This window comes from Oceanobacillus sp. FSL K6-0251 (assembly GCF_038004725.1).
Taxonomy (GTDB): Bacteria; Bacillota; Bacilli; order Bacillales; family Amphibacillaceae; genus Oceanobacillus; species Oceanobacillus oncorhynchi.
The window spans coordinates 4,693,173-4,735,024 of record NZ_JBBORS010000001.1 but is presented as its reverse complement, the minus strand read 5'-3'; the positions used below and the strand labels follow the sequence as shown (position 1 = coordinate 4,735,024).

Annotated in this window: 41 protein-coding genes (1 of these 41 only partly in view); 32 read left to right on the top strand and 9 right to left on the bottom strand. The window is 38.3% G+C overall.

Annotated features, from left to right (window positions below):
• Positions 1–1,045 precede the first annotated feature (1,045 nt).
• The 17 genes from rpmH (at position 1,046) to MKY45_RS22885 (ending at position 17,237) form a co-directional block, all read left to right on the top strand.
• Positions 1,046–1,180, top strand: a complete 135-nt coding sequence (gene rpmH, locus MKY45_RS22965; protein ID WP_042528652.1) for a 50S ribosomal protein L34 — start codon at positions 1,046–1,048, stop codon at positions 1,178–1,180.
• A 156-nt stretch (positions 1,181–1,336) separates the two neighbouring features.
• The gene (gene rnpA / locus MKY45_RS22960) at positions 1,337–1,684 is read left to right on the top strand and encodes a ribonuclease P protein component (RefSeq protein WP_042528654.1); all 348 of its coding nucleotides are present in this window, start codon (positions 1,337–1,339) and stop codon (positions 1,682–1,684) included.
• A gap of 82 nt (positions 1,685–1,766) precedes the next feature.
• The gene (gene yidC, locus MKY45_RS22955; RefSeq protein ID WP_042528655.1) at positions 1,767–2,525 is read left to right on the top strand and encodes a membrane protein insertase YidC; all 759 of its coding nucleotides are present in this window, start codon (positions 1,767–1,769) and stop codon (positions 2,523–2,525) included.
• Positions 2,526–2,742: 217 nt separating this feature from the next.
• A complete protein-coding gene (gene jag / locus MKY45_RS22950) occupies positions 2,743–3,354 on the top strand; it encodes an RNA-binding cell elongation regulator Jag/EloR (RefSeq protein ID WP_042528657.1) in 612 nt (203 codons plus the stop codon).
• Between the two features lie 285 nt (positions 3,355–3,639).
• Complete coding sequence (gene mnmE / locus MKY45_RS22945) at positions 3,640–5,016, top strand: tRNA uridine-5-carboxymethylaminomethyl(34) synthesis GTPase MnmE (protein ID WP_042528659.1); 1,377 nt, start codon at positions 3,640–3,642, stop codon at positions 5,014–5,016.
• Positions 5,017–5,050: 34 nt separating this feature from the next.
• A complete protein-coding gene (mnmG, locus tag MKY45_RS22940; RefSeq protein ID WP_193063767.1) occupies positions 5,051–6,937 on the top strand; it encodes a tRNA uridine-5-carboxymethylaminomethyl(34) synthesis enzyme MnmG in 1,887 nt (628 codons plus the stop codon).
• Positions 6,938–7,203: 266 nt separating this feature from the next.
• A complete protein-coding gene (gene rsmG / locus MKY45_RS22935; RefSeq protein WP_042528663.1) occupies positions 7,204–7,920 on the top strand; it encodes a 16S rRNA (guanine(527)-N(7))-methyltransferase RsmG in 717 nt (238 codons plus the stop codon).
• Between the two features lie 525 nt (positions 7,921–8,445).
• Entirely contained in the window at positions 8,446–9,303 is an 858-nt protein-coding gene (gene noc / locus MKY45_RS22930; protein WP_042528665.1) for a nucleoid occlusion protein, read from the top strand.
• Between the two features lie 274 nt (positions 9,304–9,577).
• Positions 9,578–10,351, top strand: coding sequence for a ParA family protein (locus tag MKY45_RS22925; protein ID WP_042528667.1), 774 nt, complete (start codon positions 9,578–9,580; stop codon positions 10,349–10,351).
• Positions 10,332–11,171 (top strand): ParB/RepB/Spo0J family partition protein, encoded by an 840-nt coding sequence (locus MKY45_RS22920; RefSeq protein WP_042528669.1) that lies wholly within the window; start codon positions 10,332–10,334, stop codon positions 11,169–11,171. The genes MKY45_RS22925 and MKY45_RS22920 overlap by 20 nt, the downstream gene beginning before the upstream one ends.
• A gap of 850 nt (positions 11,172–12,021) precedes the next feature.
• Positions 12,022–12,984 (top strand): metal ABC transporter solute-binding protein, Zn/Mn family, encoded by a 963-nt coding sequence (locus tag MKY45_RS22915; RefSeq protein WP_256705449.1) that lies wholly within the window; start codon positions 12,022–12,024, stop codon positions 12,982–12,984.
• Between the two features lies 1 nt (position 12,985).
• The gene (locus tag MKY45_RS22910; RefSeq protein ID WP_256705448.1) at positions 12,986–13,750 is read left to right on the top strand and encodes a metal ABC transporter ATP-binding protein; all 765 of its coding nucleotides are present in this window, start codon (positions 12,986–12,988) and stop codon (positions 13,748–13,750) included.
• On the top strand, positions 13,725–14,645 hold the full coding sequence (locus MKY45_RS22905) for a metal ABC transporter permease (RefSeq protein ID WP_256705447.1): 921 nt from the start codon (positions 13,725–13,727) through the stop codon (positions 14,643–14,645). The genes MKY45_RS22910 and MKY45_RS22905 overlap by 26 nt, the downstream gene beginning before the upstream one ends.
• Positions 14,642–15,523 carry a metal ABC transporter permease gene (locus MKY45_RS22900; RefSeq protein ID WP_256705446.1) on the top strand — a complete coding sequence of 294 codons (882 nt, stop codon included), beginning with the start codon at positions 14,642–14,644 and terminating at the stop codon, positions 15,521–15,523. The genes MKY45_RS22905 and MKY45_RS22900 overlap by 4 nt, the downstream gene beginning before the upstream one ends.
• Before the next feature lie 146 nt (positions 15,524–15,669).
• The gene (locus tag MKY45_RS22895) at positions 15,670–16,053 is read left to right on the top strand and encodes a response regulator transcription factor (RefSeq protein WP_332093972.1); all 384 of its coding nucleotides are present in this window, start codon (positions 15,670–15,672) and stop codon (positions 16,051–16,053) included.
• A 60-nt stretch (positions 16,054–16,113) separates the two neighbouring features.
• Positions 16,114–16,353, top strand: a complete 240-nt coding sequence (locus MKY45_RS22890; RefSeq protein ID WP_332093973.1) for a winged helix-turn-helix domain-containing protein — start codon at positions 16,114–16,116, stop codon at positions 16,351–16,353.
• Positions 16,350–17,237, top strand: coding sequence for a sensor histidine kinase (locus MKY45_RS22885; protein WP_341173455.1), 888 nt, complete (start codon positions 16,350–16,352; stop codon positions 17,235–17,237). Before MKY45_RS22890 ends, MKY45_RS22885 begins: the two co-directional genes overlap by 4 nt.
• Positions 17,238–17,319: 82 nt before the next feature.
• On the opposite strand, the gene MKY45_RS22880 is transcribed toward MKY45_RS22885, so the two are convergent.
• A complete protein-coding gene (locus MKY45_RS22880) occupies positions 17,320–18,096 on the bottom strand; it encodes a hypothetical protein (protein ID WP_256705443.1) in 777 nt (258 codons plus the stop codon).
• Positions 18,089–19,021, bottom strand: coding sequence for an ABC transporter ATP-binding protein (locus MKY45_RS22875; RefSeq protein ID WP_332093976.1), 933 nt, complete (start codon positions 19,019–19,021; stop codon positions 18,089–18,091). Before MKY45_RS22875 ends, MKY45_RS22880 begins: the two co-directional genes overlap by 8 nt.
• 437 nt (positions 19,022–19,458) lie before the next feature.
• On the opposite strand from MKY45_RS22875, the gene MKY45_RS22870 reads away from it, so the two are divergent.
• The gene (locus MKY45_RS22870; protein WP_042528678.1) at positions 19,459–20,163 is read left to right on the top strand and encodes a DUF554 domain-containing protein; all 705 of its coding nucleotides are present in this window, start codon (positions 19,459–19,461) and stop codon (positions 20,161–20,163) included.
• Between the two features lie 39 nt (positions 20,164–20,202).
• Here the strand turns inward: MKY45_RS22870 and yyaC are convergent, their stop codons facing one another.
• The gene (yyaC, locus tag MKY45_RS22865; protein WP_042528680.1) at positions 20,203–20,802 is read right to left on the bottom strand and encodes a spore protease YyaC; all 600 of its coding nucleotides are present in this window, start codon (positions 20,800–20,802) and stop codon (positions 20,203–20,205) included.
• A gap of 78 nt (positions 20,803–20,880) precedes the next feature.
• Here yyaC and MKY45_RS22860 point away from each other — a divergent pair, with 78 nt between their 5' ends.
• From MKY45_RS22860 to rpsR, 7 genes are all read left to right on the top strand, one after another.
• Positions 20,881–21,900 carry a YkvI family membrane protein gene (locus MKY45_RS22860; protein ID WP_193063761.1) on the top strand — a complete coding sequence of 340 codons (1,020 nt, stop codon included), beginning with the start codon at positions 20,881–20,883 and terminating at the stop codon, positions 21,898–21,900.
• Positions 21,901–22,135: 235 nt separating this feature from the next.
• Complete coding sequence (locus tag MKY45_RS22855; protein ID WP_256705440.1) at positions 22,136–23,050, top strand: mechanosensitive ion channel family protein; 915 nt, start codon at positions 22,136–22,138, stop codon at positions 23,048–23,050.
• 104 nt (positions 23,051–23,154) lie between these two features.
• Positions 23,155–23,349, top strand: coding sequence for a DUF951 domain-containing protein (locus MKY45_RS22850; protein WP_256705439.1), 195 nt, complete (start codon positions 23,155–23,157; stop codon positions 23,347–23,349).
• Between the two features lie 193 nt (positions 23,350–23,542).
• Positions 23,543–24,643, top strand: a complete 1,101-nt coding sequence (gene ychF / locus MKY45_RS22845) for a redox-regulated ATPase YchF (RefSeq protein WP_042528690.1) — start codon at positions 23,543–23,545, stop codon at positions 24,641–24,643.
• A 204-nt stretch (positions 24,644–24,847) separates the two neighbouring features.
• Positions 24,848–25,135 (top strand): 30S ribosomal protein S6, encoded by a 288-nt coding sequence (gene rpsF, locus MKY45_RS22840; protein WP_042528692.1) that lies wholly within the window; start codon positions 24,848–24,850, stop codon positions 25,133–25,135.
• Positions 25,136–25,150: 15 nt separating this feature from the next.
• Positions 25,151–25,669 carry a single-stranded DNA-binding protein gene (gene ssb, locus MKY45_RS22835; RefSeq protein WP_042528694.1) on the top strand — a complete coding sequence of 173 codons (519 nt, stop codon included), beginning with the start codon at positions 25,151–25,153 and terminating at the stop codon, positions 25,667–25,669.
• A 39-nt stretch (positions 25,670–25,708) separates the two neighbouring features.
• Positions 25,709–25,939 (top strand): 30S ribosomal protein S18, encoded by a 231-nt coding sequence (gene rpsR / locus MKY45_RS22830; RefSeq protein WP_042528696.1) that lies wholly within the window; start codon positions 25,709–25,711, stop codon positions 25,937–25,939.
• A gap of 297 nt (positions 25,940–26,236) precedes the next feature.
• Here the strand turns inward: rpsR and MKY45_RS22825 are convergent, their stop codons facing one another.
• The gene (locus tag MKY45_RS22825) at positions 26,237–27,607 is read right to left on the bottom strand and encodes a CitMHS family transporter (RefSeq protein WP_341173454.1); all 1,371 of its coding nucleotides are present in this window, start codon (positions 27,605–27,607) and stop codon (positions 26,237–26,239) included.
• 120 nt (positions 27,608–27,727) lie between these two features.
• A complete protein-coding gene (locus MKY45_RS22820) occupies positions 27,728–28,213 on the bottom strand; it encodes a DUF1189 family protein (protein ID WP_193063757.1) in 486 nt (161 codons plus the stop codon).
• Between the two features lie 539 nt (positions 28,214–28,752).
• On the opposite strand from MKY45_RS22820, the gene MKY45_RS22815 reads away from it, so the two are divergent.
• From MKY45_RS22815 to MKY45_RS22795, 5 genes are all read left to right on the top strand, one after another.
• Positions 28,753–29,685, top strand: a complete 933-nt coding sequence (locus tag MKY45_RS22815; RefSeq protein WP_341173453.1) for a YybS family protein — start codon at positions 28,753–28,755, stop codon at positions 29,683–29,685.
• A 126-nt stretch (positions 29,686–29,811) separates the two neighbouring features.
• Entirely contained in the window at positions 29,812–31,797 is a 1,986-nt protein-coding gene (locus MKY45_RS22810) for a DHH family phosphoesterase (protein ID WP_341173452.1), read from the top strand.
• On the top strand, positions 31,794–32,240 hold the full coding sequence (gene rplI / locus MKY45_RS22805) for a 50S ribosomal protein L9 (RefSeq protein WP_042528708.1): 447 nt from the start codon (positions 31,794–31,796) through the stop codon (positions 32,238–32,240). The genes MKY45_RS22810 and rplI overlap by 4 nt, the downstream gene beginning before the upstream one ends.
• Before the next feature lie 99 nt (positions 32,241–32,339).
• Positions 32,340–33,704, top strand: a complete 1,365-nt coding sequence (dnaB, locus tag MKY45_RS22800; protein ID WP_042528710.1) for a replicative DNA helicase — start codon at positions 32,340–32,342, stop codon at positions 33,702–33,704.
• Positions 33,705–34,176: 472 nt separating this feature from the next.
• Positions 34,177–35,793, top strand: coding sequence for a glutathione ABC transporter substrate-binding protein (locus MKY45_RS22795; RefSeq protein ID WP_193063755.1), 1,617 nt, complete (start codon positions 34,177–34,179; stop codon positions 35,791–35,793).
• A 100-nt stretch (positions 35,794–35,893) separates the two neighbouring features.
• On the opposite strand, the gene MKY45_RS22790 is transcribed toward MKY45_RS22795, so the two are convergent.
• From MKY45_RS22790 to MKY45_RS22775, 4 genes are read right to left on the bottom strand one after another with little or no spacing between them, the layout of a single operon-like run.
• Positions 35,894–36,916 (bottom strand): ABC transporter ATP-binding protein, encoded by a 1,023-nt coding sequence (locus tag MKY45_RS22790; RefSeq protein WP_042528714.1) that lies wholly within the window; start codon positions 36,914–36,916, stop codon positions 35,894–35,896.
• Complete coding sequence (locus tag MKY45_RS22785; protein WP_042528716.1) at positions 36,891–37,937, bottom strand: ABC transporter ATP-binding protein; 1,047 nt, start codon at positions 37,935–37,937, stop codon at positions 36,891–36,893. Before MKY45_RS22785 ends, MKY45_RS22790 begins: the two co-directional genes overlap by 26 nt.
• Positions 37,938–37,976: 39 nt before the next feature.
• Positions 37,977–38,933, bottom strand: a complete 957-nt coding sequence (locus MKY45_RS22780; RefSeq protein ID WP_042528717.1) for an ABC transporter permease — start codon at positions 38,931–38,933, stop codon at positions 37,977–37,979.
• Positions 38,934–38,949: 16 nt separating this feature from the next.
• Positions 38,950–39,855 (bottom strand): ABC transporter permease, encoded by a 906-nt coding sequence (locus MKY45_RS22775; RefSeq protein WP_042528720.1) that lies wholly within the window; start codon positions 39,853–39,855, stop codon positions 38,950–38,952.
• Positions 39,856–40,214: 359 nt separating this feature from the next.
• Here MKY45_RS22775 and MKY45_RS22770 point away from each other — a divergent pair, with 359 nt between their 5' ends.
• Both MKY45_RS22770 and MKY45_RS22765 read left to right on the top strand, forming a co-directional pair.
• A complete protein-coding gene (locus MKY45_RS22770) occupies positions 40,215–40,742 on the top strand; it encodes a DUF2812 domain-containing protein (protein WP_256705435.1) in 528 nt (175 codons plus the stop codon).
• 372 nt (positions 40,743–41,114) lie between these two features.
• Positions 41,115–41,852: the 5' portion of a quaternary amine ABC transporter ATP-binding protein gene (locus MKY45_RS22765; protein ID WP_256705433.1), read on the top strand. The gene runs 462 nt beyond the window's last position; the window shows 738 of its 1,200 coding nt (coding positions 1–738); its start codon is at positions 41,115–41,117; its stop codon lies off the right edge, out of view.

Below are 41,852 nucleotides of genomic sequence, written 5' to 3'. Positions count from 1 at the left end.
AGTTACTTTCACTCCTTTCGACCTGAGTTAGGAAATAGGCTTAATAGCTGACAGCAATAAAAAAGAATCAACCAGCGCATTCCATTAATATTCATCATAGAAATTCATAACTTCTATGATGAAGAAAAAAGCCTCTCTCAATCTATTTCATGTATTAGATGGAAAGGCAGACGTATTAAAATAAAAAAAGCGCTGTGGATAAATAAAAAAGAAATCATATATACGATTAAATACGAATATAAAAGGTATTTACATTATACTATTAAAGCTAATTCTAAATAAAATATGACATATATAAACGCTATCCACAACTTTGTAGAAAACTTTATCAAAAATCAGTGGAAAGAATATCCACATCTTATCCACAATCTGTGAATAAGATTTATCTGCGAAATGATTTCCACAAACTAAAACATAAATATAATACCAAATAAAACTGAATAAATCAATGGCTTTTAAATAGTTATCCACATATTCTATCTGTTGTGTGTTTTGCTTATAAACAACACTGTATTTTGTGATTATCCTGTTTATTTTTTGTGTGGATAGAAAAAAAGAAAGGAAATATATCCGATATAAGATGTGGATAATAAGAGTGATTTCTAAAATAGAAATTCTGTGCGGGCTGTATTAATTTCTGTACTATTTTTGGAGGGATACCAAAATCAATGATTAAGCTGCATCGATGTTAAAGCAAGGTGATTAGTGGAAGAAGTAAAATTTAGAAGGAATAAAGGGGATGTTATATGGAAAGGAATATATCAGCATGGTAATAATGAAAATGTGTGGCAGAGAATATGATTAATCTTTACACGACAGCTGTCGCAGCGAACGCAAAATGATAAAATTTTATTTCAACTATATATAGCAGTTAAAATATCGACCGAAAAAATGTGTGAGGAATAAAGGTCGTTGGAATTTTATTAAATACCCGGTTGACAAAATCAATCATTTTTTCGTATAATATCAAGGACTGTCTAAAGGATAAGTTATAAGCTATTTTAGTTTAAATATGAACTTGGAGATTCCAAGGAGGTGCACACTCATGAAAAGAACGTTTCAACCAAATAACCGCAAACGTAAAAAAGTTCACGGCTTTCGCACGCGTATGAGCACAAAAAATGGTCGTCATATCTTGGCTCGTCGTCGTCGCAAAGGACGTAAAGTTTTATCTGCATAAGCCACTGACAACTATCAGTGGTTTTTTTTCTGTATTTTAGAGGATATGCTTATTCACATAAGGAGTACATATTTTATGCTGATAAAAATGGACAAGTTTGCTGAAACAAGATGAATAGAAAAAGATGTATGCGGGTTAAATTAAAAGGTGATGACGGTGAAAAAACAATTTCGGATTAAAAAAAATGAAGAATTTCAGGCAACATTTAAACATGGGAATTCTTTCGCAAATAGGCAGCTGGTTATTTATTATAAAAAGAAAGATAATCAGGATCATTTTCGGATAGGTCTGTCTGTAGGGAAAAAAATAGGAAATGCCGTTGTCAGGAATCGGATTAAAAGGTTGTTGCGAGCGTCTTTTCAAGAGTTAGAGCAAGATATTAAACCTTGTTATGATATTGTAATCATTGCCAGAAACCCAACGAAAACAATGAGTTACGAGATGATGAAAAAAAGTCTCTCGCATTTACTATATAAAGAAAAATTATTTAAACATTCCAAGTAAGAACAAGTTTAGGATAGAATTCGCAATGTAAATAAGCTAAAATAGCAATTATAAGCGTTGGTAATATTAAGGAGGAAATGTTTTGCGTAGAAAATACGGGATATTAGTCACATTTCTCGTGTTAGCGGTTTTTTTAGCTGGGTGTACCCAAATCGATGAACCGATTACACCTGAAAGTGAAGGAATATGGAATACAATCTTTGTTTACCCATTATCATGGTTTATAACAATGATTGCAGAATTTTTAAATGAAAACTATGGACTGGCAATTATCCTGGTAACAGTAGTTATCCGTTTACTCTTAGTACCATTAAATGTAAAACAGATCAAAAGCACGAGGGCAATGCAGGAAGTGCAGCCGCAATTACAGGAACTTCAGAAAAAGTATGCGTCTAAGGATGCGAATACACAGCAGAAATTACAGCAGGAAACGATGCAATTATTCCAAAAGAATGGGGTCAATCCATTAGCAGGTTGTTTACCGATTCTTGTACAGATGCCAATATTTATTGCAATGTATCATGCAATCAGACGTACGACAGAAATTGCTACACATGATTTCCTCTGGTTCCAGCTTGGAACACCAGATTTTGTTTTACCGATTCTGACAGCGCTGTTTACGTTCTTACAGCAGAAATTAATGATGTCTACGAACTCCGCAGCAAACAGTAATCCGCAAATGCGTTTACAGCTGCAGATTATGCTTTATGTCATGCCGATCATGATTGGTGTTATGGCATTCTTCTTCCCGGCAGCATTGGCGTTGTACTGGGTAACAGGTAACATATTTATGGTATTCCAGACACTTCTTATTAATAAGCCGATGATGTCAAAAAAATAATTTTTAATAATGGGGGAAGAAATTCCCCCATTATTTATAAGAAAAATAGTTAAATATTTTGCATTTTTAAAAATATATGTGAATTCATCAAAAGTCCTAGCTACAGTACTTAATCAGAAGATATAGCAGCCGTTTTCCCTCACAAAAGTATATATCATTTTTTGCCAAGTAAGGGAAATTACGGATACTCATGCTGTGATTAATGGAGGGGAAGCGATTGAGAGAAGTAACTGCAAGTGGTCAAACCGTTGAAGAAGCGATTCAATCAGCTCTGGAGCAATTGGGAGTGGAAGAGAATCAAGTAGATGTTGAGGTCATTGATGAAGGCAAAAGAGGAATGTTTGGCATATTTGGGTCCAAGCGTGCTTATGTAAAAGTAACGGTCGCAAAGGATCCAGTTGAAGAAACTGCTCAATTTATCAAAGAAGTTACTAGCAACATGAATCTCTCAGTAAAAGTAGATACCGAAATAAAGGGAAACCATGTAACGTATACGATGCATCATGAAAATATTGCGAAGCTTATCGGAAAACGGGGCCAGACTTTAAATGCGCTGCAATATTTAGTTCATTTAGTCATTAATAAACAGAATGATACGTACTATACGGTAACCTTAGATGCAGAAGGTTACCGCGCGAGAAGAAAAGAAACACTGGAATCACTCGCGTTAAAAATGGGAGATAAAGCACAGAAAACGAAGAAAAAAGTAGTACTGGAGCCGATGCCGGCATTTGAACGTAAAATTATCCATAGCGTCCTGCAGGATAAGCAGGTTTCTACTTATTCTGACGGCGTCGAGCCACATCGTCATATTGTTATAAAACCATAGATAAAAGGAAAGCCAGGGAGATTAAAATCTTTCTGGCTTTTCATTTGTATTTTAATCAACTTTCGCACCTAATAATAAGTATATATATCTTGCTATCCTGGCAGGAAGAGAATGATTAAATAGTGTTATGCACATGTGGATAACACTAGGTCGAAAATAAACAAAACTATTTTTGTGGATAAGTTTCCTTTTTTCTAAAACTATGTTATTCTTGATTGTTAGTGATAATAAAAATTAACGAATTAATTTATAGATATAGAATGAAAGGAAGGCAGGTGAATAAGTATGGATACAGATACAATAGCAGCGATATCCACTCCAGTAGGTGAGGGGGCGATTGCAATTGTGCGTCTAAGCGGACCGGAAGCAATTCCGTTAGCCTCGGATGTGTTTGAAGGAAAGAGCCTGAAAGAGGCAGATTCCCATACAATTCATTATGGGAAAGTGATTGACCCGGAAACAAAGGAATTAGCAGAAGAGGTTATGGTTTCCGTGATGCGTGCTCCGAAAACCTTCACCCGTGAAGATATTGTTGAAATCAACTGTCATGGCGGATTGGTTTCCGTGAATCGTGTGTTAGAGATTATGCTCGCAAAAGGAGCACGTCTGGCCGAGCCGGGCGAGTTCACTAAACGTGCCTTTTTAAATGGCCGCATTGATTTATCACAAGCGGAAGCAGTAATGGATTTGATCCGTGCAAAGACAGATAAAGCAATGAATGTGGCATTAAAACAAATGGATGGACGTCTGTCGAAGCTTATTCAGACGTTGAGACAAGAATTACTGGAGACCGTTGCCCATGTAGAGGTAAACATCGATTATCCAGAGTATGATGATGTTGAGGAAATGTCGCACACCTTGATGGAGGAAAAGACCAAAGAGGTGGGAGAAGAAATAGAGAAGCTTCTGGAAGTTGCAGCGCAAGGGAAAATTTTGCGCGAAGGCTTAGCAACGGCCATTATTGGACGTCCAAATGTCGGAAAGTCTTCCTTAATGAATACCCTGGTGCAGGAAAATAAAGCTATTGTTACAGAAGTTCCAGGGACAACGCGTGATATCATTGAAGAATATGTGAATGTCCGCGGGGTTCCTTTACGTTTAGTAGATACAGCAGGAATCCGGGAAACAGAGGATATTGTAGAGCGTATTGGCGTGGATCGTTCCAGACAGGTATTGAAGGAATCCGATTTAATTTTATTTGTATTAAATTATAATGAAGCTTTGAGTGAGGAAGATAAAAAATTATTTGAAGCTGTGCAAGGTTTAGAGTATATTGTCATCATCAACAAGACAGACTTAGAGCAGAAGTTAGATTTAGAAGAAGTACGGAAATTTGCAGAAGGCAAGCCTGTCGTGACAACTTCCTTAATTGAAGAGCAGGGTGTTGATCAGCTGGAGCAGGCAATTGCCAATACCTTCTTCTCTGGTGAAGTAGATACAGGCGATTTAACGTATGTATCCAATGTACGTCATATTCAGCTGTTAAAACAGGCAAAACAGGCTTTGGATGATGCTCGCGAGGCAATTGAGCTTGGCATGCCGATGGATATTGTGCAAATTGATGTAACACGTTCATGGGAGTTTATGGGAGAAATTATTGGCGATACAGCAAGTGACAGCTTGATTGATCAGTTATTCTCTCAGTTCTGCTTAGGAAAATAACGGATATGTTTATATAAAGGAAAGGAAGAAAAAAATGACTTACAACGCAGGAAATTATGATGTCATTGTTGTTGGAGCCGGTCATGCTGGAATAGAAGCAGCGCATGCTTCTGCCCGTATGGGGGCAAAAACATTAATGCTGACATTGAACTTAGATATGATTGCATTTATGCCTTGTAACCCATCTATTGGCGGTCCTGCCAAAGGTATTGTCGTACGGGAGATTGATGCACTTGGCGGAATTATGGGGAAAATCATTGATAAAAGCTATATCCAAATGCGGATGCTGAATACTGGAAAGGGGCCGGCTGTACAAGCATTACGTGCACAGGCTGATAAACCAGTATATATGCAGGAAGTGAAGAATCTGGTTGAAAATGAAGAGAACTTAACGGTCCGCCAAGGGATGGTAAACTCGCTTATCGTAGAGGACGGCATTTGTAAGGGAGTTATTACAGAAACAAAAGCAGCTTATTATGCTGAATCGGTTATTGTGACTACCGGAACATTTATGCGCGGGAAAGTGCTGATGGGCGATTTAGAATATGAAAGTGGCCCAAATAATCAGCGTGTATCCATTAAGTTATCAGAAAACCTGGAGGAATTAGGTTTTAACTTAACACGTTTTAAAACAGGCACACCTCCACGTGTAAACAGCCATACAATTGATTATTCACAAACAGAAATTCAGCCTGGAGACGAGAATCCGAAAAGCTTCTCTTATGAAACAACGGAAGTGATTGAAGATCAAATTCCTTGCTGGTTAACGTATACGAATGAATTCACACATGAAGTAATTAATGAAAATTTGACGTTATCAGCCATGTATTCTGGTATGAAGCGGGGAACCGGGCCAAGATATTGTCCGTCAATTGAGGATAAAATCGTTCGTTTTAATGATAAGCCCCGACATCAAATTTTCTTAGAACCAGAAGGAAGAAATACAGAAGAGGTTTATGTACAAGGGCTATCAACTTCTTTGCCGGAGTCTGTGCAGCATGAAATGGTAAAATCTGTTCCAGGTCTGGAAAATGCAGAAATTATGCGTGCCGGCTATGCGATTGAATATGATGCGGTAGTTCCGACACAGCTGTGGCCGACATTGGAAACCAAACGTTTGCCTGGATTATTCACTGCCGGTCAAATTAACGGAACTTCAGGTTATGAAGAAGCAGCTGGTCAAGGCTTAATGGCCGGCATGAACGCAGCAGCAAAAGTAACTGGTAAAGAACCGATTATCTTAGATCGTTCCCAAGCATATATCGGCGTAATGATTGATGATCTCGTAACGAAAGGAACAAATGAGCCTTATCGCTTACTGACATCACGTGCAGAATACCGCTTATTGCTTCGTCATGATAATGCAGATTTACGTCTTACCGATATTGGCTACGACTATGGGTTAATTTCTGAAGAAAGATACGCTGCTTTCACAGCGAAGAAAGAGCAGGTGGAAGCAGAAAAGAAACGTCTAAATAAAATCGTGGTCAAACCAACGGAAGAAATACAAAACGTGATGAAATCCGCTGGTGCTGCACCGATGAAAGAAGCAGTTAAAGCATATGATTTATTAAAACGTCCCGAATTAACGTATGAATATGTCGAGCAAATGATTGAAATTGACGAGAATATCAGTGATGATGTAAAAGAACAGGTAGCGATTCAAATTAAATATGAAGGCTATATTAAAAAAGCAAAAGAGCAAGTAGCAAGAATGCTGAAAATGGAAGATAAGAAAATACCAGCAGATATCGACTATAATGCAATCAATGGCATTGCCACAGAAGCAATTGAAAAATTGAAAAAGGTACGCCCGCTTTCTGTTGGTCAAGCATCCAGAATTTCCGGAGTAAACCCGGCAGATATCTCTATTTTGCTCGTTTATATTGAACAAGGAAATATTGCCCGAATTGCAAATTAAAATAAGAAAATAGCGGCGTTATCCATACGTCGCTATTTTTCTAAATATTATACAGCGCTTTCTATTTTGATGTATCGATAATATTGATGCAGCAGGGGAGGGGAGTTCTCTCTGTATGAATAAAAAAGAATACATAAAACTCTCGCGTAATTGATATAAGTTGAAATTTGTATTTCAACTTATATAAAAAGATAAAGGATGCTTGATATCGAATTTATTTTTAACGAACAGATGATCAAATACAAATGAAGGAAAAGGAGACTATAATGAAACCAGAACAATTTGTCCAAGCGTTGGAAGAAAAAGGAATAACATTAAATGAATCACAACAACAAGCATTTCATCTTTATTTTCAAGAGCTTGTCGAATGGAATGAAAAAATAAATTTAACAGCAATTACAGAGGAAGAAGAAGTATATGAAAAGCATTTCTATGACTGTATTACGGCCGCTTTTCATACAGATATGACGCAGGAGCTGTCTATTTGTGATATTGGCGCAGGTGCGGGCTTTCCAAGTATTCCACTGAAAATATGCTTTCCACACTTAAAGGTAACTATTATTGATTCATTGAAAAAACGAATTACATTTTTAAACCATTTAGCCAATACACTGGGATTGACTGACGTTGCTTTTTATCATGACCGTGCTGAAAATGCAGGGAAAAACGATACATTCCGCGAACAATATGATTTAGTAACGGCCAGAGCAGTAGCCAGAATGTCGGTGTTGAGTGAATTATGTCTTCCATTTGTGAAAAAAGGCGGCTATTTTGTTGCGATGAAAGGATCACAAGCAAAAGAAGAGCTGGAAACAGGAAAAGCAGCGATTGAATTGCTTGGGGGAGAAGTAGAATCGATTGATACGTTCACACTTTCCCCTGATGCAGGAGAACGTTCTATTGTTAAAATCGCAAAGAAACGAAAGACACCAAAAAAATATCCTAGAAAAGCAGGAGTACCAAATAAAGAACCAATTGAATAGCTGCTTTTTAATCTAAAAAAAGATTCACAAACTGACAAAAAGATGCGCTTTCGATTATTTAAATTCATTTTATATTTTTTCAGCGGTAGGTATGGTAAAATAGAAACTGTACATATGGACTGTTCGTTGTTGTATTTATAAAAGGATAGATGCTATTATATGAATGTTGTACAGGTGAATAAACCATCTATATAATAGTAGATGAATTCACGAAGTAATTTGGAAAGTTTAATAATGTTTCACGTGAAACATTATCTTTTAATTAAGAAGTAAATTAGGAATGTTAACATATGAAAAAGAAACCTCTGCTAAAAATTGTCCGTTTAAGCGTGACAAGAGATGTTGAAGTTATCTTAAATGTTTTCGGTGGGACGCGTAATCACGAAATCTCTTCGATGGGGCAGGTGATTACAGCCCCGAGCTAATCTAAGTCCCGTTCTGTGAAAGCTCGTACAGCTTCGGGCTTTTATTTTTAATAGATTTGATAATGAATAGTTTGTTAATTTTAGAAGGTGGTGTCAGCAAGTGGTGAGTCCTTTTAATCGGATATTTGGAAAAAGCGATAAGGATCCAATTGATACGGAGAAGGTTTCCTATTCTTCAGATGAAGTGATTCAAATCGATATCGATAAAATTCAGGCCAATCGCTACCAGCCACGAACGATTTTTCAAGAAGAAAAAATAAAAGAATTAGCACAAACCATACACACACATGGAATGATTCAGCCAATTGTCGTTCGTAAACTAGATGAAGATTCCTTTGAGTTAATTGCAGGGGAAAGAAGATGGAGAGCAGTTCAGCATTTAGGCTGGAAACAAGTATCCGCAATTATTCGTGAAATGAGTGATACGGAAACAGCTTCTGTTGCACTTATTGAAAATCTGCAACGGGAAGAACTGACAGTAATAGAAGAAGCCATAGCATATAATAAATTGCTTGAGCTGCATGATTTGACGCAGGAAGCATTAGCGCAGCGTCTTGGTAAAAACCAGTCTACAATCGCTAATAAACTGCGATTATTAAAGCTTCCGAAAGAAGTGCAGGATGCTTTATTGGAAAAATTAATTACAGAAAGACATGCACGTGCTTTAATTAAGTTAAAGGACGAGGAACAGCAGCTTCTCCTGTTAAAAGAAATTCTTGAGAAAGAATTAAATGTGAAGCAAACAGAAGAGCGAATCTCTAAAATCAATGAGCCAAAAGAGGAAAAAAAGAAGCCAAAACCAAAATTCAAAGGTATTAATAAAGATGTCCGGATTGCAATGAATACAATCCGACAGTCCCTTAATATGGTGTCAGATACGGGTGTTGATGTGGAATCAGATGAACAAGAACTCGATGATTATTATCAGATAACCATTAAAATACCTAAGCAAAAATAGCAGCAGAATGAATTAGCATACCGGCTTTTCTTTGCCCATCTTAAGATTAGATGGGTATTTTGTTTTGAACATACATGATACATTTGCTCGGGTAGTATTTTGGATTGTTCTATATTAAAATTAAATTAAAAAATGCTAGAAAGCATCGTAAATTTAAAATAAATGCTATGATAGTGAATAGAGAAGTGATTGCTCAATTTTTTTTGATGAAAAGAATGAAATTTCATTTTATCAGGAAAAATTTGAACAACCTCCAACTAAGGTAGGTGTCAACATGGGAAAAATTATATCCATCGCAAATCAAAAAGGAGGCGTTGGAAAGACAACCTCATCTGTGAATGTCAGTGCTTGCTTAGCTTCATTGGGGAATAAGGTATTACTCGTGGACACAGACCCCCAAGGAAATGCAACAAGCGGGGTAGGCGTGAATAAAGCAGATGTCAGTCAATGTATCTACAATGTATTAGTAGAAGATACACCAGCAGCAGATGTCATTGTTCCCTCGAATTTAGAGAACTTAGATATTATTCCTGCAACGATTCAACTGGCAGGATCAGAAATTGAACTTGTTCCCATTATTTCAAGAGAAATTCGACTGAAAACGGCATTAAGCGAGATAAAAGACCAGTATGATTATATTATTATTGATTGTCCGCCATCATTGGGATTACTGACAATTAATGCATTAACCGCATCCGATACTGTTATGATTCCAGTACAATGTGAGTATTATGCATTGGAAGGCTTGAGCCAGTTATTAAATACAATACGATTAGTGCAAAAGCATTTGAATACAGAATTAATGATAGAAGGGGTTCTTTTAACGATGCTGGATGCACGTACTAATCTCGGTCTTCAAGTGATTGAAGAAGTGAAGAAGTATTTCCAAGATAAAGTATTTGAAACCATTATTCCAAGAAATGTTCGTTTAGGGGAAGCACCGAGTCATGGCCAGCCGATTATTTCTTATGATTCCAAATCTCGTGGTGCAGAGGTATATCTTGATTTAGCGAAGGAAGTGATGACAAATGCAGAGAGGGTTAGGTAAAGGAATTAACGCGTTGTTTCCAGAAGCTGAAAAAGACAGTAAAGATAATGTGCAGGAAATTGAATTATCTCATTGTCGTCCCAATCCTTATCAGCCAAGGAAGAGCTTTCAGGCAGATTCTATTGAAGAGCTAAAAGACTCGATTAAAGAGTACGGTGTTATTCAGCCGATTATTGTACGGAAAAGCCTTAAAGGTTTTGAAATTGTTGTCGGGGAAAGAAGATGCCGGGCAGCAAAAGAAGCTGGATTAGAGACAATTCCTGCTATTGTCCGTGAATTGACAGATGAACGCATGATGGAAATTGCGTTACTAGAAAACTTGCAACGTGAGAACCTGACTCCAATTGAAGAAGCACAAGCCTACGCTAATTTAGTAGACAGGCTGAATATTACGCAGCACGTCCTGGCTGAAAGATTAGGGAAGAGCCGTTCCCATATTGCGAATATGATTCGTTTATTATCCTTGCCCGAGGAAGTAATTGCTCATATTAATAATGGTGAGTTATCCATGGGACACGGACGGGCATTACTTGGGTTAAAAGAACAGGAAGCGATGCTTGCTGTAGCCAATAAAATACGCAATGAGAAGTTAAATGTGCGGCAGGCAGAGAAGCTTATTATCGCTATGAACGAAAAACAAGTGAAACAACAGAAGAAGAAGCCGAAAAAGGATGTATTTATCCAGGAAAGAGAAACGGTGCTTCGTGATACGCTTGGCACAGCCGTTCATATTCATAAAGGAAAGAAAAAAGGTAAAATTGAAATTGAATTTTACAATGACGATGATTTAAATCGTATTCTGGAATATCTGGAAAAATAGGAAACAGCCGATATACTGCAAATAAGCAGTATATCGGCTGTTTTTTTGTTAAAAAGTAAGAAAGTATAAAATGTTGAGGATAGCCGCTCCAACGGATTTCATGGGGTGAGTAATCTTAGGCTCCAGAAATACACTCCGCTTTCCGTGGGCCTCGAGCCCATCTCCTTTAAAGAAGACTTCCTGATTGGCAAGCCGACAGGCGCAGACAGAAGCATAGTCGCACTCATGCCCCGCGGGTAGAAAAAAAGAAGTTCGCTTTTTTCTGCGGGGTCTTCACACTGGGACTGGGATTGCGATTACTCGTCCCATCGAAACCCGTCGCAGTGGACATCTCTTTGGCAAGAATACTCGTGTTTTAAAGATCAAGCGGTATTCTTGGTTTTTCTTAATCGTCGTAAACAAGCTAGGTGTAGATGGAACGAAAGAAGTCATTTTGACAAAAAATAAAACTGTTTTATTTTATATGCTGGGAATATATGGTAAATAAAATTTCTGATGCTTAGGAAAGTTAGCTTTAGCCTAATAAGCTAAGCCTCAATATTTACGTATCCTGCTCAAAATGTAATTGCAGAGACTGTAAATACGATTTACTGTTTGCATATATGGATGAACGAATACAAGTTAAAAAATTTTTCACATGAAAAAAATATGTATTTAGATAGCTTAATTATTCTGAAAAGGTCTTTCAAATTAACTATGTAAACGTTTAATGGAATTTAATGTGTTAAATGTTTCCTTAGGGAAAAATAGTAGACTATCTAAAATTTACTTGACAAAACGAAATACAATGCATAAAGTAGGGATTAGATAATAAAGTTTACCTTATGCAAAAAACGAGGGAGGAAGAAAGATGAAGAAAGCTTGGAAGAAAATACTGGGCTTTGCTATACTAACGGGAGTATTCGTTTTAGCAGCTTGCGGCTCAGACAGTGAGGAAGAAAACGGAAGCGGAGGCGCATCAGGTGACAAGCCAATTGAAATTGTCACAACAATTGCGCAAATCGGGGAGCCGATATCCCAGATTGGCGGAGACCTAGTAAATGTAGAGACATTAATGGGGCCTTCTGTGGATCCGCATTTATATGACCCAACACAGGGGGATATAGCTACGTTATCAGAAGCAGATGTCGTCTTTTATTCTGGGTTACATTTAGAAGCGAATATGGAAGAACCATTAGAATCAATCAGCTCCGAAAAACCAGTGTTGGCAATTGGGGAAACATTGCCTGAGGATGCTCTCTTAGAAGATGAAGAAGAGCCGGGAGCTCCAGACCCACACATATGGTTTGATTATAATCTGTGGCAGGACGCATTAGATGCTGCAGTAGAAGAATTAAAAGAGTATGCTCCTGAGCATGCAGATGAACTGGAAGAAGGAAAACAGGAATATTTTGCACAGCTAGAAGAACTAGATGAAGAAGCAGCAAAATTACAAGATATCCCTGAAGCGCAGCGCGTGCTTGTAACGGCACATGATGCATTTAATTATTTTGGTCAGTTACACGATATGGAAGTAGTTGGTCTGCAGGGAATCAGTACAGAAAGTGAAGCCGGTGTTTCTGATGTGAATAATACCATTTCTATTATTGAAGAACATGAAGTTCCAGCTATATTTGTAGAAAGCAGCGTGAATCAGGACACGATCAATGCAGTTATTGAAGGAGCTTCCAATAATGGAATGGAAGTAGAAATCGGCGGAGAACTATATTCTGATGCAATGGGCGAAGAGGGAACAGACGAAGGCACATACATTGGAATGTATAAGCATAATATAAATACAATCTATGAAGCATTATCTGGAGGAGATGAGTAAGATGACATCATCTGTAATATGCGTAGATGATTTATCAGCTTCTTACCAAAAAAATAAAGTATTGAATGATGTAAGTTTTGAAGTGAAAGAAGGAACGATTACAGCGATTGTCGGTCCTAACGGTGCCGGTAAATCGACATTAATCAAGACCATGTTAGGACTTCACCCCAAGCTGACAGGAAATGTCAGATTTTGGGGCAGTCCTTTTAAAACTGCAAAGAAGAAAATCGGTTATGTCCCTCAACGCGGCTCGGTTGACTGGGATTTTCCAACGGATGCTCTGGATGTAGTAACCATGGGGCTATATGGAAAAATCGGCTGGTTTCGTATTCCTTCTAAAAAAGATAAAGAAAAAGCAATGAATGCCTTGAAGAAGATGGGTATGGAAGCTTATGCACATCGTCAAATCAGTCAGTTATCAGGAGGGCAGCAGCAGCGTGTATTCTTAGCACGTGCACTCGCTCAAGATGCGGAACTATACTTTATGGATGAACCTTTGGCAGGAGTAGATGCGTCTACGGAAAAAGCGATTATGACTATTTTGAAAGAATTAAAGAGCAATGGCAAGACCGTGTTGGTTGTCCATCACGATCTGCAAACCGTCCCAGAATATTTTGACCATGTCTTATTTTTAAATAAAACCGTATATGCTCATGGGAAAACAGAAGAAGTGTTCACAACGAATAATATAGCGACAACGTATGGTGGAGATATGCAATGGGTTGGAAAGGGAGATCAATATGTTATCCAATCTTCTTCACATTAATACGCTATGGGTGATGGCAAGTACTATGATTTTGGGTATCGCTGCAGGGGGAATCGGATGCTTAGCTTATTGGAAAAGACAAAATCTGATGAGTGACGCTTTGTCCCACGCAGCATTACCCGGTGTTGTAGTAGCTTTCTTGATCATCCAGGAAAAAAATTTATTATTACTTGTTATTGGTGCAGCACTCAGTGCGCTTTTAGGGGCCTTTTTTATTCAATGGTTTTCGAGCGCGACAAGAATTACGGAAGATACCGCCATGGGAATGACGTTATCCGTCTTTTACGGTGTCGGTATTATGCTTTTGGCGATTGCCAACCGTTCTCCCGGCGGGAACCAGAGCGGATTAAATAACTTTATCTATGGGCAGGCAGCGGCAATGGTTCGTTCCGATGTCATTACAATGATTGCACTGGCATCAATTGTTATTTTGATTATATTCCTTGCTTTCAAGGAATGGAAATTATTCTTATTCGATGCTAACTTTGCAAAAGGTGTCGGAATGTCCATACGCGGCATGAACGTGCTGTATACCATCGTGCTGGTAACAACCATTGTTATTGGTATCCAGGCGGTTGGTGTTATTTTAATGGCTGCGATGCTGATTATCCCGGCTGTGAGTGCAAGATATTGGACGCATTCCTTTAAAATGATGATTTTGCTTTCTTCTGCAATAGGAGGCTTAGCTGGTGCGTTTGGTACATGGGTAAGCTCCACAGGAAGCGGATTGCCGACAGGACCTTTTATCGTCCTCACTTCCTCCACTGTTTTTATCCTTTCCTTATTATTTGGAAAGGAAAAAGGGATAGTTATTAATTTCATCCAATTTAAAATGCAGCAGCGGGCATCTCAAAAAAAGCATCCATTAGCAGCTGAAAAAGGAGGATCACAATGACTTATACGATGTGGATTATTTTAACAGCATCTCTTGTGGGTCTTTCCTGCGGCTTAATCGGTGTATATCTCATCCTGAAGAAACAGGCGATGATGGCAGATGCAATTAGCCATACGGTGCTGCTTGGGATTGTATTAGCTTATATGGTAACACAGCAGTTATCTGGAACCGCAATGCTAGTAGGCGGTATTTTTGCCGGAATTCTTACTGCATTCCTTGTGCAATCCCTTAATAACTTGAAGGTACAGCACGACGCTTCCTTGGGAATTGTATTTACAACCTTATTTGCCATTGGTGTTATTTTAATTTCTACCTCTGTTGGGAATGTGCACTTAGACGTACAGCACGCATTGATGGGGGAAATAACATTTGTTCCATTTACAACAATGGATATTCCATTGATCGGATCAGTACCTAAAGCCACTGCTATTCTTGCACTTGTGTTAATTGTTGTGATTTTCTTTATTATTGCCTTTTATAAGGAATGGAAAATTACTTCTTTTGATCCGGCGCTGGCAGCAAGCATAGGTATACCAGTGATTTTCTTTCACTACTTATTTATGACACTTGTGTCGGTAACCACCGTTGCTTCTTTTGATGCAGTCGGTGCCATCCTTGTGGTTGCCATGCTGATTACTCCAGCAGCAGCAGCTTACCTATGGACAGATAAATTAATCTTGATGCTGTTTTTAAGCGGTGGATTTGGCATCATCTCCGCTGTTGCAGGATATTGGGTAGCTACGTGGCTGAATACATCTATTTCCGGATCCATGGCGCTTATGACAGGCTGTATCTTTTTTATAACCTTCCTGCTCTCGCCAAAGCATGGTCTGATCTCGAGATGGGTTCGGCCGGCAGAAATCAGGGAAGAGGCGTAAAGTGAAATTTCCTCCAGCGGGAGATTTTCGACGCACCACGATAAAATCTTTTCAAAAGGGATTTCGTATCTGGAATAGGATATGGAATTCCTTTTTCTTTTGCTATACTTACAGATAAGAGAAAAAATAATAGGAGTAATCAACATATGGCGAAAATTTTAGTAATAGAAGACAATAACGAAATCAATCAAATGATAGTAAACCTGTTGTCAGAGCATTATCCCGTGGCAGGAGCTTATTCAGGTACAGAAGGATTGCTGTTATTTCAGCAGGAATCTCCAGATTTAGTTTTATTGGATATTATGTTGCCGGGAAAGAATGGAGACCAAGTATTATCAGAGATTCGTAAAGTCAGTCAAGTACCAGTGATTATGCTGACCGCTTTAGGGGAAAAAAAGTTAGTCAGTGAATATTTACTGAATGGCGCCAATGATTATATTACAAAACCTTTTGATGATGAGGAATTATTAGCTAGAGTCATGGTCCAGTTACGCCAATTCAGGCAGGAGTCCGTCACCGGGGGAGCGTAATCTATTAAAAATATTTATGTAGATAGTTCTAATTTTGAAATTTCACGCGATGGAGAAAGGGTGCGGCTTGGTAAAAAAGAATTGGAGATTTTAACCTGTCTATTAGAGCATCCCAGTCAGATTTTTACGAAAGAGCAGTTATATGAAAGAGTTTGGAAGGAGCAATATATGCCGGGGGATAATACGTTAAATGCGCAACTGAGTAATCTGCGAAAAAAGATTGCTCTTTTAGATTCAGAAGAAGAATATATTGAAACAATCTGGGGGCTAGGAGTGCGTCTGGCAGGTGATCAGAGATGACAGTCCTAGTTATTTTATTATCTACTGGTTTATGCTTCCTTTTTGCGATTCTCTATTTTCGACAGAAACACGCTTTAAAAAGATTATTGATGGATATAGAAGCGAAGAAAATATCTAAAACCAATTTGTTGTTAACAAGTCGAATACAGAATACGGAAGTAGAAAAAGTAATAAAGGTGTTTAACCTGCTTTTTGAAGAGCTGAGAGAGACGAAAGTAGCAAGCAGGCAAGAGCAAGAAACGTTAAAATTAGCTCTTCACAATATTACGCATGACATTCGTACACCGTTGACAGTTGCCAACGGTTATACGCAGCAGCTATTAAGGAAGGACACCAGCGAAAAGTCAATCGTCGAGAAAATCCAAGATAATATACGTACAGTGTCTGGGCGTTTAGATATTTTACTAGAATACCAAAACCTTTTAGAGCAATCTATTGAACCTATATTTCAGTCAGTGAATCTTACAGAGCTTGTGAAGCAGGAATTATTACAATACTATGATGCTCTTCAGGAAAAGAATTTTAACGTTGATATTGATTTAGAACAAGCGTATATCATTACAAATGATGCCGATTTGTTAAAGCGAATCATGCAAAATATTTTTGGAAATGTGTTAAAGCATGGGAGAGAATATTTACAGGTTCGTGTAAGTGGAACACAAGAGAGAATCCAGTTAGAAGTGATTAATCGGGAGCGGCATCCCATTAAAAATTTAGAAAAGCTGACGACGCGTTTTTATTCAGAGAACATGTCTAAAACAGAAGACTCCTCTGGATTAGGTTTGTATATTGCAAGAGAGCTTACTGAATTAACAGGCGGCTATCTGATTATTCAAGAGAGAGAAGATTTATTTATGGTGATGTTAGATTGGCCACACAGCTAAAAGCAGGGGAGGGCAAGGTGGATCAAAGAAATAAGGTTCTATTGCCTGTCAGAAGCAATAGAACCTTATTTCTTTTCCTTTTTTATAAGCTTTTATTACGAAAAGCTTGATAAGCAATATAACTCATAACTATGATGACACCTAAACTGAAGCATAGGAAAACGAGCCAGGAAAAATCCGGCAAGTCACGTACCCAGGCGTAATTTATCCCATATTGAAAGTCAACATATTTCAACCAGCCAATATTGAAAAAAGCACTTAAAATATTAATAATCAATGGAAGCAGGATGACGCTAAGGATACCCGCAACGTTGGAAAATGTGATTATCAGAATGCAAAGGCCAATGATAAAAATGGCATGGAAAGCGATAAATTGGATTCCTATTGTTTGTAAAGCATTCATCCAGAAATCCTGTGGAGCGGTACCAAATCCATTCTTAACAGCAGCAGTAAGAAAAGCAGAAGCGTAATAAAACAGAAATTGCAGGAAAGTGACTACAATGAAAATCAAATACTTAGAACCGAAGTATTGAAGACGGGAGACGCCGGAAGTCAGTTGATTTTTATAACTTTTATGTACTAAATCATAGCCTGCAATCATAACAAGTAAAGGCAGACAGAAATAAACCAGGAAGTTCGCCATGCTGGAAAAAGCAATGAAGGTCTGATAGCTGTCCCAATCATAAACCTGCAAATGGTTTTGCATCTCTGTCGCCCCATCTGAAGTATTTACACCAACATTTCCTGTGGCTTCTGCTGTAACGCTGATGACTACAAACAGGATTAATAAAAACTGGGTAATATAGAATCCTTTTGTATGGAATAAGCGGTAAAGATCTGCACGTATCGCATTAACCATAGGTAATCTCCTCCATCTCTTCATGAACTAGGCTTGTAAAATATTTTTCTAAATCTTGTTTTTGGTAGTAGATTCCATCGATAGGAATTTGCTGCTGCACCAGCAAAACAATAATATGATTGATGTGATGTGAGTCATCGAAAATATGCATTTTATCTTTGGCAATAATCTTAAGCTGATAATGATTTGTTTCTTGCAATACACGACTGGCATTTTCCATCTGTGAAGTCTGTAATACAATATATTCTTGACTCAGCGTCTCAAATTCTTCTTTTGAGATTTCTTTCATCAATTTACCATGATGGATAATTCCAAAACGGGTAGCAACATGATAAAGTTCAGATAAGATATGACTTGAAATAATAATGGTCATTCCTTGTTCCTGCTGCAACCGTTTTAACAACTGTCGAAATTCAATAATCGAGAGGGGGTCTAACCCGTTAATCGGTTCATCTAGTATAAGAAAATCAGGACGGGATAAAATGGCGATCGCAATCCCCAGCTTCTGTTTCATTCCTAAAGAATAATGTTTGAATTTCTTTTTATCTTTTGGGTCTAATCCAACGATATTCAGCGTTTCCTGGATAATCGTTTTTTCGTCAGTAATTCCCCGTAGTTTGCAGTAATAGGCAAGATTTTCCCAACCGGAAAGCGGCTCATAGGCGACAGGGACTTCGATAACACTGCCGGTTCTGCCTAAAGCTTTTACCCAGCTTTTTTCAGATGAAGAACCGAATAATGTAATCTTTCCGTTTGTTGGAGCAATTAGCTTTACAATGGATTTTAATAGGGTTGTTTTTCCCGCTCCATTTCTGCCAATTAAACCGTAGATTTCTCCTTTTTGTATGGATAAAGAAACGTTTTTAAGAGCATATTGGTCTTTATATTTCTTATTCAAGCACTTAATTTCTAATACAGTTTCCATTTCATTTACCTCCCATTCCTTATATTCTATATCATAAAGGGTGTTTCTCAGATTTTGCTCAATCAATTCTCAAATGTTTCTAAAAAATGAAAAGAACAGCATGATTTTTTTGAGAATATATTACCCAACGAAAATTTAAAAGAAGGTTCTCTATGATAAGCTTATTGGATAAAGAAAAAGCATTGCAAATTTATTGAAAGTTGATTATAATGCTCTTTAACTCTTTGTTTGATGAGATAGCTAATCATCTATATATTCATACATAAAACGAAATTTCATTCAGTGGGAGTTTTTATGGGAGGTTCTCCGTGATAAAACATATTTAGACGAAAATGTTTCACGTGGAACATTTTAAAAGAGGAATCCTGTAAAACTGTATAGACATAGGGGCTGTAAATACTTGTCCTGTTAAATCTCATGAAAATAGGAGGCAGGAAGTGGCTTTATTCGGAACAATTATTAATTTCGCATTTATTATTATTGGAAGCATCATCGGTTTATTTTTTACAAAAATTCCGGAACGGTTTAAAGAGACGGTGATGAACGGGATAGGACTGGCTATTGTTTTAATTGGTCTGCAGATGGCATTGCAGACGGAACAGATTATTGTGGTCTTATTAAGTTTACTATCTGGAGCAATCATTGGAGAAGGGTTAAAGATTGAAGAAGGCTTAAATCGTTTTGGAAAGTGGATTGGCTATCGTTTTGCAGCGAATGAGAATGATACAAGCATCTCGCAAGGGTTTGTAACAGCTTCTCTTATCTTCTGTGTTGGAGCAATGGCAATTATCGGTGCTTTAGACAGCGGCATTCGCGGAGATCATGGTATTTTGATTACCAAAGGAATCATTGATGGATTTACAGCACTTGTGTTAACGACTACCTTAGGCATTGGTGTGATCTTATCAGCCATTCCCGTTGTGCTTTATCAGGGAACGATAACGCTTTTGGCAACCCAAATTGACAAGTGGGTGTCGGCCGCTTTTTTGGATGGATTAATTGTCGAGTTGACTGCAGTCGGCGGTCTGCTTATCCTGGCAATTGGCTTCAATTTATTAAATATCACCAAGATTCGCATCGGGAATTTACTGCCAAGTATTTTGACAGTAGTCCTTGTTTACTATCTTTTTACTTTATTCTAGAACGAAAAAAATCGGGCAGAGAGAGCCCGTTTTTTATGCTTAAATCATATTTTTAACTGTATTTATATGCCGGGAATAAGTTAATTGTCTGTCCACCTGTTTGAGTATGCCTGCTACTTCTAAAGCCATATCCATGACGAGTGACAGGCGGGTATTTTGTAAAACGGTTTGTTCCATAAATCCGCTGACATTGACAACCCCTGTAATGTTCATATTGCCAACCTGAGGGAGCTGTTTGTTTAATGCAAGACCAGGCTTTAAAGGCTTGTTTTCAGCAATTATACTTCCAACAGAGCTGCTTTTGCCCAGGCATGCATCAATGGCAATCAGATAAGGTTTCTCGTGATTTTTATAAATGCTTAAGAGGGATTCTTTCAGGTTAACCGCATGAACCGGCTCATGAATCGTTCCATAAACATGTAAATTTCTGGGACGCATTTCCTCGAAATACATACCAGCGAGCGGGCCTAATGCGTCTCCTGTAGAACGATCAGTACCAATGAAGACAGCGATATAATCAACAGCTTTCAAAGGAAACCAGGGCATGATTTGATTAGATAATGTTTTGGCTATGTCGGGTTCTTGATAATTTGCTCTAAAATGGTTTGATTGTATGCGTAAGCTTGTTTTTAGATTCATAGCAGTTCCTCCAAAATCATATTGTTACAGTATACGGTAATTTACGAAGAACTATACGTATGAATTGGAGGAAATACCATGTGGAGAAGAGGCCTGCAATGGACGGCATTAATCCTTGGTGCAACGATTGGTGCCGGATATGTATCAGGAAGAGAACTGTGGCAATTTTTTGGGCATGAAAGCGGACTGGCTATTGTGTTATTTTCTTTTCTATTTTCATTCTGCTGTTATGTGATTATGGCAATCAGCTACCAAATGAAAAGTGAAAATTATTTACCTGTTTTAGAAATAATTGCTGGAAAAAAGCTGACGAAGGCATTTGACGGATTAATCCTTCTTTATCTGTTCACCACGACGATGATTATGATTGCGGGAAGCGGGGCAACGGGGCAGGTATTTCATTTACCATATCCGGTCGGTATCGGAATTACTGGAATTGTACTTGTATTGTTATTTATTAAGGGAATAAACGGGTTATTGACTTTTAATGAACTTATATTGCCTATTTTGATTGGCGGGCTTTTGTATGTGTTAGCAATGTATGTTTCCAATCAAAATTTACAGCTGTTTGCATATTGGCACCAGCAGCGAAATTGGTTTTCCGCCTTTCCCTTTACAGCATTAAATATTCTTCCGCTGATTGCTATTTTAGGAGCGATTGGAAATAAGGTGAAGGGAAGAGGAGAAATTATTATTTGCTGTATTGGGACAGGGGTGTGCTTAGGAATTGTTTCGTATATTTACAATAGTAGCTTGATTCAAATCGCGGATGAAATTATTCTTTATGAGATTCCCTTATTCGCTATTTTAAAAGAATTTCCATTAGGGATGATTCTATTTATGTCTATCCTTCTTTGGCTGGCAATCTTTACAACGGCCGCTGCAGGGATGCTGGGTATCGCAACCAGGGTGCAGTCATTTTTAAGAGAAGAAAAGCCAATGTACCTGATTGTACTTATTTCGGTATTGCTTATGCTTCCATTAACAGGATTTGGTTTTGCTAATTTGGTGAATTTCCTCTATCCGCTATACGGTATTCTAAATTTATATATTTTAGCCAGACTGTTAACCTATCCGTTATGGAAAAAAACAAAATAATACTTCATTGATGAATAACATGTATATAACTTCTAAATAAAGGACTGTTAAAAAATGAAGGTGTCAGAGAATAGTATAATCCCGATGTCATCTCAATTTATAAATAAAAAACTTGCAAAATATAATATATATATGTTTATATTTTTGCAGATGGGAAAAACATTATGGTAGTATTTTTTAACATCCAATAATAGAAGAACTGTTTTATTAAGAAAGTGAAAGGAGTTATATACGCATGAACTTGAATTTTATAAGTCATCAATTTGACAGGTTATGGGATTATTTCAGCAATCCTGAATTGTGGTTAACCATTTTAGGAGGGGCCATCCGGATTGCTTTAATTCTTCTTATTTCTTGGCTGGTTGTCCGTATCGTGCGGAAAATAGTAGATAAATTATTTGTACAAAGGCAGCATGGGCCAATAAAGATTCCGAAACGCCGGGAAGATACACTGAAGAAATTGATTAAGAGTGTCGTTGCATATGTTGTTTATTTTATGGCACTTGTTATGATATTGGAAGTCTTTAACTTTGAAATTGGACCATTGTTAGCCGGCGCTGGTGTTGCAGGTCTGGCAATCGGTTTTGGGGCACAGAACCTTGTGCGTGATATCATTACTGGCTTCTTTATTATTTTTGAAGATCAATTTTCAGTAGGTGATTATGTGTTAGCTGCTGGAATAGAAGGAACAGTGGAAGAAATTGGACTACGCACGTCAAAAATTGTTTCCTGGACAGGAGAACTGAACATTGTCCCTAACGGAAATATTGATCAGGTAATCAATTATTCATCTCGAAATGGCCTTTCTGTTGTCGATGTAAATGTGCCGTATGAAAGTGATATCGCACATGTAGAACAAATTATTCATGAAGTAGCAGAAACACTGCCGGAAAAATATGATTTTATTTTAGGTGTTCCAGAGATTATCGGTGTTCAAAATCTGGATGTTTCTCATTTCGTTGTTCGTATTATTGCAGAAACAGAGCCGGTCTTCCAATGGGCGGGAGAACGGAATATCCGTAAAGAGATTCAGGACAAGCTATATAAATCCGGGGTTAAAATTCCTTCTCCTCGTATTGTTGCTTATTCCGAGCAGGAAATGGATCAATTAACACAGGAACGTCAAGAACGTCGGCAAAATCGAGGATAATCCTCCTTTAAATTTGCTATAATGTAATGTAAGAAAAGCGCTGCGTTTTCGTTAAAAAGGTTCTTGGAGCCAGACAGCATTATTTCAAAAAAGGAGCAGGAGTTATGGATAAAGAATTTGGTTTGCGTGACGTTGTCCAAATGAAAAAGCCGCATCCATGCGGAGAGAACCGATGGCAAATTATCCGGATGGGGATGGATATCCGGATTAAATGTCTTGGCTGCGGGCATAGTGTGCTTATCCCGAGAAGAGATTTTACGAAGAAGATGAAAAAAGTTCTAGAAAAACACGAAGAATAGTAAAAAATGATTTTACTGATGAAAAGACAAGACAAAAATAAAAAATTCCTTAGAAGAAAACTCAAAATGGGGTCAGACAATGGCCCTGTTTTGAGTTTTCTCATGCTTGTCTTTTTGCAGCGGACTATCTATAATTGGAGTTACGAAAATGTTCATGAACGAATTAAGTCCTTAAGGAGTTGGAAAAAGTAATATGGCATTAACAGCAGGAATTGTCGGCCTTCCAAATGTAGGAAAATCTACCTTATTTAATGCAATCACGCAGGCAGGAGCGGAAGCAGCAAACTACCCATTTGCTACAATTGATCCGAATGTAGGGATTGTGGAGGTTCCAGACGAACGTTTAAATAAATTAACAGAGCTTGTAAAACCAAAGAAAACAGTCCCAACTGCATTTGAATTCACGGATATTGCCGGAATTGTGAAGGGTGCAAGCAAGGGGGAAGGACTAGGAAACCAATTTTTATCTCATATCAGACAGGTAGATGCGATTTGTCAGGTTGTACGCTGCTTTGAAGATGAGAATATTACACATGTTTCCGGAAAGGTCGATCCAATTGATGATATTGAAATCATTAATCTGGAGTTGATTTTAGCAGACTTGGAATCGGTCAATAAACGATTTCAGCGTGTAGAAAAACTGGCGCGTCAAAAGGATAAAGAAGCATTGGCAGAGTATGAGATTTTAAACAAAGTAAAAGAAGGCTTAGAGAACGATCAGCCGGTACGTGCTTTAGAGTTTACAGAGGAGCAGGAGAAAATAGTTAAAGGACTGCATCTGTTAACGAGTAAACCTACCTTATATGTGGCCAATGTAAGCGAAGAAGAGGTAGCAGACTCTGATTCAAATGAAAATGTTCAAAGAGTAAAAGAATATGCAGCCAATGAGAATGCAGAAGTAATTGTGGTCTGCGCACGTATTGAGGAAGAAATAGCTGAATTAGAACCGGAAGAGAAAGAAGAATTCCTGGAGGATTTAGGTATTTCTGAATCTGGTTTGGATCAATTAATTAAAGCATCTTATAATTTACTTGGACTGGCTACATATTTTACAGCCGGTGAACAAGAAGTGCGGGCCTGGACTTTCCGTCAGGGTATCAAAGCACCTCAGGCTGCAGGGATTATCCATACTGATTTTGAACGAGGATTTATTCGTGCAGAGACCGTATCTTATGATGCTTTAGTAGATGCAGGCAATATGGCGACAGCAAGAGAAAGAGGTCAAGTGAGACTGGAAGGAAAAGAATATATTGTTCAAGACGGTGACGTTATTCATTTCCGATTTAATGTGTAAGTGTATTTTCTAATTATAAGCTGGATAACAGTAAATATTTAAAAATAAACGTAATCAGGTTCTCTCGAAGGCTTGTCATAACATAATTTATTTGGTATAATGTCCAAATGTGAGTAATTAAAAAATTATTCCTTGCTCTTATATCTGTGATTCATACGGAGTTGCAGAGAACAGAGCCGCTAAGACCAAAAGGAGGTGTAACGGATGAGAAAATACGAAATTATGTACATCATCCGCCCAGATATCGAGGAGGAAGCACAAACTGCTTTAATCGAGCGTTTTAACAAAATCCTTACTGATAACGGTGCGGAAATCGAAAAAGTTGATGAAAAAGGCAAGAAACGTCTTGCATATGAAATCAATGACTATCGTGATGGCTATTATGTTGTTATCAATTTCCAAGGTGATGAAAATGCAGTAAATGAATTTGACCGCCTAGCGAAATTCAACGATGATATTATTCGCCATATGGCAATTCGAGATGAAAAATAATAAGGAGTGGTTCTGATGTTAAATCGTGTCGTATTAGTTGGCAGATTAACGAGGGATCCTGATTTACGCTATACACCAAGCGGTGTGGCAGTAGCTAATTTTAATATTGCTGTGAACAGACCTTTTTCAAATCAACAGGGAGATCGCGAAGCAGATTTTATTAACTGTGTCGTTTGGCGCAGACCTGCGGAGAACCTGGCGAATTATATGAAAAAAGGAAGTTTGATTGGTGTAGATGGCCGTGTACAGACACGTAATTTTGAAGGCCAGGATGGCAAACGGGTTTATGTAACAGAGATTGTTGCAGATAGTGTTCAATTCTTAGAGACGAAAGGTTCCCAAGGGGGCGGACAGTTTCAATCGGATGGATACCAGAACAACCAAAATAATCAGAACCAATATCAGCAAAATCCATTTTCATCAAATCAAAATCAAGGATTTAATCAAAACCAAAATCAAAATACAAGTCAGGAAGATCCATTTAAAAACAATGGAGAACCAATTGACATATCAGATGATGATTTACCGTTTTAAATCATTTTCACTAAATTAATTTAAAAGGAGTGTATTCACATGGCAGCTCGTCGCGGACGCGCAAAACGTCGTAAGGTGTGTTATTTCACAGCAAATGGAATTACACACATTGACTATAAAGATGTAGATTTGCTAAGACGTTTCGTTTCTGAACGTGGAAAAATTCTTCCTCGTCGTGTAACTGGAACTTCTGCAAAATATCAACGTAAATTGACTATTGCAATTAAACGTGCTCGTCAAATGGCTTTATTGCCTTACGTAACAGACTGATTAAAAAATCCCTCAAGTTTTAATGGACTTGAGGGATTTTTTATGTCTTTAAAAGGGCATAGAAGCCCTTTTGGGGATACTCACGTCATGTACAGGGAGGTAATTTCATCCAGTAGAAGTTTATTAAATAACAAAATAAATACGATTCAGGCAAGCATAGAAATAATAATAATAAAAAAGGGATCTACAGCCTGTCTTTTTTATTTCTCTTCTAGCCTCTCCTCATAAAAAACGCTTCAAGTACAGGCAAATACGTAGCTGTACTTGAAGCGTTTATATGAATTTATGAATCTAATATTATAGAGTAACCACACCAATTAATACAGCAATGACTAATAGAACGATACTGAATCCCCATAACCAGAAGAAAGAGTATTTGATATGTTTCCCCATGTTAGCTGACGCAAGTCCAATTCCTAACCATAATGCAGGAGAGAAAGGACTTACAAATGTTCCAATGATGTTACCAATCATCATAGCGTATGCGGTAGATACAGAAGCAATCCCTTGGGAGCTCGCAATCTCATCAACAATCGGCATCAATGCAAAATAATATGCGTCAGTACTGGTCAGTAAATCTAAAGGAACACCGAAGATACCAACAATAATGTGTACAATAGGAACAACAAATGCTGGCATGATAGCAATTCCGGCAAGTGCAATTTGTTCAAGCATGCCTGATTCGTTCAAGACCCCAAGGAATACTCCGGCAGCTAAAATAACTGCTGCCATCATTAAGGCATTAGGAGCATGGGCTTTGACACGGTTCATTTGATTATCGACGCCCTTGTAATTCAATGGAAGGGCAATCGCTACACCAATCATAAATGCATATTGAGGAGCCAGTAAACTAGCCATCATGGCCCCTAATACCAGAACCGTAAGAACAAGGTTTGCCGCGTTTCTCCATGCTAAATTTCGCGGCTGTTCTTTCGCCTGTGCCATTTCTTCATTTTGTCTTTTCGTAAAATTGTCAGCAATCGCAAGAATATTTACGTTTTCACTTAAGGTGATTTCACCAGCCGCCACTTTTTTACTGATTTTCTTTTTCTCACGAATTCCGAGAAAAGCAGCCAGTACTAAAATTAATACAGCTCCAATTGCCTGTATCGGAATAAGCGGCAGGTAGAAGTCAATCAAATCCATATCAATAACGGTTGCTGAACGTGCAGCAGGCCCGCCCCATGGAATCATATTGATAACACTTGCACTTAAAGCAACTAATAATAATAATAAATAACGGCTCATATGTAGTTCTTTATATAAAGGAAGCAACGCTGGAATACAGAGAAGGAAGGTAGATGCTCCTGCCCCGTCAAGTTGTGCAATCATTCCGATAACCGCGGTTGCCATGGCTACGATGATTACGTTCCCCTTTGTCATTAAAATCATAAAGCGTATGAAAGGATTAAATAAACCACTATCCTGCATAATACCAAAATAGATAATGGCAAAAATAAACATGATTACAACGCCCATTACTTGATCAGAACCAGCTGCTAAAAATCCAGATAGTTCCTCAAAATTAAATCCGGCTATAAATGCTCCTATGATTGGAATGATCGTCATTCCGACAATAGGGCTGATTTTATTTGAGATAAGCAAACCTACAATTGAAAAGATAATAAGCAGTCCAACAATTGTAAGCCAAACAGAAATATCTTCCATAATAAACCCCTTTTCTTTGCAAACGCTTTACAAATTACTAAAAAATGCATAATAACACTATAAAACGTTTACAGATTAATTTCAACAATTTATTTGTTTAAATATGTAGAAAAATGTCATTTAACGGAACCTTTTCTGTGGGTATAAAAATACCATCCGCACCAGCAAAACTACTGGATAAATAAAAAAGATGAATAAAAACCAATCTGGAATGGACCAAATAAACGAGAATAAGGTAAAAATCAGCATCGGAATCGTCAGTGAACAAGCAGTCAACTTCCAAAGTGTGCCGTAATAGAGCTTCCGGTTGGCCAGCCGGACAATCCCTCTGCCGAGATAAGCGATAAATGAAATGACGCCCAGCAGCAGAATAGATAGAATTAAGTAATAAAACATAAAGAAATAAATAAGCTGAAAGATAATATTCATTTCTCCTCCTAAACCGCTCCAGCTTGTTAAACGGGAAATTAGTTCAGGCAGGGATGTCACCATAAATAAAATGAAAAGGTAAATCATAATTTGATCCATCCCGATTCGGTTAATCTGAAACATAGCTTTTTTTTGTGGAAGAAAAAGACTTTCTTTGAGTATTTTTGTGAATTTCATTATTATCATCCTTTATATTGAAGTAGAAAAAGTCTTCTCCTCTAAAAATTATGAGCAAATAAAGAGCTTTATATTGGATTAAGAGAAAATACATACCGTTCAGAAACCAATGGAAAAGATATGATTTAATCTACTTTTAGTTGGCAACACTATTATTATATAGGAGTTAGCTTTTAGTTGGCTAAGAATACAGCGTTATTCGACAAATTTCCCGGGAAATAATATGAAAATTCATTTTCAGTGTAACTTACCCTCATTTAATTGCATACATAGAGCGGTGATACTCCCTGAGCATAGTGAACACCACCGTTACGCCCTCTTTTGAACAAGGTACTATACAAGCCTTTCTGCTAAATTCATGTTATCATAATAGAATATGTGTTGAATTATCATATTGCCATTTAAACCCATAAAAATGGATGTGATTAAACAGGAAAGGATACAGCTAATTGGATTAATTTTGATGTATTTTTTATAGAGGAGAAGAATTTAAAACATCCTCTACTATTATTTAATTTTGTTAGAACGAGGTGCAGTATATGAACCAATCGAGAAAAGTTACCGAAGGAGCATTAATGATTGCCATTGTTATGGTTTTGTTGGTGGCTTCTTTCTTACCGATACTTAGTTTAATCAGCATGTTTGTACTGCCTGTTCCTTTTATATTCTATGTGAAACGGCATGGGGTGAAGGCAGGTCTTATAATGACAGTGGCTGTTGCGATTATATCTACATTGCTGATGTCTATGATGATACTGCCAGGTGTGCTTATTGCTGCAGCAGGTGGTATTTTTATCGGCTATGCCATGTATAAAAGGAATACAGCATATGAAACACTGGCCCAAGGAACATTCGGCTTTATTGTTGGGATGCTTTTGGCTTTTGTTTTTATTCAAATACTGTTGGATGTTAATATTGTATCTGAATACGAAAACATTGTGGAAGACTCTGTCAGTATGAGTGCATCCATGATAGAAAGTGTCAATCCTTCGCTGAACGAAGAAGATATCACCGCATTGCAAGAGACACAAATTAGCCTACTGAAGCAATTAATTCCTACCTTTATGGTTGTATTTGCTCTAGCTACGGCATTTATTACGCAATGGATCAGTTATAAGTTATTAAATCGGATAGAGAAAGAGAAATTTTCTTTTCCGCCATTCCGTGAATTACAATTTCCGGGTGCAATTATTTGGATTTATCTGTTAGCATTAATTTTATCTGTTATCGGTTTTGAAGAAGGAAGCACCATGGAATTTGGAGCGCAGAATTTATTGATGATTGTCGGGATTGCTTTGATGCTGCAAGGATTTTCATTTATTTTTCACTTTGCACATATCAAACGTATAGCCAAAGCAGTTCCTATTTTGATTGTTATTGCAACGATTCTTTTTCCAGGAATTCTTCTTTATTTCATCCGAATCTTAGGTATAATTGATATAGGTTTCCGGTTAAGAGGGCGGTTAAAATAAAAAAGAAGCAGGCTTATAGAGCAACCCGAGATTCCCGCACCGAAAGCCATAAAATAATTGTTCGGTCTAAGAATAAGTACAGGAAAAAAACAGAAAGACTGTTGGACTTTGAAGGAGCTGAATGCCGTGCCAGATTTACAGAATAGACCAACATTAAGCAAGCATGTATGGATAATTTATATCTTTACATTTCTATTGCTTTTATATGTTTGGTACTATCAATGGATAGTTGGCTTAATAATGACAGTTGTCTACGCTGCTTCATTTTACTATAGTATTCGAACGGAAAGAGTGCTTCTGGATGAAGCGGAAGAATATATATCGACGATTTCTCATCGAGTGAAAAAAGTTGGTTCGGAAGCTTTATTAGAGATGCCGTTTGGAATTGTTCTATACAATGATAACTTTCAAATAGAGTGGTCGAACCCATTCATGAATCAGTTTAAAGCAAGCAAGGATACCATTATCGGTGAATCTCTTAATCAGTTATCGGAAGACCTAATCCCGATGATTATAGAGAACCGAGATGAAATATGGGTGGAAATTGGAGATTACACCTTTCTATGTGTGATAAAAAAGGAAGAGAAACTGCTCTATTTCCTTGATCGTACAGAGCATCAAAAACTGAAGGACCGTTACTATAATGAACAAACCGTACTTGCTATTATCTTCTTAGACAATTATGAAGAAATCACTCAAAATATGGATGATACAGCTAAGAGTCAATTGAACTCACAGGTGACGGCTGTTTTGAATAACTGGTCCAGTCATTATGGACTCTACTTGAAACGAACATCACAGGAACGATTTTTAGCTGTTGGGAATCTGGAAATTCTCGAAGAGCTGGAAAAAGTTAAATTCTCTATTTTAGATGAAGTCCGGGAAATGAAAGGATCTGAAAGCAACCCAGTCACATTGAGCATCGGGGTCGGTGCTGGAAACATGACGCTGCCGGAGATTGGTGAAGTAGCCCAGTCCAGCTTAGATTTAGCCTTAGGCCGGGGCGGCGATCAGGTGGCTATTAAGGATGAGAATGGAAAAGTACGTTTTTACGGCGGAAAGACCAATCCGATGGAAAAACGTACCCGTGTACGGGCACGAGTGATATCCCATGCGTTAAAAGAGTTGGTTCGTGCCAGTGATAATGTTATTATTATGGGACATAAATCACCTGATATGGATGCCATTGGTGCAGCTATCGGTGTATTAAATATTGCTAAAACAAATGATGTACCCGGTTATATTGTGTTTGATGAGAATGATGTGGAGACTGGTGTTTCCCGCTTGATAGACCGTATTCGTGAGGATGGAGAGCTTTGGGATCAATTCATCTCACCGGAAGAAGCAGAGGATCTCATGATTGATCAGCAGAGTTTATTGATCATTGTGGATACCCACAAACCGAGCATGGTTGCAGTAGAAAGTTTATTGAACTATACCGATTATAAAATTGTTATCGACCATCATCGCCGGGCAGAGGAATTTGTTGATAATCCTACGCTTGTCTACATGGAGCCTTATGCATCCTCCACAGCAGAGCTTGTGACGGAGCTCCTGGAGTATCAGCCCAAAGGAGTGAAGCTGAAAGTACTGGAAGCTACAGCACTTTTAGCTGGGATTATCGTTGATACGAAAAGTTTTACGCTGCGTACCGGCTCAAGAACATTTGATGCGGCTTCGTATTTAAGGTCACAAGGCGCTGACACAGTATTAGTCCAGCATTTACTCAAAGATGACTTAGAGGTATTTATCGAACGCAGCAATATTATTGAAAGAACACAAATTTATAATGACTATATTGCGATTGCGACAGCGCCGAGCGGAAGAGCATATAACCCTGTGCTGATTGCGCAAGCAGCGGATACCTTACTGTCTATGGTAGGTATCACGGCTTCCTTTGTTATTTCGGAAAGAGCAGACGGCAGAATCGGAGTCAGTGCACGGTCGCTGGGGGATGTCAATGTACAGGTCATCATGGAACAAATGAATGGCGGCGGACATTTAACCAATGCAGCAACGCAAATAGAAGACAAAACCATTGAGGAAGTCAAAGAAATGCTTGTTGAGATTATTGATGAGCTGGAGTATAGAAAAGGGAGAGATTCAGAATGAAAGTTATTTTCTTAAAAGATGTTAAAGGGAAAGCAAAAAAAGGCGAAGTGAAAAATGTTCCTGACGGCTATGCCCGTAACTTCCTGTTCAAAAATAAACTGGCAGAAGAAGCTACTTCCGGGAATCTGAAAGCACTTGATGCGAAAAAGAAAAAACAAGATCAATTAGAAATAGAAGAAAAAGAAAATGCCATTCAATTAAAAGACAAACTTGCTGATTTAACGGTTGAGCTGGAAGCAAAATCTGGAGAAAATGGACGTTTATTCGGTTCCATAACCAGTAAACAGATTTCAGAAGGATTAAATAAACAGCATGGCTATAAAATCGATAAGCGCAAGCTAGAATTAGATGAGCCAATCCGTGCGTTGGGTTACACAAATGTTCCCGTTAAATTACATCCGGAAGTATCTGGCTCTGTAAAGGTTCATGTAAAAGAAAAATAAATAGGATGACATTCGGAAATAAACAGAGGAAAAAGAAATTGGCAGAAAAATTGTGTGCCGATTTCTTTTTTCACTTAACTAGAATACGGAGGAGAGGTAATGAGTGCGTCTTTGAATGATCGTACACCACCGCATAATTTAGAAGCAGAGCAATCTGTTTTAGGCGCTGTTTTTTTGGAGCCGACCGCCTTTGTACAGGCTTCGGAAATTTTGATACCAGAAGATTTCTACCGTGCGAGCCATCAGCTTATTTTTACAGCGATGATGACCTTGTCTGAGCGCGGGGAACCGATTGATGTTGTAACAGTTACCACGTTTTTAAATGACCGGAAACAGCTGGAGGAAGCAGGCGGTGTCTCCTACTTAACAGAACTGGCAGAAAGTGTGCCGACTGCAGCTAACGTAGAGTATTACAGCAGAATTGTAGAAGAAAAATCAACCCTGCGCAGCTTGATTCGAAAAGCAACAGACATTGTGACGGCCTCTTTTGAAAAAGAAGATGAGGTTGAAGATGTTTTAAATGATGCAGAAAAAAGTATCCTGGAGGTTTCTGGACGAAAAAATTCAGGAGCTTTCAAAAATATAAAAGATGTCTTGATTGATGTATATGATAATATTGAACAGCTTCACCAGCAAAAAGGTGATGTAACAGGCGTTCCAACGGGTTTCTTGGACTTAGACCGCATTACATCAGGCTTTCAGCGGAACGATTTGATTATTATTGCGGCGCGTCCTTCCGTAGGGAAAACAGCCTTTGCATTAAACGTAGCGCAAAACGTTGCCGTAAAAACAGATGAAAATGTAGCTATTTTCAGTCTCGAGATGGGCGCGGATCAGCTCGTTCAGCGTATGCTTTGTGCGGAAGGAAATATTGACGCGCAGCGTTTAAGAAACGGACAGCTGCAAGCAGATGACTGGAGTAAGCTGACGATGTCGATGGGGTCCCTGTCGAATGCAGGAATTTATATTGATGATACGCCAGGCGTACGTGTCAATGAAATTCGTTCCAAGTGCCGGCGCCTGAAGCAGGAGCATGGGCTTGGGATGATTCTGATTGATTATCTGCAGCTTATCCAGGGAAGCGGCAGCTCGAAGGAAAACCGTCAGCAGGAGGTTTCCGAGATTTCCCGTGCGCTAAAAGCATTGGCCAGGGAGCTGGAAGTGCCATTGATTGCATTATCTCAGCTCTCCCGTGGTGTGGAGTCCAGGCAGGACAAGCGCCCAATGATGTCGGATATCCGTGAATCAGGAAGTATTGAGCAGGATGCGGATATTGTAGGTTTCTTATATCGTGATGATTATTATGATAAAGAGACAGAGAAAGAGAATATTATTGAGATTATTATTGCGAAGCAGCGTAATGGTCCAACAGGAACCGTAGAGCTAGCCTTTGTAAAAGAATATAATAAATTCGTGGACTTAGATCATCGTTATGGAGAGGGAGATATTCCGCCGGCGATGTAGATAATAGAGGTACTTTTGATTTTTCATATGAGAAAGTCTATTTCTGTGTCACTTAGATGAGACTGTTGAACGTATAATGGTCCAATAATGAATACTAGTGTGGGAAGAGGTGTCTTGTAAGATAGGCATCTCTTTTTTGTTTTATGAAAGGAAAATAGTAGTGCTTTCAGATGAATCGACAAAATAAGACAATGGAACTAGATTATTTTACAAGAAGTTAACAAATTAAAAAGAGTATAATGAGTGATTCTATGTTCTATGTAAAGCTATAAAAGACTGATATAGAGGGGAACAGACAGGTATTTCTTTTCTGCTGGTAAATAGAGTGTAAGTGCTGGGATACAAATAGATTACAGTTATATTAAGATATTTCAAAATTTTAGTAAATTAATACTATTATTGAATTTATCTGGGAGATAGATTAGAATAGAGTAGTAAGACAAATATATTCTAATTTGAGGGGAGTACGAATATGAAATTGTCAAAAAAGTCTTTATTATTGCTAATTTTCGGTCTTTTACTTAGCGTTGTTTTGGTAGCGTGTGCAAGCGAACCAGATGAAGGCGGTAACAGTGATTCGGATGGAGATGGAGAAGGCACTTCCGAAGAAGCTGCTGAGGGCGGCGAGCTTGTTATTGCCAACCAGTCAGATGTTGTTTCAATGGACCCGGCAGGTTCAAACGATACACCATCTAGTAACGTACAGGCAAATATCTTTGAAACACTTGTAACTTTAGATGAAAATATGGAATTACAGCCTGGTCTTGCTACAGAGTGGGAAGCAGTAGAAGATAATGTCTGGGAGTTCAAATTACGTGATGATGTAACTTTCCATGATGGCTCGGAATTTAATGCGGAAGTAGTAAAAGCAAATATTGAACGTATTTTAGATGAAGATGTAGCTTCTCAGCGTTACTTCCTTTATGAAATGGTAGAGGATATAGAAGTAGTGGATGATTATACTGTACGTTTTACGACAGAATATCCATTTGCGCCATTCCCTGCACATATTGCACATAATGGCGGTGGAATGACATCGCTTGAAGTAATTGAGGCAGACTATGAAGCAATGGAAAATGGAGAAGAACCGGGAAGCTATATTAATGAGAACCCGATTGGTACAGGTTTCTTTAAATTTGATTCATGGAATTCAGGTTCCGAAGTTCGTTTAGTGAAAAACGAAGATTATTGGGGAGAGCCGGCTCACCTTGATTCCGTTGTATTTAAGGTTGTAAGTGAAGCGAATACGCGAGTAGCTGAGCTTGAAACTGGAGATTCACATATTATTGATCCTCTGGGACCAAGTAATATGGCTCAGGTTGAAAATTCAGAAGGAATCCATGTAGCACCGCAAGAAAGTGTCAGCGTATCTTATATTGGATTTAACGTAGAAAAAGAACCATTTGATGATCCGAATGTGCGTCAAGCAATCAATATGGCAATTGATAAAAGCCAGATTATTGATGGTATTTACGAAGGAGTTGGAATCCCGGCTGTTGGGCCATTAGCACCGGCAGTATATGGTTATGACGAGGATGCACCTGGTTTAGAATATGATTTAGAAGAAGCGAAGCAATTGTTAGCAGATGCGGGCTATGAAGATGGCTTCTCGACAACGCTTTGGACAAATGATACACAAGAGCGTATAGATGCTGCTACCAATGTTCAAGCTCAATTACAAGAATTGAATATTGATGTAGAGGTTGAAGTACTTGAATGGGGCACGTATTTAGAAAGAACAGCTCAAGGAGATCATGATATGTTTGTACTTGGCTGGTCTACTGTAACTGGGGACGCAGATTATGGATTATATCCATTATTCCATTCGGAAAATATCGGTGAGCCTGGTAACCGTTCTTTCTTACAAGATGAGGAATTAGATGAAATGCTTGAAGCTGCCCGCCGTGAAGGAGACGAAGAGACACGTCTGCAGCTTTACAGCGATATCCAGACAGAACTTACAGAGCTTGCTCCAATGCTTTATCTGCACCATCAAGAATTCTTGCTTGGTGTGAATGATAATGTACAAGGCTTAACGCAATCGCCAACTGGAATACTTCAATTACATGATGTATCTTTAAATCAATAATGAAATGAATAAACAGCTGCTTTTCTGATAGAGATAAGCAGCTGTTTTTTGTACATAAAAAAAGTCACATGATTCATATCATGTGACTTTTACGATATAATTACGCATTAACCGTCGGCTGATGTTCACCAGAACGGATAGCTTCCATATGGTGACAAGCTGCACGATGTCCGTCTTTCATACCTTCTGTATTACGCAGTTCAGGCACCTTTGTACGGCAGATGTCCGTGGCAAAAGGACAGCGTGTGTGGAAGCGGCAGCCTTCAGGAGGATCAATCGGAGAAGGCACATCTCCTTTTAGCGTAATACGTTCTTTTTTGGCTTCCAAATCCGTACTAGGGATAGCAGAAAGAAGTGCTTTCGTGTACGGATGCATGTTATTGGTAAATAATGATTTTTTATCAGCTATTTCAACAACTTTTCCTAAATACATTACTATAATACGGTCAGAAATGTGACGTACAACACCTAAATCATGTGAAATGAAAAGATAAGTCAGTTTAAATTCACGCTGCAGCTTTTTCAGCAGATTGATAACCTGTGCCTGAATAGACACATCAAGTGCTGACACAGCCTCATCAGCAATAATTAATTTCGGATCAACAGACAGTGCTCGGGCAATCCCGATACGCTGTCGCTGCCCGCCGCTGAACTCGTGTGGATGCCGGTCAATCTGGTGGGCGCCAAGGCCTACTGTCTCCATCAACTCCTTCACACGATCATTTCTTTCATGTTTAGGAACCGCATTTTGAATTTCCATTGCTTCGGTTAAAATTTGCCGGACAGTGTGGCGGGGATTAATCGATGCATATGGATCCTGAAAAATAATCTGCATATCTTTACGAAATTTATTCATTTCTTTTTTATTTAGCTCAAGAATATTTGTACCATCAAATTCTACTTTTCCATCAGTAGGTTCATCTAATCGGAGAACGGCTCGTCCGGTTGTCGATTTTCCACAGCCAGATTCTCCTACGATACTTAGTGTTTCTCCTTCATACACTTCAAAGGAGATATCGTCTACTGCCTTTACGTGATTGACGGTGCGTCCAAAAAACCCGCCTTTAATCGGAAAATATTGTTTTAAGTCATCTACTTTAAGAAGTACTTTTTGATTGTTCATGAACGTTCACCTCCGGATCTCCGTCCCATTCGTCAGAATAAATCCAGCAACGAATTTGATTACCCTCTTCATCCGTTTCTAAGTCAGGTAATTTATTTCGGCATAAATCGGTAGCAAATGGACATCTTGGCGCAAAACGGCAGCCCTGCGGCATATCGGCTGGACTTGGAACAGATCCTCTAATCACTGCTAAATCGCCATCTACGTCTTGGTCGTGTTGTGGAACAGATTGCATCAAACCAACGGTATATGGGTGTTTTGGTTCTGTAAATAAGGTCTTTTTATCGGTGAATTCGACCACTTTCCCGCAATACATAACGGCAACATAATCACACGTTTCTGCCACAACGCCGAGGTCATGGGTAATTAATAAAATACCCATGTCCAATTTTTCTTGCAATTCTTTCATTAAATCTAAAATCTGTGCTTGAATTGTTACATCCAATGCGGTTGTTGGTTCATCAGCAATCAATAGATCTGGGTTACAGGCAAGCGCGATTGCGATCATCACACGCTGGCGCATCCCTCCAGATAACTCAAATGGATACTGATTGATACGTTTTTCTGGGGAAGGAATTCCTACTAGCTTTAACATCTCAATGGATTTCTTTTTTGCTTCCTTTTTGCCAAGACCTTCGTGAATGCGGAATGATTCACTAATCTGCTGGCCGACCGTAAAGGTAGGGTTCAAGGAAGTCATTGGTTCCTGGAAAATCATTGATATTTCATTGCCTCGAATTTTGCGCATCTGTGCTTCGCTCTTATCTAAGAGGTTTTCTCCTTTGAAGAGAATTTCTCCACCTTTAATCTTACCTGGTTCTTCGATAAGACGGAGAATAGATAAGGAAGTAATACTTTTTCCGGAACCAGACTCTCCAACGACACCAAGTACTTTTCCTTTTGGAATATTAAAGGAAACACCATCTACAGCCTTTACTTCTAAATCTTTTGTGAAGAAAGAAGTCTGTAAATTTTTAATTTCTAGTATATTATCATATGAAGGGTTTGGTGCACCTGTCATAGTAAGCAGCTCCTTTCGAAATCTTGTAATGCAAGAATACTAATCTAAATCAATCCGTTTGTTCAAGAATCTGTAAGCAACATCGACAATTAAGTTTACAAGAATGAAGAGAAGAGATGCGACTAAAACGGTTCCTTGAACAACCGGGAAATCACGGGCTTGGATAGAATCGATAATCAATTTTCCCATTCCATTAACGGCGAATACAGACTCTGTTAATACGGCTCCGCCAAGAAGTCCGCCAAATTGTAATCCAACTACGGTAACAATAGGGATTAATGCATTCTTTAATGCATGTCTATAAATAACGATTTGTTCTTTTACCCCTTTGGCACGGGCGGTTCGAATATAATCTGAGCCGATAACATCCAGCATGCTGGAACGTGTCATACGTGCAATAATGGCAGCACTTCCTGTACCTAATGTGATTACAGGTAAGACAATTTGGCTGAAGCTTCCCCAGCCGGAAGGACTGAACCATGCTGTGTTATTAAAGAAAGGTACCCAGGATGGCAAATCAATTCCAATTGCAAACCACTGAATTAACATTAACCCAAGCCAAAAGTTAGGCATCGATAAACCAAATAAAGCGACAATCATAATAGTAGTATCGATGGCTGTATATTTACGTGTAGCAGAAATAATACCTGCAATTAATCCTAAAAAAACAGCTAAGATGGTACTATAGATGGCAAGCTCAACGGTTACCCAGAATCGGGCCCCAATTTCGGCTGAAACATCTCTACCGCTTCGCATAGAGGTTCCTAAGTCGCCTTGGACTGCACTGGTTACATAATTAAGATACTGCGTGGGTAAAGGGTCATTTAAACCTAATCGTTCTCTGATATTTTCAATTTGTTCCTGTGGTGCGCCTTCTCCAGCGATTACTTGTGCTGGATCACCCGGAACTAAATGCATCATGCTAAATACTAATATAGATACACCAATTAGGACGGGTATCGTTTGTAAAATACGTCGAATGATAAATTGAATCAAAATCGTTCACCTCTTTCTATTCTCTCGTTTTTGGATCAAATGCGTCACGTAATCCATCTCCAAGCATGTTAAATGCCAATACAGCTACGACAATAGCAAGCCCAGGAAATAACGCTACATGGGGTGCATTATATAAGTAATTTCGTCCATCACTTAACATGGCTCCCCATTCTGGTGTAGGAGGCTGTGCGCCCAATCCTAAGAAGGAAAGCCCCGCAGCTGACAGAATCGCTGTAGCAATACTTAACGTAGCCTGAACGATAATTGGAGAGGTGATATTAGGTAAAATATGTTTAAAAATAATTCTGGAATCACTGGCGCCCAGCGCTCTCATCGCATCAATATACTCCAGCTTTTTCACAGATAAAGTAGATCCACGAACAATTCTGGCAAATATCGGTACAGAGGAAACAGCAACCGCGATAACAACATTAACCATGCTTCCGCCTAAAACCGTAACGATCGTTAATGCTAATAGAATACTAGGGAATGCTAATAAAATATCCATGAAACGCATGATAATACTATCTATCCGTTTGCCGTAATAGCCTGCGATAATACCGAGAAATACGCCGGCAGTTGCTCCCAGTAAGATAGAGAAAAAACCTATCATCAGTGTTAATCCGGTGCCTTGGATTACCCTGCTGAATATATCTCTCCCAAAGTTATCTGTCCCAAACCAATGATCAGATGAAGGGGTAGCTAATTTATTGGTTACATCTTGATCGTATAGAGGGTCGTAGGGGGTTAAGTATGGGCCGATAAGAGCGATAATGATAAGTAAAATAATTAAAATTCCGCCGACAACAGCCGACTTATTTTTCTTCAGTTTATTAAAGACGCTTTTCCAGCTTTTAAGACGGGGATTAGGCTGCTTGACAGCTATCTCCGGCTTTTCAATATGTTCGTTTGAACGACTCATCGGTTTATTTCATCCTTTCTCTCGTGTTATAGGTCAGTCTCGATTATATCATGAAAAGACTTAGAGAAATATAAGTCATTTGAAAATCCTTAGAAAATGCATGGTTTTGGAAACTATCAAAAAACGGAAAGCGTTGGTATAAAAGGGTTTACACAATTGGATAAAAAAGGAAATTATTTAAATTCGTAAAAATAGATTTAATATGAAAATTGTCATTAGTTAAAAAAATGAAAGCGTTATCTTTTTGTTAATAAAATCATTTTTCTGTCATATTTTATGATTACTAGGAAGAATCGCGGGAAATCTTGTATAATGATACTAATTTAAATTTAGATGTCATTATACAGAGGTGAAAAATCATGAAAAAGAAATTAATTTGGAACCCTGCTAGATTTTTCTTTCATTATATAGGAACAGAAAAATTAGAAGCTCTTGCAAAGGAAGGATGGGTAGTAGAAAGGTTACGATTAGGCGGTCTGCTTTTTCAATTAACAGAAGATAAACCGAAAGAAGTACAATATCATCTGGAGTTTCAGCCTATTCAAAAGGTGGAGGAAGATACGCCGCCATTAGAAGAAGGTTGGGAGCTTGTCGATACAGTAGATTATACTCAAGTTTATCAAGGCTCATCGGAAGCGCTGCCGAAAGAAACGTCGTATGAACTGCTGCTGGGACAGTTGCGCCAAGAAGGGTATTCCCTCGGAAAATATACAATTATCTCAATTTTGTTTTTAGTGTCTTTCTTTATTTTACATATGAGAGCGGACTGGGCTTTGATACAAATGATTCTGCTAGGCGGGATAATGATGCTGTCCATCACAGCTATTTTGATGCTGACTTTATATATTGTAAATAAGTTCCGACAGCATAATTTAAAAAATATGTAATATCGTAGTTTCAATTGTAACAAAATGGTAATTTTTCAGAAATAAATGTTACCAATTGTAAAATAAGTGAAGCATTTAAAAGTATACAGAAGGAAAAGGCAGGAAACGTCGATTTATATGGAATAGAAGGAATTTATTGCTTAAAACTATTAGAATACCGTAAAATAAGCGGTTTGAGGTTTAATAGGAACTTAACTATAATTAGTATTGTTGCCTTGAAACAGGTAAATACATCTATGTGGATGCCATAAAATAAATGAGTCAATCGTTGGTTCATTTATTTTTAATTTCAGCATAAATGGTTCGGGAGTACCAAAGATTATTTTAATTTTAGAAGTACTACAAATCAAAACAAAATAGAGAGGTGATTATATGGCAGTAGTAGAAGCAAAAAACCTGTCTAAAATCTTTGGTAAAAATATCGGCCAATCTATCAAAATGTTAGATCAAGGTATGTCCAAAGAAGAAATACTGAAAAAGACAGGTAATACTGTCGGGGTCAATCGTGCCAGCTTTTCAGTTGAAGAAGGCGAAATATTCGTAATAATGGGGCTTTCCGGAAGTGGTAAGTCAACCCTGGTTCGATTAATAAATCGATTAATAGAGCCGAGCGAAGGATCTATTCTAATTGATGGAAAAGAACTGGCGACATTAGATAAAAAAGCATTAAGACAAGTACGTCGTGAAAAATTAGGAATGGTATTCCAGCAATTCGCACTTTTCCCGCACCGCACGATTTTACAGAACGCAGCGTTTGGTTTAGAGGTACAAGGAGTTGATAAATCGGAACGGGATAAAAAAGCGGAGGAATCCTTAAAGCTTGTTGGACTAGGTGATTATATGCATCAGAAGCCTGGCCAGTTATCAGGCGGTATGCAGCAGCGTGTAGGGCTGGCTCGTGCGCTAGCGAATGACCCAAAAGTATTATTAATGGATGAAGCTTTTTCTGCGCTTGATCCGCTTATCCGTAAAGAAATGCAGGATGAGCTGATTGATTTGCAATCCTCCATGAAGAAAACCATTGTCTTTATTACACATGACCTGGATGAAGCGCTTCGTTTAGGGGATCGTATTGCGTTAATGAAGGATGGAGCTATCGTTCAAATTGGA

What these genes read in the sequence shown, in the direction of transcription:
- rpmH (WP_042528652.1), top strand. Translation starts at nt 1,046, where the DNA reads ATGAAAAGAACGTTTCAACCAAATAACCGCAAACGTAAAAAAGTTCAC.
- mnmE (WP_042528659.1), top strand. Translation starts at nt 3,640, where the DNA reads ATGGATACAGATACAATAGCAGCGATATCCACTCCAGTAGGTGAGGGG.
- mnmG (WP_193063767.1), top strand. Translation starts at nt 5,051, where the DNA reads ATGACTTACAACGCAGGAAATTATGATGTCATTGTTGTTGGAGCCGGT.
- rsmG (WP_042528663.1), top strand. Translation starts at nt 7,204, where the DNA reads ATGAAACCAGAACAATTTGTCCAAGCGTTGGAAGAAAAAGGAATAACA.
- MKY45_RS22925 (WP_042528667.1), top strand. Translation starts at nt 9,578, where the DNA reads ATGGGAAAAATTATATCCATCGCAAATCAAAAAGGAGGCGTTGGAAAG.
- MKY45_RS22920 (WP_042528669.1), top strand. Translation starts at nt 10,332, where the DNA reads ATGCAGAGAGGGTTAGGTAAAGGAATTAACGCGTTGTTTCCAGAAGCT.
- MKY45_RS22915 (WP_256705449.1), top strand. Translation starts at nt 12,022, where the DNA reads ATGAAGAAAGCTTGGAAGAAAATACTGGGCTTTGCTATACTAACGGGA.
- MKY45_RS22910 (WP_256705448.1), top strand. Translation starts at nt 12,986, where the DNA reads ATGACATCATCTGTAATATGCGTAGATGATTTATCAGCTTCTTACCAA.
- MKY45_RS22905 (WP_256705447.1), top strand. Translation starts at nt 13,725, where the DNA reads ATGTTATCCAATCTTCTTCACATTAATACGCTATGGGTGATGGCAAGT.
- MKY45_RS22900 (WP_256705446.1), top strand. Translation starts at nt 14,642, where the DNA reads ATGACTTATACGATGTGGATTATTTTAACAGCATCTCTTGTGGGTCTT.
- MKY45_RS22895 (WP_332093972.1), top strand. Translation starts at nt 15,670, where the DNA reads ATGGCGAAAATTTTAGTAATAGAAGACAATAACGAAATCAATCAAATG.
- MKY45_RS22885 (WP_341173455.1), top strand. Translation starts at nt 16,350, where the DNA reads ATGACAGTCCTAGTTATTTTATTATCTACTGGTTTATGCTTCCTTTTT.
- MKY45_RS22880 (WP_256705443.1), bottom strand. Translation starts at nt 18,096, where the DNA reads ATGGTTAATGCGATACGTGCAGATCTTTACCGCTTATTCCATACAAAA.
- MKY45_RS22875 (WP_332093976.1), bottom strand. Translation starts at nt 19,021, where the DNA reads ATGGAAACTGTATTAGAAATTAAGTGCTTGAATAAGAAATATAAAGAC.
- yyaC (WP_042528680.1), bottom strand. Translation starts at nt 20,802, where the DNA reads ATGAATCTAAAAACAAGCTTACGCATACAATCAAACCATTTTAGAGCA.
- MKY45_RS22860 (WP_193063761.1), top strand. Translation starts at nt 20,881, where the DNA reads ATGTGGAGAAGAGGCCTGCAATGGACGGCATTAATCCTTGGTGCAACG.
- MKY45_RS22855 (WP_256705440.1), top strand. Translation starts at nt 22,136, where the DNA reads ATGAACTTGAATTTTATAAGTCATCAATTTGACAGGTTATGGGATTAT.
- MKY45_RS22850 (WP_256705439.1), top strand. Translation starts at nt 23,155, where the DNA reads ATGGATAAAGAATTTGGTTTGCGTGACGTTGTCCAAATGAAAAAGCCG.
- ychF (WP_042528690.1), top strand. Translation starts at nt 23,543, where the DNA reads ATGGCATTAACAGCAGGAATTGTCGGCCTTCCAAATGTAGGAAAATCT.
- rpsF (WP_042528692.1), top strand. Translation starts at nt 24,848, where the DNA reads ATGAGAAAATACGAAATTATGTACATCATCCGCCCAGATATCGAGGAG.
- ssb (WP_042528694.1), top strand. Translation starts at nt 25,151, where the DNA reads ATGTTAAATCGTGTCGTATTAGTTGGCAGATTAACGAGGGATCCTGAT.
- rpsR (WP_042528696.1), top strand. Translation starts at nt 25,709, where the DNA reads ATGGCAGCTCGTCGCGGACGCGCAAAACGTCGTAAGGTGTGTTATTTC.
- MKY45_RS22825 (WP_341173454.1), bottom strand. Translation starts at nt 27,607, where the DNA reads ATGGAAGATATTTCTGTTTGGCTTACAATTGTTGGACTGCTTATTATC.
- MKY45_RS22820 (WP_193063757.1), bottom strand. Translation starts at nt 28,213, where the DNA reads ATGAAATTCACAAAAATACTCAAAGAAAGTCTTTTTCTTCCACAAAAA.
- MKY45_RS22815 (WP_341173453.1), top strand. Translation starts at nt 28,753, where the DNA reads ATGAACCAATCGAGAAAAGTTACCGAAGGAGCATTAATGATTGCCATT.
- rplI (WP_042528708.1), top strand. Translation starts at nt 31,794, where the DNA reads ATGAAAGTTATTTTCTTAAAAGATGTTAAAGGGAAAGCAAAAAAAGGC.
- dnaB (WP_042528710.1), top strand. Translation starts at nt 32,340, where the DNA reads ATGAGTGCGTCTTTGAATGATCGTACACCACCGCATAATTTAGAAGCA.
- MKY45_RS22795 (WP_193063755.1), top strand. Translation starts at nt 34,177, where the DNA reads ATGAAATTGTCAAAAAAGTCTTTATTATTGCTAATTTTCGGTCTTTTA.
- MKY45_RS22790 (WP_042528714.1), bottom strand. Translation starts at nt 36,916, where the DNA reads ATGAACAATCAAAAAGTACTTCTTAAAGTAGATGACTTAAAACAATAT.
- MKY45_RS22785 (WP_042528716.1), bottom strand. Translation starts at nt 37,937, where the DNA reads ATGACAGGTGCACCAAACCCTTCATATGATAATATACTAGAAATTAAA.
- MKY45_RS22775 (WP_042528720.1), bottom strand. Translation starts at nt 39,855, where the DNA reads ATGAGTCGTTCAAACGAACATATTGAAAAGCCGGAGATAGCTGTCAAG.
- MKY45_RS22770 (WP_256705435.1), top strand. Translation starts at nt 40,215, where the DNA reads ATGAAAAAGAAATTAATTTGGAACCCTGCTAGATTTTTCTTTCATTAT.